The 46,703-nt window shown below is 42.5% G+C and carries 44 protein-coding genes, 1 pseudogene and 1 other annotated feature; of the genes and pseudogenes, 37 read left to right on the plus strand and 8 right to left on the minus strand.

What is annotated here, in order from left to right:
- Positions 1–551: pseudogene (locus LI149_RS10415) on the plus strand (hypothetical protein); the annotation flags it as partial.
- Between the two features lie 25 nt (positions 552–576).
- Here LI149_RS10415 and LI149_RS10420 read toward each other — a convergent pair.
- Positions 577–1,197: a nucleoside recognition domain-containing protein gene (locus LI149_RS10420; protein WP_117682856.1), complete on the minus strand. Its 621-nt coding sequence runs from the start codon at positions 1,195–1,197 to the stop codon at positions 577–579.
- A 62-nt stretch (positions 1,198–1,259) separates the two neighbouring features.
- On the minus strand, positions 1,260–2,666 hold the full coding sequence (locus LI149_RS10425; protein ID WP_173786463.1) for an MATE family efflux transporter: 1,407 nt from the start codon (positions 2,664–2,666) through the stop codon (positions 1,260–1,262).
- A gap of 96 nt (positions 2,667–2,762) precedes the next feature.
- Between LI149_RS10425 and LI149_RS10430 the strand changes: the two genes are divergently transcribed.
- The 4 genes from LI149_RS10430 (at position 2,763) to LI149_RS10445 (ending at position 8,911) form a co-directional block, all read left to right on the plus strand.
- Positions 2,763–3,290 carry a spore maturation protein gene (locus LI149_RS10430; protein ID WP_173786462.1) on the plus strand — a complete coding sequence of 176 codons (528 nt, stop codon included), beginning with the start codon at positions 2,763–2,765 and terminating at the stop codon, positions 3,288–3,290.
- 116 nt (positions 3,291–3,406) lie between these two features.
- A complete protein-coding gene (locus tag LI149_RS10435; RefSeq protein WP_081445657.1) occupies positions 3,407–4,870 on the plus strand; it encodes a Wadjet anti-phage system protein JetA family protein in 1,464 nt (487 codons plus the stop codon).
- A gap of 77 nt (positions 4,871–4,947) precedes the next feature.
- On the plus strand, positions 4,948–5,592 hold the full coding sequence (locus tag LI149_RS10440; RefSeq protein ID WP_040015366.1) for a DUF4194 domain-containing protein: 645 nt from the start codon (positions 4,948–4,950) through the stop codon (positions 5,590–5,592).
- Positions 5,549–8,911, plus strand: a complete 3,363-nt coding sequence (locus LI149_RS10445; RefSeq protein ID WP_304515586.1) for an SbcC/MukB-like Walker B domain-containing protein — start codon at positions 5,549–5,551, stop codon at positions 8,909–8,911. The genes LI149_RS10440 and LI149_RS10445 overlap by 44 nt, the downstream gene beginning before the upstream one ends.
- 36 nt (positions 8,912–8,947) lie before the next feature.
- On the opposite strand, the gene LI149_RS10450 is transcribed toward LI149_RS10445, so the two are convergent.
- Complete coding sequence (locus LI149_RS10450; RefSeq protein ID WP_227143324.1) at positions 8,948–10,750, minus strand: DUF885 domain-containing protein; 1,803 nt, start codon at positions 10,748–10,750, stop codon at positions 8,948–8,950.
- A 172-nt stretch (positions 10,751–10,922) separates the two neighbouring features.
- On the opposite strand from LI149_RS10450, the gene moaC reads away from it, so the two are divergent.
- The 16 genes from moaC to LI149_RS10530 all read left to right on the plus strand — a co-directional run bounded on the left by moaC (position 10,923) and on the right by LI149_RS10530 (position 28,611).
- The gene (moaC, locus tag LI149_RS10455) at positions 10,923–11,432 is read left to right on the plus strand and encodes a cyclic pyranopterin monophosphate synthase MoaC (RefSeq protein WP_005338187.1); all 510 of its coding nucleotides are present in this window, start codon (positions 10,923–10,925) and stop codon (positions 11,430–11,432) included.
- Positions 11,433–11,508: 76 nt separating this feature from the next.
- On the plus strand, positions 11,509–12,477 hold the full coding sequence (locus LI149_RS10460) for a winged helix-turn-helix domain-containing protein (RefSeq protein ID WP_227143325.1): 969 nt from the start codon (positions 11,509–11,511) through the stop codon (positions 12,475–12,477).
- Positions 12,478–12,555: 78 nt separating this feature from the next.
- Positions 12,556–13,356, plus strand: a complete 801-nt coding sequence (yqeB, locus tag LI149_RS10465) for a selenium-dependent molybdenum cofactor biosynthesis protein YqeB (protein WP_029730995.1) — start codon at positions 12,556–12,558, stop codon at positions 13,354–13,356.
- A gap of 270 nt (positions 13,357–13,626) precedes the next feature.
- Positions 13,627–14,649, plus strand: coding sequence for a molybdopterin-binding protein (locus tag LI149_RS10470; protein WP_227143326.1), 1,023 nt, complete (start codon positions 13,627–13,629; stop codon positions 14,647–14,649).
- Between the two features lie 10 nt (positions 14,650–14,659).
- Positions 14,660–15,682: an XdhC/CoxI family protein gene (locus LI149_RS10475; RefSeq protein ID WP_227143327.1), complete on the plus strand. Its 1,023-nt coding sequence runs from the start codon at positions 14,660–14,662 to the stop codon at positions 15,680–15,682.
- Positions 15,683–15,688: 6 nt separating this feature from the next.
- The gene (moaA, locus tag LI149_RS10480) at positions 15,689–16,696 is read left to right on the plus strand and encodes a GTP 3',8-cyclase MoaA (protein WP_227143328.1); all 1,008 of its coding nucleotides are present in this window, start codon (positions 15,689–15,691) and stop codon (positions 16,694–16,696) included.
- Positions 16,697–16,700: 4 nt separating this feature from the next.
- A complete protein-coding gene (locus LI149_RS10485) occupies positions 16,701–17,636 on the plus strand; it encodes a molybdenum cofactor synthesis domain-containing protein (protein WP_227143329.1) in 936 nt (311 codons plus the stop codon).
- 172 nt (positions 17,637–17,808) lie between these two features.
- Complete coding sequence (gene modA, locus LI149_RS10490) at positions 17,809–18,699, plus strand: molybdate ABC transporter substrate-binding protein (RefSeq protein WP_227143330.1); 891 nt, start codon at positions 17,809–17,811, stop codon at positions 18,697–18,699.
- A gap of 115 nt (positions 18,700–18,814) precedes the next feature.
- On the plus strand, positions 18,815–19,519 hold the full coding sequence (modB, locus tag LI149_RS10495; RefSeq protein WP_173786455.1) for a molybdate ABC transporter permease subunit: 705 nt from the start codon (positions 18,815–18,817) through the stop codon (positions 19,517–19,519).
- Positions 19,520–19,650: 131 nt separating this feature from the next.
- The gene (locus LI149_RS10500; protein WP_227143331.1) at positions 19,651–20,712 is read left to right on the plus strand and encodes a sulfate/molybdate ABC transporter ATP-binding protein; all 1,062 of its coding nucleotides are present in this window, start codon (positions 19,651–19,653) and stop codon (positions 20,710–20,712) included.
- A 146-nt stretch (positions 20,713–20,858) separates the two neighbouring features.
- Positions 20,859–21,479 (plus strand): hypothetical protein, encoded by a 621-nt coding sequence (locus tag LI149_RS10505; RefSeq protein ID WP_117613944.1) that lies wholly within the window; start codon positions 20,859–20,861, stop codon positions 21,477–21,479.
- A gap of 228 nt (positions 21,480–21,707) precedes the next feature.
- Positions 21,708–21,962: a binding site (T-box leader), on the plus strand.
- Between the two features lie 130 nt (positions 21,963–22,092).
- Positions 22,093–24,039: a methionine--tRNA ligase gene (gene metG / locus LI149_RS10510; RefSeq protein ID WP_117613945.1), complete on the plus strand. Its 1,947-nt coding sequence runs from the start codon at positions 22,093–22,095 to the stop codon at positions 24,037–24,039.
- Positions 24,040–24,197: 158 nt separating this feature from the next.
- Positions 24,198–25,184 carry a diaminopimelate dehydrogenase gene (locus LI149_RS10515; RefSeq protein ID WP_117494407.1) on the plus strand — a complete coding sequence of 329 codons (987 nt, stop codon included), beginning with the start codon at positions 24,198–24,200 and terminating at the stop codon, positions 25,182–25,184.
- A 1-nt stretch (position 25,185) separates the two neighbouring features.
- Positions 25,186–25,968: a TatD family hydrolase gene (locus LI149_RS10520; protein ID WP_227079290.1), complete on the plus strand. Its 783-nt coding sequence runs from the start codon at positions 25,186–25,188 to the stop codon at positions 25,966–25,968.
- 375 nt (positions 25,969–26,343) lie between these two features.
- Complete coding sequence (rsmA, locus tag LI149_RS10525; RefSeq protein WP_005331837.1) at positions 26,344–27,222, plus strand: 16S rRNA (adenine(1518)-N(6)/adenine(1519)-N(6))-dimethyltransferase RsmA; 879 nt, start codon at positions 26,344–26,346, stop codon at positions 27,220–27,222.
- Positions 27,223–27,225: 3 nt separating this feature from the next.
- Positions 27,226–28,611 (plus strand): citrate/2-methylcitrate synthase, encoded by a 1,386-nt coding sequence (locus tag LI149_RS10530; protein ID WP_227143332.1) that lies wholly within the window; start codon positions 27,226–27,228, stop codon positions 28,609–28,611.
- A 93-nt stretch (positions 28,612–28,704) separates the two neighbouring features.
- On the opposite strand, the gene LI149_RS10535 is transcribed toward LI149_RS10530, so the two are convergent.
- The gene (locus tag LI149_RS10535; protein ID WP_147567315.1) at positions 28,705–29,052 is read right to left on the minus strand and encodes a sporulation initiation factor Spo0A C-terminal domain-containing protein; all 348 of its coding nucleotides are present in this window, start codon (positions 29,050–29,052) and stop codon (positions 28,705–28,707) included.
- Positions 29,053–29,280: 228 nt separating this feature from the next.
- On the opposite strand from LI149_RS10535, the gene LI149_RS10540 reads away from it, so the two are divergent.
- From LI149_RS10540 to LI149_RS10555, 4 genes are all read left to right on the plus strand, one after another.
- Positions 29,281–29,976, plus strand: a complete 696-nt coding sequence (locus tag LI149_RS10540) for a response regulator transcription factor (protein ID WP_173786452.1) — start codon at positions 29,281–29,283, stop codon at positions 29,974–29,976.
- Positions 29,977–30,028: 52 nt separating this feature from the next.
- On the plus strand, positions 30,029–32,671 hold the full coding sequence (locus LI149_RS10545) for a HAMP domain-containing sensor histidine kinase (RefSeq protein ID WP_227143333.1): 2,643 nt from the start codon (positions 30,029–30,031) through the stop codon (positions 32,669–32,671).
- 132 nt (positions 32,672–32,803) lie between these two features.
- Positions 32,804–33,955: an SAM-dependent methyltransferase gene (locus LI149_RS10550; RefSeq protein ID WP_227079406.1), complete on the plus strand. Its 1,152-nt coding sequence runs from the start codon at positions 32,804–32,806 to the stop codon at positions 33,953–33,955.
- The gene (locus LI149_RS10555) at positions 33,956–36,388 is read left to right on the plus strand and encodes a hypothetical protein (RefSeq protein ID WP_227079405.1); all 2,433 of its coding nucleotides are present in this window, start codon (positions 33,956–33,958) and stop codon (positions 36,386–36,388) included. It abuts the gene before it with no gap.
- 192 nt (positions 36,389–36,580) lie between these two features.
- Here the strand turns inward: LI149_RS10555 and LI149_RS10560 are convergent, their stop codons facing one another.
- A complete protein-coding gene (locus LI149_RS10560; RefSeq protein WP_117613954.1) occupies positions 36,581–37,066 on the minus strand; it encodes a QueT transporter family protein in 486 nt (161 codons plus the stop codon).
- A 130-nt stretch (positions 37,067–37,196) separates the two neighbouring features.
- On the opposite strand from LI149_RS10560, the gene LI149_RS10565 reads away from it, so the two are divergent.
- Positions 37,197–37,337: a hypothetical protein gene (locus LI149_RS10565; RefSeq protein WP_227079404.1), complete on the plus strand. Its 141-nt coding sequence runs from the start codon at positions 37,197–37,199 to the stop codon at positions 37,335–37,337.
- A 42-nt stretch (positions 37,338–37,379) separates the two neighbouring features.
- On the opposite strand, the gene LI149_RS10570 is transcribed toward LI149_RS10565, so the two are convergent.
- A complete protein-coding gene (locus LI149_RS10570) occupies positions 37,380–37,985 on the minus strand; it encodes a helix-turn-helix transcriptional regulator (protein ID WP_227079403.1) in 606 nt (201 codons plus the stop codon).
- Positions 37,986–38,116: 131 nt separating this feature from the next.
- Between LI149_RS10570 and LI149_RS10575 the strand changes: the two genes are divergently transcribed.
- From LI149_RS10575 to LI149_RS10600, 6 genes are all read left to right on the plus strand, one after another.
- Positions 38,117–38,323 (plus strand): hypothetical protein, encoded by a 207-nt coding sequence (locus tag LI149_RS10575; RefSeq protein WP_227079402.1) that lies wholly within the window; start codon positions 38,117–38,119, stop codon positions 38,321–38,323.
- A complete protein-coding gene (locus LI149_RS10580; RefSeq protein ID WP_227079401.1) occupies positions 38,323–38,700 on the plus strand; it encodes a hypothetical protein in 378 nt (125 codons plus the stop codon). The genes LI149_RS10575 and LI149_RS10580 overlap by 1 nt, the downstream gene beginning before the upstream one ends.
- A complete protein-coding gene (locus LI149_RS10585; protein WP_227143334.1) occupies positions 38,690–39,379 on the plus strand; it encodes a replisome organizer in 690 nt (229 codons plus the stop codon). The genes LI149_RS10580 and LI149_RS10585 overlap by 11 nt, the downstream gene beginning before the upstream one ends.
- Positions 39,372–40,040, plus strand: a complete 669-nt coding sequence (locus LI149_RS10590) for a replicative helicase loader/inhibitor (RefSeq protein WP_227078840.1) — start codon at positions 39,372–39,374, stop codon at positions 40,038–40,040. The genes LI149_RS10585 and LI149_RS10590 overlap by 8 nt, the downstream gene beginning before the upstream one ends.
- Before the next feature lie 85 nt (positions 40,041–40,125).
- Positions 40,126–40,998 (plus strand): sigma-70 family RNA polymerase sigma factor, encoded by an 873-nt coding sequence (locus LI149_RS10595; RefSeq protein WP_227085813.1) that lies wholly within the window; start codon positions 40,126–40,128, stop codon positions 40,996–40,998.
- A gap of 296 nt (positions 40,999–41,294) precedes the next feature.
- The gene (locus LI149_RS10600; RefSeq protein WP_227078838.1) at positions 41,295–41,723 is read left to right on the plus strand and encodes a terminase small subunit; all 429 of its coding nucleotides are present in this window, start codon (positions 41,295–41,297) and stop codon (positions 41,721–41,723) included.
- A gap of 667 nt (positions 41,724–42,390) precedes the next feature.
- Here the strand turns inward: LI149_RS10600 and LI149_RS10605 are convergent.
- A complete protein-coding gene (locus LI149_RS10605) occupies positions 42,391–42,600 on the minus strand; it encodes a hypothetical protein (protein WP_227078837.1) in 210 nt (69 codons plus the stop codon).
- Between the two features lie 352 nt (positions 42,601–42,952).
- Here LI149_RS10605 and LI149_RS10610 point away from each other — a divergent pair, with 352 nt between their 5' ends.
- The 5 genes from LI149_RS10610 to LI149_RS10630 all read left to right on the plus strand — a co-directional run bounded on the left by LI149_RS10610 (position 42,953) and on the right by LI149_RS10630 (position 45,984).
- Positions 42,953–43,279 (plus strand): hypothetical protein, encoded by a 327-nt coding sequence (locus LI149_RS10610; RefSeq protein WP_227078836.1) that lies wholly within the window; start codon positions 42,953–42,955, stop codon positions 43,277–43,279.
- Positions 43,280–43,390: 111 nt separating this feature from the next.
- Complete coding sequence (locus LI149_RS10615) at positions 43,391–43,627, plus strand: hypothetical protein (RefSeq protein WP_227078835.1); 237 nt, start codon at positions 43,391–43,393, stop codon at positions 43,625–43,627.
- Positions 43,620–43,799: a hypothetical protein gene (locus LI149_RS10620; protein ID WP_227078834.1), complete on the plus strand. Its 180-nt coding sequence runs from the start codon at positions 43,620–43,622 to the stop codon at positions 43,797–43,799. Before LI149_RS10615 ends, LI149_RS10620 begins: the two co-directional genes overlap by 8 nt.
- 436 nt (positions 43,800–44,235) lie before the next feature.
- Positions 44,236–45,357, plus strand: coding sequence for a site-specific integrase (locus LI149_RS10625; RefSeq protein WP_227078833.1), 1,122 nt, complete (start codon positions 44,236–44,238; stop codon positions 45,355–45,357).
- A 378-nt stretch (positions 45,358–45,735) separates the two neighbouring features.
- A complete protein-coding gene (locus LI149_RS10630; protein ID WP_085531192.1) occupies positions 45,736–45,984 on the plus strand; it encodes a DUF6061 family protein in 249 nt (82 codons plus the stop codon).
- 52 nt (positions 45,985–46,036) lie between these two features.
- On the opposite strand, the gene LI149_RS10635 is transcribed toward LI149_RS10630, so the two are convergent.
- On the minus strand, positions 46,037–46,703 hold a 667-nt coding region (locus LI149_RS10635; protein WP_255647475.1), incomplete at its 5' end, for a HAMP domain-containing sensor histidine kinase.

A 46,703-nucleotide genomic window follows, 5' to 3' on the forward strand; every position in this document is an offset into this window, starting at 1 on the left:
ATAATCTGTATGGACGGAAGTTAATTAAGATTCCCGAACCGAGATTTGTGGTATTCTATAATGGAAGGGACAAGATGCCGGAACAAAGTGTTTTACGTTTATCCGATGCTTATGAAAGTAAATCTGAAGAATTAGATTTAGAGTTGAAGATTCGGTTTGTAAATATAAATCCTGGATATAATGAGGAAATGATAGAAAAAAGTCCGACATTATATCAATATGTGAAATTTGTAGATACAGTCCGCAAATATCAGCAGGAAATGCCATTTCCGGAAGCAGTGGAAAAGGCAATTGATGAATGTATAAAAAAGGGTATTCTTGCGGAGTTTTTAAGGAAGAACAGAGCAGAGGTGTTAAGAGTGAGCATATTTGAATATGATGAAGAAGAACATATGAGGCAGGAACGAGAAGAAAGCAGGCAGGAAGGTATAGAACAAGTGAATGATTTGTATGATAAATTGCATGACTTAAATCGAGAAGAAGATATTTGGAAAGCTATAAAAGATGTTGAATACAGAAAGAAATTGCTGGAAGAATTTCATCTTGATTAAAAATTTTACAAGACCAGATGCTGTGTTAATGTCCAGCATCTGGTTTTTCTTTACATTTGCAATATATTATGGCCACTAATGTGCTTATAGCGGTCGCCAGTATGCCGGGACCGACGATGGCAGCAGGATTGATACTGCCGTACTGGCTGCGGTAGGCAATGACATTTACAGGAATGAGCTGCAGGGATGATATATTAATGATAAGAAATGTGCACATTTCATTGCTGGCAGTTCCTGGAGCGCGCACTTTTCCCGGGAGGTGGTATTTGCGGCGGTCGTCTTCCAGATTTTTCAGTTCTTCCATTGCGTTCAGTCCGGCAGGTGTCGCAGCCCAGCCAAGTCCCAGAATGTTAGCAATGATATTCGTGGTGATGTGGGTGGCAGCAGGGTGATTGTCCGGAAGATTTGGGAACAGGAAATGAATCAGTGGCTTCAACTTTCGAGAAAGCTGTTCGATGATGCCGGCTTTTGTTGCAATTTCCATAAGCCCTACCCAGAAGGACATGATACCGATCATAGTAATGCATAGCGTGATTGCTTCCTTGGAAGAATCCAGTGCGGCATTGGTGATGTCGGGCATGCGTCCGGTAAATGCGGCGTAGATAATCCCAAGCATCATCATACCGGCCCAGAGATAATTGAGCATAAGAAAACCTCATAGTTTTCGCTTTATAAAAACTATGAGGTTTGTGTAATAAGTATGTCATATTATTTTAGAGAATCATCCAGTTTTCTCCATACGGTAAAAATCATCGTGACAAAGCAGGCGGTTCCGCCGATGAAGTTGGAAACCGGCTCGGCAAGAAAGACTCCATTTGTTCCAAGTCCGCCTACAGTCGGAAACCACAGTGTCAGTGGAATGACGATGATTGCCTTTCGCAGCAGGGAGAAGAATACGGCTTGTTTTGCTTTTCCCAGTGCAGTAAATGTGGACTGTCCGGCAAACTGCAGCGACATCATAAAGATTCCAAAGAAATATAAATGCATCGCAGGTACGCCTTCGGCTAACAATTCCGGTTCGCTATTGAACATGTGAATGAAGAAGCGTGGGAAGGCGAGCAGTAATGCCCACATAAAACAGGAAAATAAGATACAGACAATCGTTGTAAATTTGATTGCTGATTTTACACGCGCATGTCTTCTGGCACCGTAGTTAAAGCTCATGACAGGCTGCGCACCACTTGTAAGACCGGTGACCGGCATGGTAATGATTTCCCGGACGGAGTTAATAACGGTCATGATTCCAACATACAGGTCACCACCGTATCTGGAAAGAGTTGCGTTACAGACAATCTGTACCGATCCATTTGTAATCGCCATAATAAATCCGGCAAGTCCAAGAGCACAGATTTCCTTTACTAATCGGAAGTCCAGTTTCATATAAGCAAGTGAGAGTGTAAGGATTGCTTTCTTTCCGGTTAGAAAATGTAATACCCAGATTGCAGAGATTCCTTGCGAAATGATGGTCGCAAGAGCGGCTCCGCGGACTCCCATATGGAGAACGAAGATAAAAAGAGGGTCAAGGATCAGGTTCAGGACAGCACCGATGGAGACGGTGAGCATTCCGGTCATTCCAAATCCCTGGGCGTTGATAAAATTGTTCATGCCAAGACTGATCATGACAAAAAGTGTGCCGATAAGGTAGAGACTGATGTATGCATTTGCATAAGGATAAGTAATATCACTGGCGCCGAACAGGTAAAGCAATGGGCGCTTGGACAGGTAGCATAAAATCATGAGAATGCCGCCGGAAATCAGGAGCATGGAAAAGGAGTTGCCGAGAATTTTCCGGGCGCGCGCAGGTTCACCGGCACCTCTTGCCATAGAAAAAAGCGGTGCGCCGCCCATACCGAACAGATTGGTAAAAGCGGTGATGATTGTAATGACCGGCAGAGTCAGACCGATTCCGGTCAGCGCCTGGGTGGACACGTCTGGGAGATGACCGATGTAAATGCGGTCAATAATGTTGTAAAGGACATTAATGAGCTGCGCAAGCGTCATAGGAATTGCAAGACGCAGAATATTTCCAGAGATGCTGCCCTTACCAAAGTCATGAGTGTCTGTAGATTTTGCTTTTGGTAAAGCATTTGTATTATTTTTATGTAAAAGATTCAATTTCGGAAACTTCCTTTCTGATGACGGTATGGATTTCTTTACACTGGCATAATATACAACAGATAGTATAGGGCAAGCAAAAGGAGAATTCAAGAATTGAAACTATTTCTTTACCTGTCGGATTTTATTGTACCACTCATGATATTTGGGATTATCTGTTACGGAATTACAATGAAAATTCCAGTTTATGACACATTTGTAAAAGGAGCGAAGGACGGATTTTTGACCGTTATCAAAATTATGCCGACTATGGTAGGGCTTATGGTAGCAGTCGGAGTACTAAGAGCATCCGGATTTCTGGAATTTCTGGCGCAAATGATTGGAAAAGTTACACAATATATCGGATTCCCGGGCGAATTAGTTCCACTCACGATAATAAAGATGTTCTCCTCGTCCGCAGCGACAGGATTACTCCTTGATGTCTACAAAGAGTACGGGACAGATTCCTATCTGGGACTAGTGGCATCCATCAGCATGTCCTGCACAGAGACAATATTCTACACCATGAGCGTTTACTACATGACCGCAAAAGTAACAAAAACAAGATACACACTGCCAGGGGCATTACTGGCAACACTCGCCGGATTGGCGGCCAGCGTAGTACTAGGGGGCGTAGTAAAATAGAAAAGTTACGGTAGAAAACGCAGAATAACTACGTCCCCAAAAGGTTGCTCTTAGGGGCAAAATTCGGTATACTGATAGGAGCAAATCCCGTGTGTTTGTGGGTGAAGGAGGAACGAATGAATCTGATCAGTCGGATTCCGAAGGATTTTTACAAGGTATTCGGAAGTAAATATATGGAATTCTATATGCAGTTTCTTGTGGCGGTTTACGAGGAGAGCAGCCAGTCGTATTCGCTTTTGGGGTTGACTGAGGGCGAGTGTCAGGCGATTATGAATGAGCAGCTTGCCCGTATGACGTTAGACTGGAGTGAGGAGCGTTTTGATGAGGAAGGGGAGCTTTTGACGCGGTCGAACATGGCGATGATAAGTTTACGGCATTTTGAAGACTGGGGATGGCTTAGACGTGACTATGACGAAACACTAAACAGCTATGTAGTATCTTTCCCGGAGTATAGTCAGTTGTATGTGGAGTTGTTCCGTAATCTTTATAGTGATGAGGACAGCAAGGAGCGCGAGAGTGTGCTGGCAGTGTACAGTCACCTTTATACATATAGTTCGGATCGGGAGAAGAATAATGACATTCTGAAAAGTGCACTGCATACGTCAAGATCCCTGCTTCAGATGCTGGCAAATATGCAGGAAGGGATGCGTGGATATTTTGATGAATTATCGAGCCAGCGAAGTTTTTTAGGAATCCAGGAAGTTCTTGTAAAGGAAATCAACAATAGTGACAGCCAGAAATATGCGATTTTAACGACAACCGACAGCTTTTATCGTTACAAGGAAGCGGTCAAAGAGCTGATAGAGAAGAATCTTGGGGAAAATGAGACAAGGCGCGAAGGTTTTGTGGAAAAGCTCCGGGATATTCAAGTTCAGCTGGCGCGAGAGGAGCAGGAGAAGTCTGAAGAACGAAATGTGCAGAATAAGCTGAGCATTCAGCGTTACCGCCTGGAGCGGGCAGTGAAGCTCTGTGACGAAGCGAATGAAATGTTGTACCGCATTTCCAGAGAGTTCGATGCCATTGAGCGAAGATACAATATGCTGATTGAGCAGAAGACTGTATTTGCAAGCCGGGCTGCTGCGAGAATCCGGTACATTTTGATGGAAGGCGCGGTCGAGGAAGATCAGACAATTGCCTTTGTAAATCTTCTGACTCAGAGTGAAAAATGTGATGAAATTTTGGACAAGCTGTCTCAGAAAATGAAGCTGACTGAACCATACCGTGTGATGAACGAAAAGAGTCTGTATCAGAGACGTGACCGGAAAAAAGAAGCATTTGTACCGCAGGCGGTGACAGAGGTAACAGAACAGGCAGATTCGGAAGAAATGAATGAGTATGTTCTGAAGCCGCTTTACACGCAGAAGGAAATCCGAGAGTTCCGGAAACAAAACGAGCAGGATGGAAACTTTATTGTGACGAAAGACACAGTAAAATCCATGGAAGATCTGGAAAAGCTGTTTCTTGTTTGGCAGGATGCTACGGAAGTTGCGGAAGGAACAGAAGAGATTGAGGTCGGAGAAGAACTTGAGAACGAGAATGGTCTGAGATTCTCTAAGCTTGTGATTAAAAAATCTCAGTAATCATCAGGTGTAAATATCATAGATGGGGGCTTGTGCCCCAACATCATAATAAGAAAGACAAGGATAAGGGAAAACATATGGTAAATTATATGGAAGAATTGTCTGTGACAGAGGCGGAGAATCTGAAGAAAACCATTTCCGCGCTGTTTCGGCAGACATGCATTTTACAAGTAAAATACGATCCGGTCACATTAACGCCGAGGGATAACCTTCACTATGAAATCTGTGTGAGACACCGGAAATTTATAGAAGACTATCTGTCCGTACTTGGGTGCGAACTGGTACACGACCCACAGGAACACATTTTCAGGCTGACCGGGGAAGGCGTGGCTGTGGAACGTTTGAATGTGACGGCTACGAAGATCATTCTTCTTATTAAAATAATCTATCGGGATAAGATTCTCGGTGAAGGTCTGAATGCGACTGTGACGAATCTGGCGGAGATCCGTGAGTATGGAAAGAACACGAATCTGATCAATGAGAAGCTGACTATGGCAGAGTGGAAAGATGCGCTGTATGTTATGAGCAAGCATCAGATTATCGAGGTGCCGGGCGCAATCCAGAACGTAGAAGATCAGACAAAGATTTACATTTACAGCACAATTAATCTGTATTGCAGTGGTGTAGATATTCAGGCATTGATGAAAGAATATGTTGATGAGGAAGGCGGTGCAGAAGTTGAAGCAGGCGAAGAAGATATTTACAAGAATGCTGATGAATAACTGGGGCGGTGTCAGCCACAAGATCATGGAGTTCCATGAGTATGTGAATCTGTTCAGTGGTAAGAGTGGCTCTGGAAAATCAACAGTTATGGATGCCATTCAAGTCGTTCTGTACGGAAGTATTTCCGCTACATTTTTAAATAAGGCGGCGGACGATGCGAAGAACCGCCGAAGTGTGCTCAGTTACCTGCGAGGTGCGCAGAAAGACGGCTCTTACAATCGTGATGGACAGGACTTCTGCTCTCAGATCGTACTGGAGATATTTGACACCGGAACGAAGGTGAGCACTTGTATCGGTGTTGCATTCGAAGTTGGAAAAAATGATACTGATATCCGAAAGTATACATTTTTCAGCCATTCCGGGAAAATTCCGGAGGACGAGTATCTGACGGAGAAAGGTGTGCCATATACAATTGCAGGACTCAGAAAGCTTGTAGAAAAGCGGGTGGAATCTTCGGACAATCGTGGACGAGGTGATGTGAATCGCCTTTATCCGTCAAAAGAGGCATATCTGAAAACGGTTTATGATGTGATCTTTGGATATGTGGAGCCGGGGCGCATGATGACCATGGAAAAGAGTGCGATTGCCCTTCGCATGACAAATGGAACGGGTCAGTTTATCCGTGATTATATGTTCCCGAAGAGTAAGGAGGACACGGTTTCGACCATCAGTGACCAGCTTGGTGCGTACCGTGAGATCAAAGAGCGTGTGGAAGACCTGGAGAATCGGATCCATCTTCTGGATGAGATCAGCCGGCAGAATCTGGCACTTCAGACGACGCGTGCGGATAAGCTCCATGTGGAACAGGTGTTAAAATATATTGATATTGAAAGCTTCAAGACGAAGATTGAGGCGAGAAGTCAGGATCTTATGGATATCAATGAGAAGATTCGTGCCAGAGAAAAACAGCAGAATGAGAATAATGAGAAAAAGACACAGCTTACGAACGCACTTGTTGAGGTAGAAGCGGAACTAAAATCCAGTGATTATGGTCAGAAGGAGAAGGAGCTGAAGAGTCTTAAGGAGACCATTAAGCTTCTGGCCCGCAACAGTGAGCAGTGGCGCGAGGTTGTAAAAGGACTTGCCCGCTGGGAGGAAGATGAAGAAATCAGTGCCTATGTGAGCAATCCGGCACTTCAGAGGATTGATGAGATCAAGTCGGGAAATGTTTCAAAGGAAGCAATTGAGAAGCTAAAGAAACAACTAAGTGACGCGCTGGAGAGCATTAATGAAGAAGTTGATGAAATCGGTACAAGAATCAGTCAGAACCGCAAGGATTTGAAAGAGAAAAAGGAAATGGTGGAGGATCTGAAAAACGACCGCAAACCGTACCGAAAAGAGTTAAAACAGGCAAGGCAGGAGTTACAGAACCGTCTGAGCACACAATATGGAAGAACCATTCACGTCAACATTTTCGCAGACCTTTTTGATATTACAGATGAGAAGTGGAAAAATGCGATTGAAGGTCGTATGGGGCGTGTGAAACACAGTCTTGTGACCGCACCGGAGTACGCCCTTGATGCAGCGAAAGTATTTCGTAAGCTTCAATATCTTGGTGGGATTGATGAAGTAGATCTGTTAGATACGACCGCAATTGTGAAGTCCGAGCCAAAAGTTCATGACAATTCGATCTATGAGGCTGTTCATGCAGAAGAACCATACGTGGACCAGTGCCTGCGCCGTTATCTCGGAAGAATTGCCAAATGCGAGACAGAGGAAGAACTCCGTGCCTCCGGAAATGGTGTGACAGCCGACTGCTATTCCTATAATAATTACATTTTCCGTCATCTGAAGAAAAATGATTACGAAAAATATGCCTGTATTGGAACGAAGGTTTCTAAGGCAAAGCTTCGTGAAATGGAAGATGAGGTTCTGAAGCTAAGTGAAGAAGTATTGCAAGATCAGCAGATGCAGCAAAGCCTGAAAGCAGCCCAGGGATTTGAGCGGCTGAACCAAAGCACAGATCAGATCCTGCATCTGGCCGGGGCAGGAGAAGAACTGCAGGCATTTTACGAGAAACAGGATCAGCTGGAGAAGGAACTGCGAGAGCTTCGCGAAGGAAGCAGAACTGCGGAACTCAATCAGCAGAAGACAGAATTAGAAGTAAAAATCCAGGAAATTGAGAAGATATCTGAACAGCTTCAGAAAGAAATACTGGGTTATGCCAAGACACAGGGACAGGCAGAGCAGGATATCGTGAATTTCCAGAATCGTATGGATTTCCTGATGCAGGGATTTGTACTGAATGAAGAACTGCAGACTGAAGTCCAGGAAGCATTAAAGATACAATCTGAGCAGACATACCGACGTAAGAAAAGTAAAGAATCTGAAGAGCTGATGAAGCAGGAAGAGGAAGTACGTGATCTTCTGACCCGTGCGAGAAATCAGTTCAATCAGGCATATCCATCCTATGGTCTGACGGGCGTAGAACACGAAAATGTTTCTTATGACAGGATTTTGAATCAATGCAGACAGGACTTTGAGCCGAAGTATAAAGATGAATTTCAGAAACAGTATGATCTGATCTATCATACGCTTCGTGAAAATGTAATCGCGACGATCCACGGTGAAATCAAAGCGGCATACCGTCACAGGAAAGAAATCAACCGTATGCTGGCAAAGATTAAATTCTCTGACAGTATTTACCAGATTGATATTCTTCCGGCAGAAAATGAAAATGGACAGTTTTATGAGATGCTGATGGCACCGGAATTGGACAGCAAAGTGCTGGACGATGATGGTTTCGACGGACAGATCACGCTTGGCGAAGACACATTTTATCAGAAATACGAGCAACAGATCTTGCGCTTGACGGAGAAATTCATGCCTCCGAAAGATGAAGATGCCAAGTCCTTAAGCCAGCACCGTCAGCAGATGGAGCAGTACGTGGATTACCGGAATTATCTGACCTTCAGTATGTATGAACGAGTAGAAGATGAAGATGGAAATGTGAAGAAAAATGCGGTCGATGACATGGCAGGGCGTGATTCCGGAGGAGAAGGACAGAATCCGAAATATGTGGCACTTCTGGCTGGATTTGCAATGCTTTATATGCAGCAGACAAACCGCGATTCCAAGATAAGACTGGTACTTTTGGATGAAGCATTTTCCAAAATGGACAAAGAACGAAGTGAAGTCTGCCTGCACTACGCAAGAGAACTGGAATTACAGTTGATTGTGTGCGTACCGGACGAGCGGCTGCAGTCCTTGATCCGAAATGTGGACAGTGTGTACGGATTTAGAAGATATCAGAATCAGGTAAGTATGATGCATATCGATAAAGGAGAATATCTGGATATGATTGAGGGGAAGATTTGACTCGCATGAGTCAAATCTTCCCTTGAAACTTTTCCGCTAATACGCATTTTTAATTTGCTTCTGTAGAATTTCAAATGGCGCCGGTCCGGTATCGAGGATGCATTGGTGGAACTGATTCTGGGTAAAATCATCTCCCCAGGTTTTTATTGCCAGTTTCTTTAATTCCAGAAATTCCACGTATCCGATGTAATATTTGAGATAATTGCCGGGATCTGCGACAATCAGATCAAAAATGTCCTCGATTGTCTTTTCATTCGTGATTCCATAGGTTCGGAAAAAGACAACTGTTTCAGCAAGAGTCCAGCCGTCATAGTGGATGCCCATATCGGCGAGGGCGTAAAGTCCGAGAATGACGGAGGCATTATGTTGGAGAAGTGTTGCCATATCATGAGAAAGCGGGGAATAGTAATAACTCAGCATTTCACAATATGTAGCCCAACCTTCGGTATATCCGCCAAATGACAGAAGATCTCGAATCGGAGGGTGTTTGGTGGCGGAGTAGTAGACCGTCTGATATAAATGCCCCGGATAACCTTCGTGTGCCAGAGTTGTAAAGAGAGTCAGGTCATCAGAAATGTGTCCGGGATTAATATAGATGACATTTTCGCCACTGTTATCAATTGGCGGAATCATGTAAAAAGCAGGACTTAAATATTCTTCCATAGCTTCCTGAACATATTTTATTTCGAAAGAAACTTTTGGAGGTTCTGGGAATGAGCCGGATATTTTATCTTGCAGCGTATTTAAAATGTTGACCGGATCATCGGAAGAAAATTCGGTACCGTGACCTTTGAATAAATCAGAAGCTGCTCCCGGCGTGGTACCTTGTACAGAGCCAGAATGAGCTTCAGAGTTCTTATGGAAACTGGAATTGTTTAATAATTTCTGCATCGTTAGCAGGTCACTTTGAATTTGTCTTTGTGCAAGTTTCTGAAGCTGTGGAATGGTTCTGGCAGAACCGGTCTGTTCTTTTACTGAGAGTTCATAATATTTTTTCCCATCAGGAAGATAACAGAGTCCCCGTTCGTTGTTTCCGGTATCACGAAGATTTTGGAGTCCGTCACTAAGAGAAGTGTAGGCCGGAAGAACGTAATTTAAGACGGCGTCACGATTTTGTTTCTTATAATCTTCAGAAGTTACAGCAGGCAAATTCAAAGCGTCAATTTTAGAATCAAATGTGGCATAAAGATAGTTATTTTTCATGGTGGCAAATGTCTGACATTCCGTGATAATGTCGTCGGCGACGTAGGAAGCCATGAAAAGTCCGGCGCTGCTTTTTGCTTTCTCAAATGTGAGAATAGATTGGAAATAATCGGGAATGGTAGTCAGAAGTTTCAGGTAAGTGTCAATATCGTCAGTATTATAAAAACGATATTCTGACAGAAGAATAGGAAGCTGTGCCTGAGTACCGGTAAGTGGTGTGAGAGGTTCTTCATATAAAAGATACGGCCCCATTTCCAAAGAAGAGGTGTAAGAGTGTTCAAGAATGTCGTAAGTCAGCTTATTATAATCAGACAGCTTGTTCCGTTTGAACTGATGAAGGCTTGCAAGAGCATTTTCCGCAGAAGCACATATAAGCGCCGAGTCTGTTCCGGCGTATCCACAAGAGACAGGTGGATTTTGAATTCCATAAGATTCCGGATCTTTTACTGTGTAATGAAGCGTGATCGTATTCGCAGACACCTCCTGCCTAAATAGTTCCTCCACGTATCGGTCGAAGCGGGAATTCATATCCAAAGCTGAAGTTCCACCAACAATCGCACTTAGAAGCAGCGCAAAAATCAGCAGACCGGACATAAAACCAACCAACAGAAAGTGCCGTTTTTTATAAAGAGACATACAAAGAATCCTTTCAGTGCCTTTCTATAATATTTATGAACAGAGTTCGGAGAAAATGTGTTATCATGGAATACATGACATAGAAAAAATGCCGAGGCATTCTTGAAAAAAAGTGATTTTTGTAAAATGTGTAGTGAATTTACAGAAAATCACATTTGAAAGGAGTTAGAAAATGCAGCTAACACATTTTGATGAAAATGGAAAAGCAATCATGGTCGATGTTACGGAGAAAAATGACACAGTCCGGGAGGCTACGGCAAAAGGACGTATCCTGGTGAGCAAGGAAGTCTACGATGCGATTGAAGCCGGAACAGTCGGAAAGGGGGACGTGCTCGGAGTGGCAACAACTGCCGGAATTATGGGTGCAAAGAGAACTTCCGAACTGATTCCGATGTGCCATATTCTTCCAATCACAAAATGCCGTGTGAATTTCGAGATGAAACCAGAGGAATGTGCAATTGACTGTTATTGTACAGTAAAAGTGACCGGGAAGACAGGCGTGGAGATGGAAGCCCTCACAGGTGTCAGTGTGGCACTTCTTACTGTATATGATATGTGTAAAGCCATCGATAAATCTATGGAAATCGGAGAGATTTATCTTTGTCATAAAAGTGGCGGAAAAAGTGGTGAGATCAGAAACGAAAAGATTGACGGTCAGAAAGCAAGGCCTTGCCAGAACTAAGGGAGCGCTAAATCCGTTGACAAATAAGAGGTTATTGCTATAATAATTTTATTATATATTAGAAATGGTGGGACAGATGAAGTTAGGCGCAGTAATATTGGTGGCCGGAGTCGGGATACCAGATGAGGAGATGGAAAAGTTTCTTGAGATGAAGAGACCGACCATTTTCGAACAGATGATTGTAAGCTATCAACGTGCGGGTGTGGCAGACATTGCTCTGGTCACACGGGATGGAATGGCAGATAAGATAGAGCAGACATTGCATCGTCGCGGGGTTACATTTTTGGATATAGAGTCAGATTCCTTTGAATTAGCAGTTCTGAAGGGACTTTCTTATCTATCGGATACATGCGAACGTATTTTTGTCGGAGATATTCGTTTTCCTTTTTTTCAACCGGATATATTGTTAATGATGCAGAAGCGTCAGGCAGAATTGCTTGGTGCAGTATATGGAGGTATGTTTGGCGACTTAATCTGTACCAGTCAGGCCTGCGCAAGAAATATCTGCAAAAAACTGGAACAACAGATTGAAGAGAGTGCAGAGATAGCAGAAGGAACCGTCAGAAGTACCGGTGTGGCGGCTTTCTGGAAGCAGTTCGGTTATCGAATCGCGCATATAGAGGTTGAGAATGAAGGGATTCTTGTGAAGGTGACATCTGCACGGGAATATGAAGAAAGACGGCAGATATTTGCAGAGAAGCAGATACGAGGTCATGTGAAAGTAAGTCTTGCAGTGAATCGTTCTTTTTTTGGACCGGGTGCTGTAACACTTCTGACTCAGATCGATCGTCTGGGTTCTGTGCGGGAGGCCTGCGCAAAGACCGGTATGTCTTACAGTAAAGGCTGGAAGCTCATCCATACAGCGGAGGAAGAGACAGGCTGGAAGATTGTGGAGCGCATGAGCGGTGGAAAGAATGGTGGCGAAGCCTATATAACTGAGCGTGGGCATATGCTTCTTAAAAAATATGAACTTTACAGGGAACGCGTTGAAGCGGCAGCCCAGGACATTTATAAAGATGTTTTTCAAGACGGTGAATTATTTTAATTAAATTCTTGAATTAAATTAAAAGCACTTCTACAGGGGACGAGCAGCTAATAACAAAAAGGGAAAGAAGACTGGCGCATGAGAATTTTAATAAGAGGAGCAGGAGATCTGGCTACAGGAATTGCATATCGCCTATATAAATGCGGATTTGAAATTATTATGACAGAGACGAAAGTTCCATTGACTGTACGACGGACAATTGCATTTTCTAGAGCAGTGTATGAAGGAAATGCAGAAGTAGAACATGTTACTGCGAAACTGACTGACGGACCGGAACAGATAGATGATAGAATAAAAAAGGGGTATATACCGCTTCTTGTGGATCCAGGACTTAAGTATCTGAAAGAGTATAAGGCAGATGTAGTTGTAGATGCAATACTGGCAAAAAAAAATCTGGGAACAACGATAGACGCTGCTGAATTTGTAATTGGGGTCGGACCTGGATTTACCGCTGGAAAAGACTGCCACGTAGTAGTGGAGACTATGAGAGGACATAATCTTGGTAAAGTGATCCATGAAGGCTGTGCAATTCCGAATACAGGAATCCCGGCAGAAATAGGAGGATATTCTATTGAAAGGATCATCCGTGCATCGGCAGACGGACTTTATGAGCCTGTGGTTAAAATCGGTGATCATGTGGAAAAAGATCAGATTGTTGCTTATAGCGGTGGAAAATCTGTCCGAGCGTTGATGAGTGGTATTGTCCGGGGAATGCTGCAGCCAGGGGTAAATGTTACAATTGGCATGAAGTGTGGAGATATTGATGCCAGATGTAAGGAAGAATATTGCTATACAATTTCGGATAAAGCCAGAGCAATCGGTGGCGGGGTGCTGGAAGCAATCATGGAGCATTTCAATGGAGAAAAACATATCCTATAAGAAATGATGCGAGGGACAGGATAAAAGAATTTGTGAATTTTGAATGACTGAAGAATATGACGAATTGGTTGACAAAAAAACCTGTTTTGTTATAATATATTATATAAATTTGAGCGAAATTATAGGGGATTTTGTTTACCTTAGATAAAAGGTGAAAAATCCCTATTTTAATATCAAAAAAATTGATATTAAAATAACTGAGAAATGTTATAAAAATATTTTTTTAAACTGCGAATAGTTTTGAAAAAATATTCGAAGGGAATGGATACAATGAAATTAATGCGAACGGAAGATGCAGTGGGGCAGGTATTGTGCCATGACATCACACAAATTATCAAAGGCGTTACGAAGGATGCCGTATTTCGAAAAGGCCATATTATTACAGAGGAAGACATACCTGTACTTTTAAGTGTGGGAAAAGATCACATTTACATTTGGGAGAATAATGAGAATATGCTTCATGAAAATGATGCGGCTAAGATCTTGTATGATATGTGTGCAAATGAGCACATGATCCCATCGGAAATCAAAGAAGGAAAAATTGAACTGATCGCGGAGTGTGACGGTCTTTTAAAGGTTGATACAGAGCGATTGAATGCAGTAAATGCGCTGGGTGAAATGATGATTGCCTGTCGTCATGGAAACTTTCCGGTAAAAAAGGGCGATAAGATTGCCGGGACAAGGATTATTCCTCTTGTTATTGAAAAAGAAAAAATGGAGCGTGCAAAAAAAGCAGCTGGTGAAGAACCGATTTTTGAGCTGATTCCATTTAAAAAGATGAAAGCTGCAATTGTAAATACTGGAAACGAAGTATTTTACGGAAGGATCAAAGATACATTCACACCGGTCATTATCGAAAAATTGAAAGAATATGGAGCAGAGGTCGTCGGGCATGTAGTAAGTGATGATAACCATGAACATATTACAGCGGCTATTCAGAAATTTTTGGATGAAGGGGTGGATATGGTACTTTGTACAGGCGGAATGAGTGTGGATCCAGATGACCGTACTCCGCTTGCGATTAAGAATACAGGTGCTGAGATCGTAACTTACGGAGCACCTGTACTTCCGGGAGCCATGTTCTTGCTGTCCTACTATGGAGAGAAAAAAAGACCAGTCATTGGTCTTCCGGGATGCGTTATGTATGCGAAACGGACTATTTTTGATTTGGTTCTGCCACGGATCGTGGCTGGAGAGATTCTGAAAAAAGCAGATGTTGATACACTGGGAGAAGGCGGCTTATGCTTGAATTGTCCGGTCTGTACTTTCCCGAATTGCGGATTTGGAAAGTAGGTGAGTGCAGATGTGGGAATTCTTACAAAAATTAAAACAACTGCAGCCGGAGAGTAAAAATATCGTTTTGACAGGACTGACAGGAGAGGCATTTGGGGAAAAAGCGCTTGTATCGAATGGAAAGCTGGTATGGGCATCTGTTGCAGGGGGATTTTTAGAACAGCATGACCAGCAGATAGAGCAGTTAGAAGTAAATGGTATAGCGCTTGTTGATGGCGAAAAAATATTTGGTGAAGTTATAGGTGGACAGAAGAAAATCGTGATCTGTGGTGGGGGACATGTTTCCATGCCGATTATTCAGCTTGGAAGACAGATTGGATGTTATGTAACAGTACTGGAAGACAGACCGAAATTTGCAGATAACGCCAGAAGAGCAGGAGCAGACAAAGTTATTTGTGATACATTTGAAGCGGGACTGGAACAGATTCCCGGTGATTCAGATACGTTTTTTGTAATCGTTACCCGCGGACATGTGTATGATCGGATCTGTCTGGAAAGTATTGTAAGAAAACCACATGCGTACATTGGAATGATGGGAAGCCGCAGAAGAGTGGCACAGGTAAAACATAGTGTCCTTGAAAATGGAGCCGATCCACAGGTGATCAGTCAGTTACATTCTCCGATTGGCCTGGATATAAAGGCGGAGACACCGGAAGAAATCGCAATATCCATTATGGCAGAAATTATACAGGTCAAGAATCAGGATAAACGAGGAGCCGGTTATTCGAATGAAATCCGGGATGCAATCGTGAAATGTGAGGATCAGAAAAAGATATTGGCGACGATAGTCGAACGAAAAGGAAGTGCGCCAAGAAGTATTGGAACGAAGATGTTGATAATGGAAGACGGACGATGTGTAGACACTATTGGGGGCGGCTGTATTGAAGCCGCGATTGTCAGCAAAGCGTTATTAATACTGCGAGGATGCGCAAAAGCGCCACAAATCGTGCATGTGGATATGACTGGTGAAGATGCCGAGGAAGAAGGCATGGTGTGTGGTGGTAAAGTAAAGGTATTGTTGGAGGAAGTTTAAAGATTTATGAAGGATCAGTATGGAAGAATAATAGATTATATGAGAATTTCCATTACGGATCGGTGTAATCTCCGGTGTCGGTATTGTATGCCGGAAGGAGTAGAATTAGTTTCGATGAAGAACATTCTTTCTTACGAAGAAATTGAGATGGTCTGTCAGGCGGCTGCAAAGGCCGGAATCCGTAAATTCAAAATTACAGGAGGAGAACCGCTGGTAAGACTGGGGTGTCCGGAATTGATTGGAAAGATTAAGAAGATTCCGGGAGTAGAGCAGGTAACAATGACTACGAATGGTGTCCTGCTGTTCAAATATTTGCCAGAACTATTGAAAAATGGGCTGGATGCGGTGAATATTAGTCTGGATACACTGGACCGGGAACGTTATCAGGTAATTACCGGACGGGACGAACTTTTCAGGGTGCTGGAAAGTGTGGATCAGGCAGTAGATGCCGGAATCCCGGTGAAAATCAACAGTGTACTTCAAAAAGGCATGAATGAGGATGAATTTCTGGCACTTGCAAGATTGACGCTGGAGAAAAAGCTGGATGTACGTTTTATTGAGATGATGCCGATTGGGCTTGGAAAAAAGTTTGAGACGATTTACAATGAAGACATTTTGGAAGAGTTAAAGAAACAATATCCTGATATTCAGGAAGATCGACAGATTCATGGAAATGGACCGGCAGTTTATGTGAAGCTTCCGGGAGGTCAGGGAAGTGTAGGATTTATCAGTGCACTTCATGGAAAATTCTGTCAGTATTGTAACCGGATACGCATGACGGCGCAAGGGTGTTTAAAACCTTGTCTGTGCTATGGAAAAGGCGTGGAGCTGAAGGATATTATTGACAGGCATGAAAAGTCGCAGAGATGCGGGACGACAATGGCAGATCAAGAAATATTGGAATATTTGTATCAGGCAATCACGGAGGCAATTCAGTTAAAGCCAAAAAGCCACCGTTTTGAAAATTTAAGTGAAATTACGGAAGATAAGAAAATGAGTCAAATTGGGGGATAGAGCTGTGGGAAAGATATTAGCAATTTGTATTAGTGAGAAAAAAGGAACCCAGAAAAAACCAATTGAGTCTGCAAGACTTGTGGAAGAATGGGGAATTGAGGGAGATGCCCATGTGGGGAAATGGCACCGTCAGGTGAGTATGCTTTCATTTGAAAAGATTGAAGCATTTCGAGAGAAAGGTGCGGACGTAGACTTTGGGGCATTCGGAGAGAATCTTGTTGTGGAAGGGTTTGATCTGAGTAAAGTCCCGGTAGGAACGAAATTTCAGATTGGAGAAGCAATTTTGGAATTGACGCAGATTGGAAAAGAATGCCATAGCCACTGTGCGATCTACAAGGTTATGGGTGATTGTATCATGCCAAGAGAAGGTGTGTTCACAAGGGTTCTGAAAGGTGGCGAGATTAAGGCTGGTGATGAGATCACAATGCTTCCATTAGAAAAAGATCGTCCGTTTACGGCGGCGATTATTACTTTGAGTGATAAAGGTGCTGCAGGAGAGCGAGAGGATAAGAGTGGTCCATTGATTCAGGAGATGCTTGTGAAGGAAGGATATGATGTGATAGAGACCTTACTGCTTCCGGACGGAGAGCAGCCTTTGAAGCATCAGCTTATGAGACTGGCAGACCAGAGACAGGTCAATGTGATCTTTACGACAGGTGGGACCGGATTTGCAGAAAGAGATGTGACACCAGAGGCAACACAGGCAGTCTGTGACCGCATGGCGATGGGAATTGCAGATGCGATCCGTCAGTATTCACTTTCTATTACCGGACGAGCAATGCTTAGCCGGGCTGTATCCGGAATTCGAAAAAAGACGTTGATCGTTAATCTTCCGGGAAGCCCGAAGGCTGTAAAAGAGAGTCTGGAGTATGTATTGCCACATCTGGGACATGGACTTGGAATTTTGCGTGGCACAGATGGTGAATGTGGAAATAGCTGATAATTCATGATATCAGAGAGGATAATAATAGCGGTTGCATGTGAGAGCAGACATGAAAATGTGTAAACACGTATAAACGACCGCTATATTATTTATACACCGATTGCTTTTGTAAAACGAATCGCATTTTCAAAAACAGTCATTATGCTAATCCAAAAGAGGGAGAAACGAGATGAAAAAAAGAGTATTAGCAACATTACTTGCAATGTCTATGGTATTAGGACTTGTAGCATGCGGAAGTAAATCCGACAGCAAAGATGACAAAAAAGAGGAGACAAAAACAGAGGCGAAGGCTGATGATGCAGAGGATGTAGAGCTTCAGGTATTTATTGCCGCCAGCTTGAGCAAAGTTATGGATGAAGTCGCAACAGAGTATCAGAAAGACCATCCAAATGTGAAGATTACATTTAATGCAGATAGTTCAGGAACACTGCTTACACAGATCGAGGAAGGATATGCGTGTGATGTATTCTTTTCAGCAGCTCAGAAACAGATGGATCAGCTGGAGAAGACAGACGGACTTGTAGTTGACGGAACACGTAAGAATGTTGTAAACAACCAGGTCGTAGTTGTAACACGTAAAGACAGTGGAACAAAGGTTATCGGACTTGAGACTTTAAAAGATGCTTCCAGCATCGCTCTTGCAGGTGGAAGCGTACCGGTTGGAAAATATTCAAGACAGGCACTTGTAAACCTTGGAATCCTTGATAAAGTTGATGATGTATCCACAATTCCTACAGAGACAGTATCTGAGGCACTTGGCGGAGTTGAAATCAGCGAGCAGGATAACGTAAGTAAAGTATTGGCAGCAGTTGTAGAGGGATCTTGTGAAGTTGGTACAACATACTATTCTGATACATATGGATATGAGGATGAGCTTAATATCCTTCAGACAGTAAGCTATGATCTTACAGGAAATGTAATCTACCCGATCGCTCAGGTTAAAAATGACGAAGCAAGTGATGCAGAAGTCTCAGCAGCAAAAGATTTCATCGATTTTGTAACATCTGATAAAGCAAAAACAATTTTCCAGAAATACTACTTCGATACAGATGTAGAGTAAGGAATATCTTTCCTAAGCCAGCAAAAAGTTGACTGGGAATTAAAAAAGCAAAAAAAGTCCCGTTCCTGTCTCAAAACAGGGCAGGGACATTCTTGAAGTCGGAGGAGGAATATAGATGGATGCAATGGAATCGATTATTAAAAATCTGGACTGGAGCCCGCTTTTTATATCATTAAAAACAGGAATCATGGCGACTTTTATATCATTCTTTTTAGGAATTTATGCGGCGAGAAAAGTGGTAAAGACAACACCGGGCAAGAAGGCGGTCATTGATGGAATACTGACACTGCCGATGGTACTGCCACCGACTGTCGCAGGTTTCTTCCTGCTTTTGATCTTTAGTAAAAGAAGACCATTTGGAATTTTTTTGTATGAGACATTTGATATTAAGGTCGTGCAGTCATGGCTTGGTTGTATTATTGCAGCAACCGTTATCGCATTTCCGCTAATGTATCGTAATGCAAGAGCTGCTTTTGAACAGTTAGATGTCAATCTGATTTATGCAGGGCGCACACTTGGTATGTCTGACATCCGGATTTTCTGGAAAGTTGTGATTCCAAGTGCAGGACCTGGAATTGCATCCGGAACTATTCTTACATTTGCAAGAGCCCTTGGAGAGTACGGAGCAACATCTATGCTGGCTGGAAATATTCCCGGAAAGACGGGAACGATTTCTCAGAAAATTGCTATGGTCATTCAGGATGGGGATTATGCAACAGCGGGAGTATGGGTAGCGATCGTTATGCTCATCGCATTTCTTGTAATCTTTTCCATGAATTTTATATCCGGCACAAAGATGAAGAATATCAAACGCTGGTAGATCCGGTTAAACAACATACTGCATCTTCAGTATGTTGTTTGAGTTGCCAAGCATACGACAAAAAGAAATTGTGGATGGTGAATGCATGGGATTGTACGGGAAATTGTGGAAAGATGCGGGAAGGATAAAGAATGGGAATTAAAGTAGATATTAAGAGAAAACTGGGAGAATTCAGTCTTGATATACATTTTCAGACAGAATCGAAACGAATCGGGATTCTGGGAGCATCTGGTTGTGGAAAAAGCATGACGCTTAAGAGTATCGCGGGGATTGAGACACCGGATTTTGGAATGATACAGATTGATGATAAGGTGCTGCTTGATTCGGCCAATAAAGTGGATTTAAAACCACAGAAAAGAAATGTCGGCTACCTCTTTCAGAATTATGCGTTGTTTCCAACTATGACAGTTGAAAAAAATATTGCGGCAGGTCTGAAAGGCAGCAAGGAAGAAAAGCAAAAAAAAGTACAGGAAATGATTGAAAAATTTGAGCTGACAGGACTTGCTGACCGGTTGCCGGGACAGCTTTCCGGTGGGCAGCAGCAAAGAGTTGCACTGGCGAGGATCATGGCGTATGAGCCGGATGTCATTCTGTTGGATGAGCCATTTTCCGCATTGGACGTATTTTTAAAAGACCGGCTTCAGCAGGAACTGATCGAGATGCTGAAAGATTATGAAGGAACTGTTATTATGGTATCGCACAGCAGAGACGAAATTTATCGTTTCAGCGAGGAACTGTTGATCATGGATCAGGGGAAACCGGTCATTTATGGAGAAACGAAAGAAATATTTGCGAAGCCTGTATATAAAGAGGCTGCAAAACTGACCGGCTGTAAGAACTTTTCCAGAATAAAACGTGTAGATGTACATACGGCAGAGATCCTTGACTGGGGAATTACATTACATACGAATCAGGAGATTGATGAACAGGCAACCTGGTTTGGGTATCGGGCTCATGATTTTGTGCCAGTGTGGGGAAAGCGAAAGGAGAACTGTCTGAAGATAAATGTTGAAAGTGAGGCAGCACTTCCTTTCGAAAGAAATTATTACCTTTACCCGGAGGGGGAAGAAAATCAGAATAAACAGACGATCTGCTGGTTTCTTCAGAGAGAAAAGCTGGAAAAAATCGGAGAGAAAGGAATGCCGGATTATCTGGAACTTACGGAAGAGAGCATGATGTTCCTGAGAGGATAAAAGAGAGGTTTAAGTAGTGAGAGGATAAAAAAGAGGTTCATATGAGAGGATAAAAAAGAGGTTTAAGTAGTTGCGGGTTTTATAGGGGTATGTTAGACTGAGCATAGAGTAGATTTGAAAAAAATCAAAACGAGGAGGAAAAAGGTATGAAGAGAATGAAAAGAGTATTGGCTTTGGGGATGGCGGTACTGATGTGTATGGGGCTGACTGCATGTGGCAAAGATTTTGATGCAGCAGGATACACAAAATCGGTATTAGATGCAAATTATCATGCACAGTATGATAAATATGCCGAATACCGTGGAATTTCTGAGAGTGATGCGAAAAAAGAAGTGACAGAAGGTATGAGAACTCAGATCGAGAGCGCATTTTCAGGAATGGACGTTAGTGATGAGATGATGGATAAATACATAGAGGTAGCTGATAAGGCCTATGATCTGGCAGATTTCACAGTAAAAGATGCCAAGAAACAGGATGATGACAGCTATGTAGTAACTGTAGTGATCAAGCCATCAGATGTATTCAGTAATTCTTCCAATTATGTAAATGATATTGCAACAGAGTATGCAGATCAGGGAAAAGATCCGACACAGACAGATGTGCTTATGGATATTTTAGTTGAGAGCCTGAACCGTGCGATTGAAGCAAACTCTTACGGTGATGAGACGACATTGGAAGTTCATGTAACAGCGGACAAGGATGGGGCATACGGAATCGAAGAATCGGAGATGGAGACACTGGAAGCAACTATGTTCCCAGGCGAATAAATTAGACAAAACAAAGTATTTAATAGCCGGGGTATTAATGGCAGGGTATTAATGGCAGGGTATTAATAGCTGGCCATAGGAAAGCTATATAAAAGGCTTGACATGCCAGTCCTTACTGTGCTACGATTTTTACGTTGAAATTCTTTTATATCTATATAAAAGAGATGTAAATATTCATAAGATAGCCAGGATGATTTATGGAAATTGCTGAATATTGAAAATGAAACAGAAAATGCGTGGAAAAAGAGAGTACGGTTGGAAAGATTCTACAGAGAAGCCCCGGTTAAGCTGAGAAGGGCGGATTGGAACAAGCGGAAGATGGCTTTGGAGCAGTGAGTGTGAAGAGTGGCAGACAGGTCAGGAATTTAGCACTTAATGGGATTCGCCCATTACAGCGAAAGAGTGTAGATGGCACTCGATGAGGTTCTGATCCGTGAGGATAGAGCGAAAAGAAGTGGTAACGCGGAATATCCCGCCTTCTCAGTATGAGAAGGCGGTTTTTTTGTATAGGTAGGAAATTGCATTTCCTACCTATACAAAAAGCCACCGGCAGGATGTGAAAAAAATTATCATTAAATAATGAAAAATTAAGATTATAGAAGGAGAGAAGAATATGTGTGAGAAATGCAACAAAGGAAAGTATTATATTACTACAGCGATTGCTTATGCATCAGGCAAACCGCATATTGGTAATACTTATGAGGTCGTTCTTGCAGATGCAATTGCAAGATACAAAAGAAGTCAGGGATACGATGTATTTTTCCAGACAGGAACTGACGAACATGGTCAGAAAATTGAACTGAAAGCGGACGAGGCAGGTATTACACCAAAACAGTTCGTTGACAATGCAGCGGGAGAGATTAAGAAAATCTGGGATTTAATGAATACTTCCTATGATAAATTTATCCGTACGACTGATGAGGATCATGAAGCACAGGTCAAGAAAATTTTCAAAAGACTGTATGATCAGGGAGACATTTATAAGAGTTCATACGAGGGAATGTACTGTACTCCTTGTGAGTCCTTTTGGACAGAGTCTCAGTTAGTAGACGGAAAATGTCCGGATTGTGGACGCGAATGTAAACCAGCGAAGGAAGAAGCATATTTCTTCAGAATGAGCAAATACGCTGACCGTCTGATCGATTATATCAACACGCATCCGGAATTTATTCAGCCTGTATCTCGTAAAAATGAGATGATGAACAATTTCCTTCTTCCAGGTCTTCAGGATCTGTGCGTGTCCAGAACATCCTTCACATGGGGAATTCCGGTTGACTTTGATCCAAAGCATGTTGTGTATGTATGGCTGGATGCCTTGACAAACTACATCACAGGAATCGGATATGATTGTGATGGAAACAGCACAGAGCAGTTCAAGAAAAACTGGCCTGCAGATTTACATTTGATCGGAAAGGATATTATCCGTTTCCACACTATTTACTGGCCAATCTTCCTGATGGCACTGGATCTTCCACTTCCAAAACAAGTATTTGGACATCCATGGCTTCTGCAGGGCGATGGTAAGATGAGTAAATCCAAGGGAAATGTATTGTATGCTGATGAATTGGTAGATTTCTTCGGAGTTGACGCAGTACGTTACTTCGTACTTCATGAGATGCCATTTGAGAATGACGGAGTTATTTCCTGGGAGCTTATGGTAGAGCGTATGAATTCCGATCTGGCAAATACACTTGGAAATCTGGTCAACAGAACCATTTCTATGACAAATAAATACTTTGGCGGAACGGTGACGAATAAAGGTGTTGCTGAGACAGAAGAAGACAAAGCAGTTGATGCGGATCTGAAAGCAATCACAGAGGATACGCCAAAAAGAGTGGAAGCTAAGATGGACGAGCTGCGTGTGGCAGATGCGATCACAGAGATTTTCGTACTCTTCAAACGCTGCAACAAATACATCGACGAGACAATGCCGTGGGCACTTGCAAAAGAAGAGGCTAAGAAAGACCGTCTGGAGACAGTGCTCTATAATCTGATCGAGAGCATCAAAACAGGCGCAAGACTTCTGGAGTCCTTCATGCCAGAAACATCTGAGAAGATTCTTGCACAACTTGGTGACGGAAAAGTGACAGAAAAGCCGGAAATTCTTTTCGCAAGATTAGACGTAGAAGAAGTAATGAAGAAAGTAGAAGAACTTCATCCACAGATGACAGCAGAAGAGAAAGAGAATCAGGCAGATGGTGAAGAAGAGACAGTAATCGATATTGATGCAAAACCAGAAATTACATTTGACGACTTCGGAAAAATGCAGTTCCAGGTAGGTGAGATCATCTCATGCGAGGCAGTCCCGAAATCTAAGAAATTACTGTGCTCACAGGTAAAAATCGGAAGTCAGGTAAAACAGATTGTATCCGGAATCCGCAAACACTATACACCAGAAGAAATGGTCGGCAAGAAAGTTATGGTACTTGTGAACCTGAAGCCGGCAAAACTTGCAGGAGTACTTTCAGAAGGAATGCTTCTGTGCGCAGAAGATGCAGAAGGAAATCTGGCCCTGATGACACCGGAAAAAGCAATGCCGGCAGGAGCAGAGATTTGCTAATATACAGAACTTAAAAATTTTGTGTACGATGAAGCACAATTCAAAAAGGGACAGGTTAACAATCGCTGTAAGAAGCGGAAAAAGGCAGTTTAAATAATTACACAATTTAATTGGGGACGGGGTTTTTTTGAAAAAACCCCGTCCCCAAAGGAGGAAATATGAGTAAGATTAGAATTGGTATTGTAGGTTATGGTAATATTGGCCGTGGCGTTGAGCAGGCAATTAAGAGAAATGAGGACATGGAGCTAGCGGCAGTTTTTACAAGAAGAGATCCTGCGTCTGTCAAAGTTGCGACTGAGGGTGCGAAAGTAGTGCACATGGATGATATGTTATCTATGAAGGGTGACGTGGATGTAATGGTTCTGTGCGGTGGTTCTGCAACGGATCTTCCGGTCATGGGTCCAGAGATTGCAGCGAATTTTAACACAATTGACAGTTTTGATACACATGCCAAGATCCCAGAGTATTTTGCAAATGTGGACAAAGCTGCAAAAGAGGGAAATAATATCAGTATTATTTCTGTTGGCTGGGATCCGGGAATGTTCTCTTTGAACCGTCTCTATGCGGAGTCTATTCTTGTCCAGGGAAGCACATATACATTCTGGGGCAAGGGTGTAAGCCAGGGACATTCTGATGCTATCCGCCGTATCCCGGGTGTGAAGAATGCGATCCAGTATACAGTTCCTGTTGACGAGGCTGTTGATCAGGTGAGAAGTGGAAGTGAGCCAAAGCTGACTACAAGAGACAAACATACGCGTGAGTGCTATGTTGTAGCGCAAGAGGGTGCCAACAAAGCTGAGATTGAAAATGCGATCAAGACTATGCCGAATTATTTTGATGAATACAACACGACCGTTCATTTTATTTCTGAGGAAGAGCTGAAGAGAGACCACAGCAAGATGCCTCATGGTGGATTCGTGATCCGCACAGGTGAAACTGGAGAAGAGGGCAACAAGCATGTGATTGAGTATTCTCTGAAACTGGATTCTAATCCAGAGTTCACAGCGAGCGTTCTGATTGCTTATGCAAGAGCAGCTTACCGCCTGAATCAGAAGGGCGAGAACGGAGCAAGAAGTGTATTTGATATCGCGCCTGCATTATTATCTATGAAGACACCAGAGCAGCTCAGAAAAGAGATTCTGTAATATGATTATCGATACACATGGACATTACGATGACGAACAGTTCGATGTGGACCGGGAAATGTTGCTGACGAACTTAAAGGAGCGTGGGCTGAAAGCAATTGTGACGGTGGGTGCTTCTATGCAGACAAGTGAAAATGCACTTGCGCTGGCACATCAGTATCCGGCAGTTTATGCGGCTGTCGGTGTCCATCCGGACGAGGTCGGCGAGTTGAACGATGATGCGCTGACACGTCTGGAGGAAATGTGTCACGATCCGAAGGTGGTTGCTGTCGGTGAGATTGGTCTTGATTACCACTGGGATGTGGAGCCGAGAGAGGTTCAACAGAAGTGGTTCATCAGACAGCTTGATCTGGCGAGAAAGGTCGGGCTTCCGGTAAATATCCACAGTCGTGATGCGTCGGAAGATACATTTCGTATTATAAAGGAGCACGCATCGGATCTGACCGGAATTATCCACTGTTTTTCCGGTTCAAAAGAGCTGGCGGCTGAGTATGTGAAACTGGGATATTATATCGGAGTCGGTGGTGTCGTCACTTTTAAAAATGGAAAGAAACTAAAAAGTGTCGTGGAAGCAATACCACTGACATCGATTGTACTGGAAACGGATTGCCCGTACCTGGCACCGGAGCCGAACCGCGGCAAGCGAAATGAATCTGCATATATCCAGTATGTGGCAGAGGAGATCGCCCGGCTGAAAGGAATTTCTGTGGAGGAGGTTCTTATACAGACTGAGATAAATGCGAAGCAGGTATATCAGCTGGGAGATGACTCCCAGCGGATATAGCCTCCGGCAGGGCGCACATTGTCCGGTGGACAATGGTTTTGCGCCGACCGAAACGGAGTGTAGACTTGCAGAGGTGCGCAGTAGAAGTATGTCATGCAATTGCATGACGCGCACCTCGCAGCAAGAATGCCGAGGCATTCTTGAACAGCTGCTGGCAGTATCATAAATTAAAAATATGTGAAGTGATATGTCGGAAATTTCATACAATCTTAATAACATTTTTTATCGACATAGTGTATAATATCTTTAATGGCAACAGTGCCGGTACGAGGAGGACAATCCTTCCAGTACCGGCACTTGAGCCAAATGAACATAAATTGCTGTTTGTTCATCTGGCTTATGGTTTGATGGAATGAAGGAGTAATAGAAAGAAGTATGAGTAAACCAACACTTGGAAATCCACAAAATACAATTGAAATATTGCAAAAGTATCATTTTAATTTTCAGAAGAAATTCGGACAGAATTTCCTGATTGACACGCATGTGCTTGAGAAGATCATCAGTGCGGCCGGAATTACAAAAGATGACATGGTTCTGGAGATTGGACCGGGAATCGGTACCATGACCCAATATCTGGCTGAGGCGGCAGGAAAGGTAGCTGCCGTGGAGATTGATAAGAATCTGATCCCGATTTTGGAAGATACCCTCAGCGAGTATGACAATGTCATGGTGATCAATGATGATGTTCTGAAAGTAGATATCCGTGGTCTTGTGGAGAAGGAGAACGGCGGACGTCCGGTGAAGGTGGTTGCGAATCTTCCATATTACATTACGACTCCGATCATTATGGGGCTGTTCGAAGGAAATGTTCCGGTTGAAAGTATTACGGTCATGGTGCAGAAGGAAGTTGCAGACCGTATGCAGACCGGACCGGGAAACAAGGATTACGGAGCATTGTCACTGGCTGTCCAGTACTATGCAGATCCGTATATAGTGGCAAATGTACCTCCGAACTGCTTTATGCCAAGACCGAAGGTTGGTTCCGCAGTCATTCGTCTTACAAGACATGCGGCTCCTCCGGTGAAAGTGGACAATGAGAAGTGGATGTTTGATATTATCCGAGCATCCTTCAACCAGAGAAGAAAGACACTGGCAAATGGATTGTCTAATTCTGACAAGATTGATTTGCCGAAAGATGTGATTACAGAAGCAATTGCAAAGCTTGGCAAAGGAGAAAGTGTTCGCGGTGAATCATTATCGCTGGAAGAATTTGCTGCGCTTAGCAACGACTTGTGGGAAAAGAAAGGGAGATGATTTATGGCAGGAAAGACAGTGAATAAAAGCGTAGACCGTGCATTATTTGAGATTACTCCGGAGATTCAGCATTTTGCAGGATTGTGTGAGAAGAATAATGCCATTGATAAAGAGCTGTATACTAAGTACGAAGTAAAAAGAGGGCTCCGTGACCTGAACGGAAAAGGTGTGCTTGCAGGACTGACCAATATTTCCGATGTTTGTGCCAAGAAGATTGTGAATGGCGAAGAAGTTCCATGTGCCGGCAATCTTTATTACAGGGGTTACAATATCAAAGATCTGGTTGGCGGTTTCTTGAAAGAAGATCATTTTGGATTCGAAGAGATTGCTTATCTGCTTTTATTTGGTGAACTTCCGAATAGTTCTGAACTTGAGATGTTCCATGAAACTCTGGTGGAGAGAAGAACGCTTCCGCCGAATTTTGTGCGTGACGTTATCATGAAGGCTCCGAGCGGCGACATGATGAACAGTCTGTCCAGAGAAATCCTGAATCTCTATTCCTACGATGATAAAGCAGACGATACGACCATCTCGAACGTACTGAGACAGTGTCTGAATCTGATCAGCCAGTTTCCGATGCTGATGGTCTATAGTTATCATGCATATAATTTCCGCATGGGAGAAGATTTGTACATTTATGCACCACAGCCGAATCTGTCCACAGCTGAGAATATTCTGATGATGCTCCGCGAGGATAAGAAATATACGAAGCTTGAGGCAAGGATCCTGGACATGGCACTGGTGCTCCACATGGATCACGGCGGTGGTAATAACTCAACATTTACCACTCACGTAGTTACGTCCTCAGGAACAGATACGTACTCTACAATGTCCGCAGCGATGGCATCTCTTAAGGGACCGAAGCATGGCGGTGCCAATATCAAAGTAACGCAGATGTTCGCAGACATGAAGGAAAAAATTTCCGACTGGACGGACGAAGACGAAGTACATCAGTATCTGGAAGACCTTTTGGATAAGAAAGCATTTGACCAGAAAGGGCTGATTTATGGCATGGGTCATGCGATTTATTCTGTATCCGATCCGCGTGCGGAGATTTTCAAGCAATTCGTAGAGCAGCTTGCGAAAGAAAAAGGACGGGAAGAAGAGTACGCACTGTATGCCATGGTAGAGTGCATGGCTCCACAGGTCATCGGCGAAAAGCGTAAAATTTATAAAGGTGTAAATGCAAATGTGGACTTTTACAGTGGTCTTGTGTATAGTATGCTGGATCTTCCGGCATCTCTTTACACTCCGATTTTTGCGGCGGCCCGTATTGTAGGCTGGAGCGCCCACAGACTGGAAGAGCTCAAGAATGTAGATAAGATTATCCGACCGGCTTATAAGCCGTTGTCTCCATACCGTGAGTATGTGAAGATGGAAGATCGTTAATCTCCGGTAAAAAAATAAAACCCTGCAGCGGCCCAAAGCTTGCGGGGTTTTACTTTGTTTTTGATAATAAAATTCCGTTTCTTTTACTTAGGATCATACAGCCTGAAGAACTGGTTTGTTACGGCTTAGATAGGCGACAAGGATGTCGAAAAATTCACCGGCCGTTGGACGGACATGTAATGGCCGGAACGAGTAGGACTGAAGCTGATCATAACCATTTTCCCAACAGACTCTTATAACAGTGCGGATATCACGTTCAACACTTCCGACTGTCGTCTTATACTTTCTGGCAATCTCCGGATAAAGCTGTTTACTGATGGCAAGCAGATATTCCTCGTCTGTCAGACATAATTCAATCCCATAACTTAGATAGCGATATCCCCTATATGTAGCACCTACTCCAAGGGTACGGATTACATAGTCAATGTCGTGAGTGTACATAGAAAACTCCCCCTTTACAAACTAGAAATTATGAAGTCTAAGTAAGTTTTATCTTTTGATATTTTATCAAAATTTATTGAAAATAAAGGGTCTTAGATTTCGTTTACATTATTTTAGACATTTTTCGACGTTATTCTTGAAAATATTCATCATTTCTTAAGAAATCCATTCCTATGTCTTAAATTTTATTTGCTAATCTTGTATAGTAGATATGAGAGGTGAAATGAGATGGCAAAAATATTAGTATGTGATGATGATAAAGAGATTGTAGAGGCAATCGAGATATATCTGACCCAGGATGGACATCAGGTTCTGGAAGCTTACGATGGAATCGAGGCAGTGGAGATCTTGAAAAAAGAAAGTGTAGATCTTCTGATCATGGATATCATGATGCCGAGAATGGACGGAATCAGGGCAACTTTAAAAATTCGCGAGAAGCACAATATTCCGATTATTATTCTGTCTGCGAAATCCGAGGATGCGGACAAGATATTGGGACTTAATATCGGAGCTGATGATTATATAACGAAACCATTTAATCCGCTGGAGCTGGTTGCCCGTGTGAAATCACATTTGCGCAGATATATGCAGCTTGGAAGCACGGCGATAAAGGAAAACGAGGCAATCTATACAGTCGGCGGACTGGCGATCAACGATGATCTGAAAGAAGTGACAGTAGATGGCGAGCCGGTGAAGCTTACCCCGATTGAGTACAACATTTTGCTGCTGCTTGTAAAGCATCAGGGCAAAGTATTTTCTATTGACCAGATATATGAAAATATCTGGAATGAAAATGCGGTGGGTGTTGATAATACAGTGGCAGTGCATATTCGTCATATCCGTGAGAAGATTGAGATCAACCCGAAAGAACCAAGATATCTGAAAGTCGTGTGGGGCGTAGGGTATAAGATCGAGAAGCAGTAAAAGCAGGTCAGTGTATGACCTGTAAGAAAAAAGTTAACAGAAGGGAGACGTTATGGAAAAGATATGGCATAAGAAAAAAAAGACCAGAATTTTGTTGATCATAATTGCAAATGTTATGGTTATTTCGATGATGCTCGGCGTTATGAGCATCATGTCTTACGCAGAACTTTTCGATGACCTTATAACAGGAAAACTTACGCAGAGCTATGAAGATTCCTATGACTTTGATACAGAGCTTATGAATAGTGCGTATCAAGTGATGTCCGGCATTGACAGTGAGCAGATGTTTGAGACAGATGGAAAGATTGACGAGGATAAGCTGGTCGATATTCAGGTATATAACAATAGTGAGACGATTAGTGGTCAGAATGAAAGTGGTCTTTCGTATCGACTGGGAGATTTGTTGAATTGGTATCAGAAATTGATCTACAGTGAGAGTACCAGTTATGTCGGAGATACACTTACAGATTCAGCAGAATTAGAAGGCAACGACGCAGAAGATCTGAAGGCTCCGATCGTTTGTAAATTATCAGATGGAAGTTATCATTACTATAGTCAGGATGATTTTAATGAAAAGGTGTTAAATGGTGAATTAAAATTTGTAATGACAGATGGAATAGGTGCGGAGACATCGGAGCAGATCTTAGATGAGCTGGAAAATGTGGATATATCAGATAGAAATGAAATGACGGAAGAGGAAAAGAATTTTCGGGGAATCGAAGATGCAGAGGGAACTATGCTCTATATAGATTGCTGGAAATATGATGGAGTGTTATTCCGTGAGGAGGCAGCTCCACTGGAAGCAGAAAATCTCTTGCAGATAGTGAATGAGAATTCCAACTGGAATGGCAGGCTCAATGAAGCTTATAATATGCTGGAAAGCTGTATTTATCAGATTGGAGACCGCTATGCAAATTATGAGAGCCTGACAGAGCAGTATAAAGAAGGAGATAGTAATTTTTTCTATTATTATTTAGATTTAAAGAGTGGAAAAGTTGTCACAAATCGGGAGGAGCTTGGGCAGGAAAATAATATTAATGATGTTGCTAAAAGTGTTCGTAAGATGGGGAAATATGTCATAATAAAATCAAAACTGTCAGAGTTTGAGACGAATATTCAGGAAGCAGATGCAGAACTATGGCAGTCACAGACCGTTTATCTGAGTAATGTAGATAAAGGAGAGTTTGTGTTTATGACAGGTGTGGATACGAAGTATCCTGTGAAAGATAGTTATTATAAAAATGCACATTTTTATGAAAAGTATAGTCCGTTTGTCCGAGGAGTCAGTGCAGGAATGATTTTGGCGTTTTTAATATTTTTTGCCAGTGTAGTATGGCTTGTTGTAATCGCAGGTCGAACGGAAAGAGATGGAGAACTGCATCTATATAAATTTGACAGATGTAAGACAGAAGTCGGAGCTGCAGCAGTTATATTTGCATGGTTCGTACCGTCACTATTGACTGTGCTTTTCATGGGAGCTGCGGGAATTATCTCCCAGAAAACATTTGCAGTAAGAAATGGTATTCTTTCTTACGAAACATTTTTTGGAATGATTGGATTCGGAGGACTTGCAGTCTATACATGTAATATGTTTCTCGTTGGTATTTTGAGTCTGGCCAGAAGAATAAAAGCAGGAATTGCATGGAAGAACAGTTTTCTGTACAGTGTCGTAGAGTTTGTGAAATTATTGATTCGAAATGCCAGACACATAGCAAAAATAATTGTTTTATATCTTGCGTATGCAGCAGTACATTGGGTGGCATATCTGGCATCAGGCTGGCCAAGTGCATTTTGGTCATTCGTGATTTTCATTGTGCAGACAGCAGGATTTGTAATCCTTGTCAACTGGGCAGTCGGACGACAGAAAATTAAAGAAGGTATTGAGAAAATCAGTGAAGGTGAGCTGGATTACAAGATTGATCTCGAAGATATACATGGAGAACAACGCAAGATTGCAGAACAAGTCAATTCTATCGGAAGCGGACTTGATGCGGCAGTCGAGAAGAATATGAAAAGTGAGCGGTTAAAGACAGATCTGATTACAAATGTATCTCACGATATCAAGACGCCGCTGACCTCCATTATTAATTATGTAAATCTCTTGAAACAAGAAAAATTTGATGATCCGAAGATTCAAAGATATATTGAAGTTCTGGAAGAAAAATCTCAGAGACTGAAGACTTTGACAGAAGATGTTGTAGAGGCATCGAAAGTCAGCTCAGGTAATATTTCTCTCGAGTTTATGAATATTAATATGATAGAACTCATCCAGCAGACGAGCGGAGAATTTGAAGAAAAATTCCAGGCCAGAAATCTGACACAGATCATGAATTTCCCGGAAGAAGATGCGATTGTTCGGGTAGACGGAAGAAGAATGTGGCGCGTGCTTGCAAATATTTATAATAATGCTGCAAAATATGCTATGGAAGGAACACGCATCTATGCAGATCTGCAGACACTGGACGGAAAAGTAATCTTCAGTCTGAAAAACATATCTGAGCAGCCACTTAACATTTCCTCGGCAGAAGAACTGACTGAACGATTCATCCGCGGCGACCTGTCACGAAGTACCGAAGGAAGCGGACTTGGATTGTCTATTGCGAAGACATTGACCACAATGATGGGTGGAACATTTGATTTGTATCTGGACGGTGATCTATTCAAAGTCGTGATTATATTTGATAAAATAGATTGATAAATTTTTAGTTAGGGACGTAGCATTTCGCCAAAGTACTACGTCCCTAACTTTAATTTGCCTTGTCCCCAATCAACTTTTACCCTGTCCCAAATTGACTTTTTCCCGTACCGCTAGTACAATATTACTACTATGAATGAATTAAAAAATATATTAGAACAAAATTTAAATGACAATTTTATATCGGCGGTTTTGAGTAATCCGAGAGATGAGAAGCTCTCGGCAAAGGTTAAGGTGCGCCCGGTGCTCATGAAAGATACAAGGGTCTATCAGATGGAGACGTTTCGTGGGAATCAGGCATTTCATGAGAATTTAAGTGCGGATGAGGCGTGCGAAAAGATGCTGGAGTCTATGGAGAATATGAAGCAGATGCAGCTTGTGACGGCGGATGCGGAATTTTCAGTGCTTATCAGCAAGAAGGGAAAGGTTACGATTAAGAAGAAGCAGAAGAAAGCAAAGATGCGCCCGCTGGATCTGAATCATAACCGGAAGAAACAATATATCCTGCAGGAAGGTGTACCGGTTCCGTTTTTACAGGATCTTGGTGTTATGACGGAGGAAGGAAAGATTGTGCATGCAAGGTTCGACAAGTTCCGGCAGATCAACCGGTTCCTGGAATTTATCGAGGATATTTTACCACAGCTTGATTCTGGAAGAGAGCTTACAATTCTGGATTTTGGCTGTGGAAAGTCTTATCTTACATTTGCTATGTATTATTATCTTCATGAGCTGAAATCTTATGACATCCGGATCATCGGTCTGGATCTGAAGACGGATGTAATCCGGAAATGTAACGAGCTGGCGAAGAAGTATCAGTATGATAAGCTGACGTTTCTGGAGGGAAATATTGCAGACTATACGGGCGCGGAGGAAGTAGATATGGTTGTGACACTTCATGCCTGTGATACAGCAACGGATTTTGCGCTGGCAAAAGCAATTGGCTGGAATGCGAAGGTTATTTTATCGGTGCCTTGCTGCCAGCATGAACTGAACCGGCAGATGAAGAACGATGTGCTTTCGCCGATCATGAATTATGGACTTTTGAAAGAACGTATGGCGGCGCTTGTGACAGATGGATTACGTGCGGAGTATCTAAAGAGGGAGGGATACGACGTGCAGGTTCTGGAATTTATTGACATGGAACATACACCGAAAAATATTCTGCTTCGTGCGGTGAAAACAGGTCGTCGGGCAGACAATGAAGAGAGCATCCGCGCATGCGAGACATTTCTTCGCGTGACACCGACACTGGGGAGACTGCTAGACGAAAAAGGGGAGCTTTAAATGAAATGGAAAAATCGCGTGATCCACGCAGGGGTACTGGTTCTGGTATTTCTTGCTGCGGTGGTCATATTTGGCTATGTGACAAATAAAAAGAACAGTAACATGACGACAGATATGGGGGCAGCAACACGTCCCCAGATTGCGTTTTCTTATAACGGTTATTCGCTCAATGACCTGCCCGGATATAAGAATGAGATGGATTTGACAGGCGTACGTGATTCCATCACACCGGTCAGCAATGGCCAGCTTCAGGTCACCATTAAAGCTTATGAAAATGTGATCGACAGCCTGGACTATACGGTTTATTCGATCGATGGCAAAGAAAAGCTGTTGGAACAAAAGGTGAAGAAGCCAGGAGAGAATGCAACGCTGGAAGTAGGAAATGTCGATGGTGAAAATATTTTGTCTGAGGAGCGTATGCTTCAGATCACGCTGCATATGGACAATCACGACATGTATTATTATACGAGAATCGTGGACGGAGCCAAGTTAAATGCGGCGCCAAGCCTGGATTATGTACAAAGTTTCCATGAAAATGCACTGGCGAAAGCGGAAGGTGTTGGAATTGGAACGGCGATTGAGCCCAGTGATGAAGGAGACAACACGACATTACAGCATGTGACGATCCACTCAGATTACACGCATGTAACATGGGGAGATCTGGCCCCGAAGGTTGATGGAAGTGAGCGTTGGACGATTAAAGAGTTGAACAGCACATATATGGCAGTGGAGCTGGAATATCGTGTGAACTGTACTGGTGAGGAAAATGAGCAAGACGAATACCAGGTGCGGGAATATTTCCGTGTGCGTTACATTTCCGGAAGTCAGAAGACATATCTGTTAGATTATGACCGGACGATGGACCAGATATTTGATGCGACGAAGAAGGTGTTGAATGAAAAAGGTGTACTTCTTGGCATCACAGACAAGAATCCGGTCTACATGGTAAATAAAAACGGAACCGTTGTGTCATTTGTGCAGGCGGGAGAACTATGGAATTATAATCGTGACCGAGATGAAGTTTCTCTTGTGTTCAGCTTTGCAGATGCGGAGAATACGGATATCCGGAATATGCTGATGCAGCATGATATTAAGATTTTAAATGTAGACGAAAAGGGAAATACAACATTTGCCGTATGCGGATACATGAACCGGGGCAGCCATGAAGGTGAGACTGGATCAGCAGTCTACTATTATAATATTGAACAGAATTCTGTTGAGGAAAAATTATTCGTATCCAGTGACAAGGCTTATGACCGTGCCCAGGAAGAAGTGGGCGGACTGGTCTACTATAATGTAGAAAATGGCTGTCTGTATACGATTGCAGATGACGTACTCTACAAAATGGATATGAATAAAGGTACGAAAAAGGAGCTTGCGACAGGACTGAATGAAGATCAGTATGTTGCAAGCGAAGATGGACATCTGGTAGCTTATGAGAAAGAAGATCCTTCGAAGTCCAAGTCTGTGACAGTTATGAATCTGGAGACTGATCAAGAATATGAAGTGACTTGCAAAGATGGCGAGTGTATCAAACCACTTGGCTTCATGGATGGTGATTTTGTCTACGGTGTTGCAAAAACGGAAGAAGTCGGAACAACACTGTCAGGAGCCCAGGTCATTCCGATGTATAAAGTGGAGATTACAAGTAGTAAAGATAAGGTGATCAAAACTTATGAACAGTCAGGAATCTATATGTTAAGTGCTACATTTGAGGATAATATGATCACCCTTGACCGTGCGGTAAAAGACGGCGATACTTACACCGGAACAGCACAGGATTATATTACAAGCAGCGAAGAGGCGAAAGAAAGCAATATTTATGTGCAGACATATAAAACAGATCTGAAAGAGACACAGGTTCGCCTGACGTATGATGATGGCATTTCTGACAAGGAGCCGAAGCTATTAAAACCGAAACAGGTGGTACTTGAAAATGTTCCACAGGTCAGTCTGGACCGCAAAAAAGAAACAGACGCATTTTATGTGTATGGTCATGGAAGGCTTCAGGGAACTTATAATACTGCAGGAAAAGCGATTCAGAAAGCCAATGACTGTGGCGGAGTCGTGATTGATGCTGATCAGAATTACATCTGGGAGCGTGGAAACCGTGATCTGAAATATTCGATTGACACGGAAGATGCAGATACAGAACAGCTCAGACAGGCACTCGCAGGTGGAAAATCTGCGGTCGATGCAATTGCAGAAGTTTATGGAAGCGTGATGGATTTAAGTGGCTGTACGATAGACGAACTGCTTTACAATGTTAATCAGGGACGACCGTTAATTGCCGTCTTAGATGCGCAAACAACGTTGATGATTGTTGGTTATAGTGACGGAATAGTCAGCTGTGAAGATATCGGAAGCGGTGCACGCAGCAATCATGCACAAAGTGACTTTGCAAATGTCAGTGTATATCTGGCAGCAAAATAGAAGTGAAATATATATCAGCTGGGAGTCAATCTCCCAGCTGATATAGCTTCCGGCAGGGCGCACATTGTCCGGTGGACAATGGTTTTGCGCCGACCGAAACGGAGTGTAGACTTGCAGAGGTGCGCAGTAGAAGTATGTCATGCAATTGCATGACGCGCACCTCGCAGCAAGAATGCCGAGGTAATCTTGAATTTACTGTGCAAATAATGTCTTTGCGTATTTCTTTAATGCAAAGTAAAGTACCATTCCGAGTACTGCACAGGAAATGATCTCGCCAATACCAACCGTGCACATCATAAATGGAATTGGAAGTGCAACTCCGTATCCGTAACGCAGAACGAACGGAACAATCAAGATGTTTGCAACAATCGGTGGAATCGGGGCAAGGTAAGGACTCTTCTCGCGAAGTTTCCATGTAAAGAAAGCTCCGATCAATGTTGCAATACTTCCAAAGATAATGTCAGGGAGTATTGCACCGCCGAGGATATTACCTATCAGGCAGCCGATAAATAATCCTGGAATTGCTGCTGGTGTGAATACCGGAAGAATGGTCAGGGCTTCTGAAATACGAACCTGTACCTCTCCGAATGAAAATGGTGCGAATACATAAGTGAGCACCACATAGATAGCTGCAATCATAGCAGCCTGTGTCATGAAACTGATGTTTTTGTTCTTCATTTTTAATTCTCCTTTAGTTTTGTTTTACGAGTGGAAGGTCACGAACACTCGATTCATTTTACGCCGGGAATCGGCGAAACCCCTATAAGACCTTGTTTTTTCAGGGTTTTACATCGGGTGATAGTATAGCATGGAAGATAGAAAAAATCAAGGAAAGTACCAAAAAAGTACAAAATGGGAAAAGAGATGGCAGCAAGCAGAGGAGATTGAAGCGTTTAAACACAAGTTTAAAATTGAGTATAGCAAAGCAATAAATGCAATAGTTCTATAGCTGCCACCAGCCTTTTGGCCTGGTGGCATTTGGGGCTAGGAACTAATTCATATTTAAATATTTTTCTTTTCTTTCTAATTCGTTATATAAGCGTTGTCGTTGTACTTGCAAGTAATTAGTTATGAAGTTAAAGCATTCGAATATACGATCTGCATCAACAATGAATGTTTTATTGTAAATTTTGATTTTAAATTTTATATCAGCGATTGTGCATTCTTTTCCATTTACGATTTGTTTGCCGAGTAAAGAAGTTTTATCAAATACGGATACCCCGAAATTTTCTTTTTTAACAAGTTGCTCACCCGTATTTGTAATAATTATACAAGACTCTATAGTAAGCCCATTGTAATGTGCATAACGAAGAATGCATTCTTCCATTTCATTAATACCAGTAATCATTGCTGTATGCATATCTTCCATTGTTTTATGATTGCTTTCACATAGCAAATATGCTTCTCTTACATGTAAGTGTTTGGAAAATAATTTTGCTGCTTTAATGGTCATTGGTTTTTGCCCTACAACAATATTGCTAATATATTGTTGTGTATATCCAGTTAAGGAAGATAATTCGTTTTGTGTCATGTTAGAATTATTTAGGCATTCTTTTAAACGGATTCCACATTCTTTGTTTAATTCTGATTTTATCATAGTTTATCCCACCTGTTTTTACTATTTTATTTAAACAAAATAAAGTTTAATAGCTGTTTGAAAATATTATAACTTTAGTTTAAAATTAAGTCAAGAATGATTAATAAATAATGATAAACGAAAGGGAAGACATGATGAAAAACAGAACGAGCACAGCAGCAATTGGAGAATCTAGATTAATGGACACGGAGGAGTTAAGAGCATATACCAATCTTGGACGGAATAACGCAATGAAACTTGGTGAAGAGATTGGGGCAAAAGTTCAAATCGGACGCCGGGTATTGTGGGATCGTGTAAAGATAGATCAGTATTTCAATTCATTAACAGGAGTAAAATAATGCAGAATCAAAACAGAAATAACCGAGTGCACACAGAGGGACAGTCCGGCAAGACTGATTTCTTAATTGAGGGACTGCTGCCAGTTGGTAAAGAAAATGCAGTCACTACGCAGGAGCTTGTGAAAATGACTGGGTGTGGGTCAGCAAGAGAGCTTCAGCAGCGGATAGCCTATGAGCGGGAACACGGCGCAATTATTTGTTCCGGATCCGGCCGAGGTTATTGGAGACCGAAAGACAGGAAAGAGATACAGGAATTTGTACATACAATGAATGCCAGGGCGTTGAATACCCTAAAGGCGGTCAAGAGTGCAAAAAGAGCCTTGAAAGTACCGGAGGGGCAGCAGTCAATGAAAGGAGAAAGCATAAATGGCAAATAGAAGAATGTTTTCAAGAGATATTGTTTGCTCAGACCATTTTCTCGATATGCCGTCTTCTGCTCAAGCGTTGTATTTTCAATATGGATTAGAGGCTGATGATGACGGGTTTGTGAGTGCACCAAAGAAAATTATCCGCTTAACAAATGCTTCGGAAGACGATTTGAAAATTTTGATTGCAAAAGGTTTTATTATTCCATTTGATAGTGGAGTTGTTGTTATACGTGACTGGAAAATAAACAATTATTTGAGAAAAGATCGTTATACACCCACGCGATTTAAAGCAGAATTGGAACAGTTAGATACGGTTGATGACCGCTATCAATTGCACATGACTTCAAATGGTATACCAATCAGCAACCACATGGTAGGCATTACGGATACCCAGGTTAGGTTAGGTAAGGATAGTATAGGTAAGGATAGTATAAATAATAAGGGGGGAAAATCGTCCCGATTTATCCCGCCCACTGTGGAAGAAGTACGAGAATATTGTCTTGAACGTGGAAATAATGTTGATGCTCAATGTTTTGTTGATTTCTATTCTTCAAAAGGGTGGTATGTTGGTAAGTCGAAAATGAAAGATTGGAAAGCATCTGTAAGAACATGGGAAAAAAGAAGACAGGTAGATAGTAATAACCTGCAAGCAGATAGAAATGAACTGGGGGAATGGTTGAATGCTTAGAGAGGAAGCGGCAAGATTATTGATGATGATACAGGGAGCATATCCAAACTATAAACCATTGGATAAAAGTGTTGCAGTTAATACATGGCATTTAGCTTTATCTGATATTTCGTTTGATTTGGCACAACAGGCGTTTATCACCTATTTGCGTTCAGATACGAGCGGTTTTGCACCGGCACCGGGACAATTAATAGCACGAGTACAGGAATTGAGTATACCAAAGCAAATGAATGAGCTTGAGGCGTGGACGCTTGTAGAAAATGCAGTTCGGAATAGCGCATATAATTCAGAGGCTGCATTTTCAAAATTACCGCCATTGATTCAAAAAGCAGTTGGCTCTCCGGGACAACTTAGAGCGTGGGCAACTGATGAGGATTATAACAGCCAAGTGGCTTCATCTAACTTTATGAGGGCATATCGAAGCGAGGCAGCGCAGCAAACAGAGTATGATAGGTTGCCGGACGATTTAAAAAATAGAATTGCTCAAGTCAATGCAAGTTCGTACTCAGCTCAAATCCAGCATAAAAATCAAGAGGCAATAAAGATTGCATTAAATCAAGAACCTGCCAAAATTGAAGCAAATAGAGAGGTTACAAGTATATCAGAACAAAGTGATAGTAAATTGCAAGAATTGAAAACAGAGTTGCGATCAAAAAAGTGAATAAATATATACCTTGCAGCAGAGGACGCCTCACGACAGCAAGGTGACCTCTGCATTTATTTTAGTATTCATGGAGAAAGAAACAATGGTGATAACAAACGAACAGCTTGTAGCAAGGATCCAGGCCGGAGAAGAGACTGTTGCCAATATGCTGCAATTATGGCAGCAGACAAAGGCCTTTGTGGCAAAGCTGGCCAAGAAGTATAAAGGCTATGCGGAGTTTGATGATCTGATGCAGGAGGGGTATTTAGGACTGAATGAAGCAGTCAATCATTATGATGTAAGCCAGCATATCCCGTTTATCAATTATGCAGCATACTGGATAAAACAGCGCATGCAGCGTTTTACTGAGCGCAACAGCACGGTCCGGTTGCCCTCTGACATGTATCATTCTGTAATGAAGTATCGGCGGATTGTCGGAGAGTATATGAAAATGTATAACCGTGACCCCTCTGATTATGAATTACGAGGACTTTTAGACGTAAGCTGGGAAGAACTTACACGCATACAGGAAAATGCAAAGAGAGGGCAAACAAGAAGCCTCAGCGAAGTGATAGGCGAAGAAAGTGAAGACTTCACACTTGAGGATACGCTGGCATCAAATCAAGACCTGGAGGAAGACGTGATCCGGTTGTGTGATTTACAGGCAATGCAGAAAAACATGAGGGAGACAATTGATAATTTACCGGAGGGACAGGCGCAGGTGATACGTTGGAGATACTACGACCGCCTCACTCTGCGGGAGATTGGAGAGAAGCTTGGTTGCTCTGAGTCAAAGATAAGAGAGACGGAGAGAAAGGCAATGAGGAAACTCAGGGCGCCACATACAAGCAGGAAGTACCAAGCATATCATGAACAATATCTAACACCGTACCCGATTTATCATATTGGTGTTGAAAGCTTCCAGCGTACCGGATTCAGTGAGGTGGAACGTGCTGTTTTAGGTTGGGGAGATTGATGAAAATTAATGTGAAATGGGAATGAACACCAGACGAACCCGAGAGATCCACAGCGGGATCACGGAAAACTTGATGAAATTTAATATCTGAATGAGCATCGTGTGTTTTTCTTCACAGTGACAGTGTGAAGGTCATTCTTGTATGCACCGGGGAGGAGATGCCCGTGAAGTGAGAGGAAAGTGAGAAGACTCAACGCAAAATTGCGTTCGCCGAGTGTGGTGAAGCAAGAGAGAACCAAGAGAAATTACGAACGAACAAAGGCTGAACAACGGGGGAACTACGGGAGGTGAGTGAAGTGAAGGAAAGGCAGAGAAGATTTGCTGATGAATATTTGATAGATTTAAACGCAGAAGCGGCAGCAGTCCGCGCCGGGTATTCTCCGAGGTACGCAAGAGGAAACGCATATAAACTGGTTGCAAGAAGTGGCATCAAGGAATATATAGCGAAACGAATGGCTGAGAAAGAGTCGGAGCTGATAGCAGATCAGGACGAAGTATTGAGATACTTAACTGCAGTAATGCGTGGAAAATCCACAGCAGAGGAGATTGTAGTTGAAGGCACAGGTGATGGTTGCAGTGAAGCGAGGACAATGGAAAAAGCCCCGTCAGAAAAAGAAAAATTGAAAGCTGCAGAGCTTCTGGGCAAGAGATATGCGTTATTCACAGATAAGGTTGAAACAGATGTGGATATGGATTTGAATATTACAATTGATTACGGAGAATAATGAGTTGAAATAGAGAGCACGCCCCGTATTAGGGTTACCTTAGCCGTCCAGTGCAGATTTACACACGAGACTATAGGTTTCCTCAAAATTGAGGAGGGTTTCACTATTTCAGATAGCCCTGTTAAAAAGCCGGCAATGAAATACTGAGCCGGATTTTTGGTCGAGCGGATAATATTGGACTGCTGCCACTGTGAAAATCTGATTGCTTAGAGAATGGCAGTATGTTATATTGTGAGTAGAGCAATCGTGTTACAGGGTGGCTGGCCTCTATTCTACATAGAATGGGGGTGGTGCTGATGGACAATAATCATTTTGATTTCAACGACCTTATGGCGTTTGGTATGTTCATTCTCGCATTGCTGACATTCGTATTTACGTTTATCAGATAATGTTTTAAGGCATAGAAAAACCACCCCGGAACTTTGGCGAGCGAAGGAGTGGTGATTCTATAAATTCCAATTTACTTCGAGGTCAACCCACCTTGTGGGCGGTTGCTCTTTTTGTATCTTAAATATAGCATATCCGGCAGCAGGATGCAAGAGGGCGTTGAAATGGTTACTCTTTTGGACAAAACTGTCCGAAACTACCGAAATGGTACTTGAGCAGAACCAATGCGCCGGATCTGTATTATTCTTCAGATTTCTTCCCAATTTGGGAAAAAGTGCGATTATTCTTCAGAGTCACGCTCCATTGTTTCGTTAATTGCCCTGGTGACAAAATGATTCATACTTTCCCCTTGTTGTTCTGCATGAGCTTTAATAATAGACTTTTGCCCTTTAGGTACGCGAATGCGGATATCTTCAACGGATTCTTTGAGGTACTTTTCGGCCGCTTTTTTTTGAGCATCAGTGTAACGCGTTTTCTTTTCTGTTGGCATAATGTGTCACCTCCCTATAACAAAATTCTTTAGTGGATTCTTCTCCACCTTACAAGAATATTGTAGCAGAAGTAAATATATGTGTCCATAGATAAAATAGACAAAAATGGTGCACTATGTACCCATAGATTTTGTACGGTATGTCAATTGAAATCTATGGGTACATAGATTATAATATAGTTACAAGTTAAGGAAAGACAACAGCGAAGGGTGAAAACGATGTGGCGTAAGCGTACCGGAGACACCAATATAATACCGGACAAGGGAAAGCAAAGGTATACAAGAGGTTACTGAGATTGGTTTAAGACCTGCCGGAGCTGTTGGAACACCTGCAGAAAGGAGTACATAGGTTATGAAATACGATTTAAAGAGAATCATGCTGAATGCATGGAAGAACTACCGAAAGAATAATATCAGCTTTGCAGAAGCATTGCACAGAGCATGGCTGTCAGCCAAAGCCGAAGAAATCAACGCAGAGCGCATTGAGAGGAGCAAAGCGGCAGCAGGCGTAGCAGAGGAGACAAATACATGGTCTGGTTGGAAAAAGCTTGGATATGAAGTAATACACGGCTCTAAAGCATTATTTGGTTGCTCATTGATTTGGGGTTCCAAGGGTGATGGAGCAATTTACAAAGCAAGTTTCTTTGGCAGATCACAGGTACAAGAAATAACAGCATAAAAAGAGCCCCTTATCAGTGCTACCAACGCTGATAGGGGCAGTAGATGACTGGATTCCAGCCAACAAACATATTAATCATAACATGGAGTCCGGGGAAAGGACAAGAGAAAAATGGCCTACGAAGTAATTAATGAGAAACTGAAAGTAGAAGCGTGCAGGATTGGAGATCTGACAGAGGTGCTTGATATCCTGAAATATAGCTACATTAGTGAGGTGCCCCTTGAGGTTATACAGAGCATATTCCAAGAATATGATTCTGGCCTTATTGGTCTATGCCAGGTATTTATTTATGGCGTAATCGAGGGGAAGAGAGCAGAGAGAGCCAGGAGGGCGCAGCATCATGACTGAAAGAGATGTATTTGTGCAGGCAATTCCGCAGATCGCAGAAATGGTAGTTGAAGCTCGTAAGCTGACCGGAGAAGAGTTTCAGGAGTGGCATGATGAAGTAATGAAGTCTGTACCGGATAAGGCAAAACCATTTATCGAAAAGGTCTTTATGGTTGTTGCTGATAATTTATAAATAGGATTCTCGCCTTTCCGGGAAAGGTATTGGCGGACTGGAGCCGGACGGCGGAAATTTTGTAACACGATAACGCGCGCGAGGTGCGACATCGCACAAAACCACAAATACAGGGTGCACTCTCTGAACAGTGAGAAGTTGTAAGACTGCTGCCCTTCCTGGAACGATACACCAATATCCGAACAGGATGGCAGGAGGTCAAGACTCGGAAATACTCGGATTGAATGTATATTCTGACATTTCGGACACCCTAAAAAGGTGACAAAAACAAGAGCATAAAAACTTGAAAGAAGGTGATAACAAAAGCCCCAGGTGCGGCAACACCACGGGGCTAAAACAGAAATAACCCAATACACACAATAAAGGGTCAACATGATTATAACTGTCATGTTGGCTTATTGCAATACTTGAACTTATGTTCAGAAAGGAGTAGAGCATGGCAGTTGATAAGAGAGGTAGGAAGCTACCAAAGGGGATACAGCAACGATATGAAGGATATGAGGGACGCTTCATGTATCAGGGAAAAAGATACCTTGTGCATGGCAATACCATTACAGAGACGCAGAAGTATATAACAGAACTTAAGTATAAACTGGAGCATGGCATATATGTTACAAAAGAGAAAATTACTCTTGATGAATGGTATAAAATTTGGTTGGAGGAATATAAAAAGAATCGGGTGAAAATAGGAACCTATACGAGCTATGAAAAATATTATCAGAGCATTATAAAAAAGAGACTCGGCAGCAGGCAGATTTCGGAGCTCCGGGGCGAGCATATTCAAAAGTTATACAACGATCTGGTAAAAGAAGGATATGCATTATCAAGTATTAAAATTGTATCGGCTGTTTTAAACGGGTGCTTAAAGCAGGCCATGAAGAATGGATTGATTGAACGTAATCCGGTAAAGCTGGCAGAGTTACCACGGCAGACAGGAAAGAAAAAGGAGAGAATGGCCATGACAAAAGAACAGCAAGATCTATTTATGGAATATGCAAAAGAGAGTTATCTGTATCATTTTTTTGCGGTGATGCTTCGAACTGGTATGAGAAAAGGAGAAATGCAGGGGCTTAAGTATTCCGACATTGATAAGAAACAGAAACTGATTCATGTTCAAAGAACATTGAAATACATAGAGGGCAAGGGATATATGGAAGATACGCCAAAGACAAGAACTTCCGCCAGAGATATACCGTTGACTGCTGCCACATTGGAGCATATAGAAGCACAACGGAAATATTGGGGATTTAAAGTAGTAAGAATGGATCAGTATTTATTTTGCAATGAAGAGGGCGGACCGGTCAGCAGGGAACGGATACAGGCAGAGATTGACAGAACAATAAACCGGATTCGGGAAGCCGGGCATGATTTTCCGAGAATCACAAGCCATGTATTTCGCCATACATTTGCGACCAGGGCAATTGAAGCAGGTATGCAGCCACAGGTATTAAAAACAATACTGGGGCACAGTTCGCTTGCTATGACAATGGATTTATACAGCCATGTATTACCGGATACAAAGGCAGAGGAAATGGAGAAAATAGCGAATGCATTTTAGAGGGTATAGAAGCCCTCTCTTTTTTTGTGGCAGTACAAAAAAAGTACCAAATTGCATAAACGGGGATAAATTAAGATAAAAAATAAAAGCCTGAAAACACAGTGCTTTCTAGGCTAAATAAACAAAGATAAACCTATATAAATAGGAAGAAAAAGAAGTTTTGTTTTACGAGTGGAAGGTCACGAACACTCGATTCATTTTACGCCGGGAATCGGCGAAACCCCTATAAGACCTTGGCTTAACAGTGATAAGGAACTAATTTACTTATCAACTGTTAGCTGACGGTTTCCGGGGTGCATACGGACAAATCCCGTCTGATTTCTAACAGGAAGTCAGACGGGATTTTCGCTTTATATTTCGAATTATGGAAGACATACCATGAAAACCTTAATATCTTGTGCTTACACTATGGATAATTGCTGTGTGGAACTGAAATTCAGGGACGGCAGAATGATTGCGATTGACACTATCGCTGTTGAGAACGAGATTGCAGACAATATGTATCAGCGGTCAGAGTTGGATTATTTGATCTACAATGACCCGATAGCATATGCTGACTTGATATTGAATGGCGATCCCGAAACCTATCTGAAAACTGTAACAGAATACAAGCCTTTGGATAGCTGACAACACGCTGCCCGCAGGAGAAAATCCTGCGGGCGTTTTTCTGTTTATTTATTTATTTTCCTCCGTTGGATCTCAATTTTGGAAAGAAGATGACTATCTTAAAGCCCTTTCCCCACTGGGAAGCAGCTTCCAGACGAAGGTTTAGATCGTCAGCCATCTTCTTAACCAGGTAAAGCCCTATACCGGTAGCTTTCTTTCTGCTGTCAGTAGAATCCCCGGTAAAGCCCTTTTGAAAAATATACGGCAGATCATATTTTTTTACACCGATGCCGTTATCCTCAACTGAAAGGACATCTGCGGTCTCCGAATGTATCATAGAGATCGTTAGCATGGGACTATCGCTGCTATATTTTATGGCATTGCTCACGATCTGTCCCAACATAAACTGAAGCCCTCTACGGTCTGTATAGACTGTTTCAGATTGCAGTTTATTGAGAATTACAAACTGCTTTTCTTCCAGAAGTGGGGCATAGTCCTCCAGAACTTCCCCCAAGCACTGATTCAAATTGATATCCTCAAACTGATAATCCTTTGTACTGCTCTTTAACCGGGCATAGTATAACATTTGAGTGACATCCTCCTGAAGCTGACTGCGGACATAATCCAGCTTTGCTTGCAGGGGAGGAGATATTTCGTCGCTCCGATTATCCAGGAGCATGGTCAACAACGATAGGGGCGTTTTCGCTTCATGTGCCCAGCCCTCCACATATTCTTCATAG

The sequence above is a fragment of the Dorea sp. 210702-DFI.3.17 genome (assembly GCF_020560825.1).
GTDB classification, from domain to species: domain Bacteria; phylum Bacillota; class Clostridia; order Lachnospirales; family Lachnospiraceae; genus Dorea; species Dorea formicigenerans.

Bases quoted from the DNA above. Each gene is read 5' to 3' on its own strand.
- LI149_RS10420 (WP_117682856.1), bottom strand. From the start codon at position 1,197: ATGCTCAATTATCTCTGGGCCGGTATGATGATGCTTGGGATTATCTAC.
- LI149_RS10435 (WP_081445657.1), top strand. From the start codon at position 3,407: ATGAATCTGATCAGTCGGATTCCGAAGGATTTTTACAAGGTATTCGGA.
- LI149_RS10440 (WP_040015366.1), top strand. From the start codon at position 4,948: ATGGTAAATTATATGGAAGAATTGTCTGTGACAGAGGCGGAGAATCTG.
- LI149_RS10450 (WP_227143324.1), bottom strand. From the start codon at position 10,750: ATGTCTCTTTATAAAAAACGGCACTTTCTGTTGGTTGGTTTTATGTCC.
- moaC (WP_005338187.1), top strand. From the start codon at position 10,923: ATGCAGCTAACACATTTTGATGAAAATGGAAAAGCAATCATGGTCGAT.
- LI149_RS10460 (WP_227143325.1), top strand. From the start codon at position 11,509: ATGAAGTTAGGCGCAGTAATATTGGTGGCCGGAGTCGGGATACCAGAT.
- yqeB (WP_029730995.1), top strand. From the start codon at position 12,556: ATGAGAATTTTAATAAGAGGAGCAGGAGATCTGGCTACAGGAATTGCA.
- LI149_RS10470 (WP_227143326.1), top strand. From the start codon at position 13,627: ATGAAATTAATGCGAACGGAAGATGCAGTGGGGCAGGTATTGTGCCAT.
- LI149_RS10475 (WP_227143327.1), top strand. From the start codon at position 14,660: ATGTGGGAATTCTTACAAAAATTAAAACAACTGCAGCCGGAGAGTAAA.
- moaA (WP_227143328.1), top strand. From the start codon at position 15,689: ATGAAGGATCAGTATGGAAGAATAATAGATTATATGAGAATTTCCATT.
- modA (WP_227143330.1), top strand. From the start codon at position 17,809: ATGAAAAAAAGAGTATTAGCAACATTACTTGCAATGTCTATGGTATTA.
- modB (WP_173786455.1), top strand. From the start codon at position 18,815: ATGGATGCAATGGAATCGATTATTAAAAATCTGGACTGGAGCCCGCTT.
- LI149_RS10500 (WP_227143331.1), top strand. From the start codon at position 19,651: ATGGGAATTAAAGTAGATATTAAGAGAAAACTGGGAGAATTCAGTCTT.
- LI149_RS10505 (WP_117613944.1), top strand. From the start codon at position 20,859: ATGAAGAGAATGAAAAGAGTATTGGCTTTGGGGATGGCGGTACTGATG.
- metG (WP_117613945.1), top strand. From the start codon at position 22,093: ATGTGTGAGAAATGCAACAAAGGAAAGTATTATATTACTACAGCGATT.
- LI149_RS10515 (WP_117494407.1), top strand. From the start codon at position 24,198: ATGAGTAAGATTAGAATTGGTATTGTAGGTTATGGTAATATTGGCCGT.
- LI149_RS10520 (WP_227079290.1), top strand. From the start codon at position 25,186: ATGATTATCGATACACATGGACATTACGATGACGAACAGTTCGATGTG.
- rsmA (WP_005331837.1), top strand. From the start codon at position 26,344: ATGAGTAAACCAACACTTGGAAATCCACAAAATACAATTGAAATATTG.
- LI149_RS10530 (WP_227143332.1), top strand. From the start codon at position 27,226: ATGGCAGGAAAGACAGTGAATAAAAGCGTAGACCGTGCATTATTTGAG.
- LI149_RS10535 (WP_147567315.1), bottom strand. From the start codon at position 29,052: ATGTACACTCACGACATTGACTATGTAATCCGTACCCTTGGAGTAGGT.
- LI149_RS10540 (WP_173786452.1), top strand. From the start codon at position 29,281: ATGGCAAAAATATTAGTATGTGATGATGATAAAGAGATTGTAGAGGCA.
- LI149_RS10545 (WP_227143333.1), top strand. From the start codon at position 30,029: ATGGAAAAGATATGGCATAAGAAAAAAAAGACCAGAATTTTGTTGATC.
- LI149_RS10550 (WP_227079406.1), top strand. From the start codon at position 32,804: ATGAATGAATTAAAAAATATATTAGAACAAAATTTAAATGACAATTTT.
- LI149_RS10555 (WP_227079405.1), top strand. From the start codon at position 33,956: ATGAAATGGAAAAATCGCGTGATCCACGCAGGGGTACTGGTTCTGGTA.
- LI149_RS10560 (WP_117613954.1), bottom strand. From the start codon at position 37,066: ATGAAGAACAAAAACATCAGTTTCATGACACAGGCTGCTATGATTGCA.
- LI149_RS10565 (WP_227079404.1), top strand. From the start codon at position 37,197: ATGGAAGATAGAAAAAATCAAGGAAAGTACCAAAAAAGTACAAAATGG.
- LI149_RS10570 (WP_227079403.1), bottom strand. From the start codon at position 37,985: ATGATAAAATCAGAATTAAACAAAGAATGTGGAATCCGTTTAAAAGAA.
- LI149_RS10575 (WP_227079402.1), top strand. From the start codon at position 38,117: ATGATGAAAAACAGAACGAGCACAGCAGCAATTGGAGAATCTAGATTA.
- LI149_RS10580 (WP_227079401.1), top strand. From the start codon at position 38,323: ATGCAGAATCAAAACAGAAATAACCGAGTGCACACAGAGGGACAGTCC.
- LI149_RS10585 (WP_227143334.1), top strand. From the start codon at position 38,690: ATGGCAAATAGAAGAATGTTTTCAAGAGATATTGTTTGCTCAGACCAT.
- LI149_RS10590 (WP_227078840.1), top strand. From the start codon at position 39,372: ATGCTTAGAGAGGAAGCGGCAAGATTATTGATGATGATACAGGGAGCA.
- LI149_RS10595 (WP_227085813.1), top strand. From the start codon at position 40,126: ATGGTGATAACAAACGAACAGCTTGTAGCAAGGATCCAGGCCGGAGAA.
- LI149_RS10605 (WP_227078837.1), bottom strand. From the start codon at position 42,600: ATGCCAACAGAAAAGAAAACGCGTTACACTGATGCTCAAAAAAAAGCG.
- LI149_RS10610 (WP_227078836.1), top strand. From the start codon at position 42,953: ATGAAATACGATTTAAAGAGAATCATGCTGAATGCATGGAAGAACTAC.
- LI149_RS10615 (WP_227078835.1), top strand. From the start codon at position 43,391: ATGGCCTACGAAGTAATTAATGAGAAACTGAAAGTAGAAGCGTGCAGG.
- LI149_RS10620 (WP_227078834.1), top strand. From the start codon at position 43,620: ATGACTGAAAGAGATGTATTTGTGCAGGCAATTCCGCAGATCGCAGAA.
- LI149_RS10625 (WP_227078833.1), top strand. From the start codon at position 44,236: ATGGCAGTTGATAAGAGAGGTAGGAAGCTACCAAAGGGGATACAGCAA.
- LI149_RS10630 (WP_085531192.1), top strand. From the start codon at position 45,736: ATGAAAACCTTAATATCTTGTGCTTACACTATGGATAATTGCTGTGTG.